Annotated in this window: 40 protein-coding genes and 2 pseudogenes; 26 read left to right on the top strand and 16 right to left on the bottom strand. The window is 60.4% G+C overall.

The features are described 5' to 3' along the window. Window positions 1-228: 228 nt before the first annotated feature. A complete protein-coding gene (locus ACK4OE_RS13695; protein ID WP_409885362.1) occupies window positions 229-1191 on the bottom strand; it encodes a LysR family transcriptional regulator in 963 nt (320 codons plus the stop codon). Window positions 1192-1313: 122 nt separating this feature from the next. On the opposite strand from ACK4OE_RS13695, the gene ACK4OE_RS13700 reads away from it, so the two are divergent. The 13 genes from ACK4OE_RS13700 (at window position 1314) to dgoD (ending at window position 17380) form a co-directional block, all read left to right on the top strand. Continuing rightward, window positions 1314-2765, top strand: coding sequence for an aldehyde dehydrogenase family protein (locus tag ACK4OE_RS13700; protein ID WP_409885363.1), 1452 nt, complete (start codon window positions 1314-1316; stop codon window positions 2763-2765). Window positions 2766-2828: 63 nt separating this feature from the next. Next, a complete protein-coding gene (locus tag ACK4OE_RS13705; protein ID WP_409885364.1) occupies window positions 2829-3794 on the top strand; it encodes an ABC transporter substrate-binding protein in 966 nt (321 codons plus the stop codon). A 164-nt stretch (window positions 3795-3958) separates the two neighbouring features. Further along, window positions 3959-5029 (top strand): multiple monosaccharide ABC transporter substrate-binding protein, encoded by a 1071-nt coding sequence (gene chvE, locus ACK4OE_RS13710; RefSeq protein ID WP_409885365.1) that lies wholly within the window; start codon window positions 3959-3961, stop codon window positions 5027-5029. A 203-nt stretch (window positions 5030-5232) separates the two neighbouring features. Continuing rightward, the gene (mmsA, locus tag ACK4OE_RS13715) at window positions 5233-6750 is read left to right on the top strand and encodes a multiple monosaccharide ABC transporter ATP-binding protein (protein ID WP_409885366.1); all 1518 of its coding nucleotides are present in this window, start codon (window positions 5233-5235) and stop codon (window positions 6748-6750) included. Between the two features lie 34 nt (window positions 6751-6784). After that, window positions 6785-7975 (top strand): multiple monosaccharide ABC transporter permease, encoded by a 1191-nt coding sequence (mmsB, locus tag ACK4OE_RS13720; RefSeq protein WP_409885367.1) that lies wholly within the window; start codon window positions 6785-6787, stop codon window positions 7973-7975. Between the two features lie 4 nt (window positions 7976-7979). Then, on the top strand, window positions 7980-9518 hold the full coding sequence (locus tag ACK4OE_RS13725) for a sugar ABC transporter ATP-binding protein (protein ID WP_409885368.1): 1539 nt from the start codon (window positions 7980-7982) through the stop codon (window positions 9516-9518). Next, complete coding sequence (locus ACK4OE_RS13730) at window positions 9511-10566, top strand: ABC transporter permease (RefSeq protein ID WP_409885369.1); 1056 nt, start codon at window positions 9511-9513, stop codon at window positions 10564-10566. Before ACK4OE_RS13725 ends, ACK4OE_RS13730 begins: the two co-directional genes overlap by 8 nt. Next, a complete protein-coding gene (yjfF, locus tag ACK4OE_RS13735; protein WP_409885370.1) occupies window positions 10563-11600 on the top strand; it encodes a galactofuranose ABC transporter, permease protein YjfF in 1038 nt (345 codons plus the stop codon). Before ACK4OE_RS13730 ends, yjfF begins: the two co-directional genes overlap by 4 nt. 29 nt (window positions 11601-11629) lie before the next feature. Then, entirely contained in the window at window positions 11630-13363 is a 1734-nt protein-coding gene (locus ACK4OE_RS13740) for an IlvD/Edd family dehydratase (RefSeq protein ID WP_409885371.1), read from the top strand. 126 nt (window positions 13364-13489) lie between these two features. After that, a complete protein-coding gene (locus ACK4OE_RS13745; protein ID WP_409885372.1) occupies window positions 13490-14428 on the top strand; it encodes a dihydrodipicolinate synthase family protein in 939 nt (312 codons plus the stop codon). 11 nt (window positions 14429-14439) lie between these two features. Continuing rightward, window positions 14440-15489: a 2-dehydro-3-deoxygalactonokinase gene (locus ACK4OE_RS13750; RefSeq protein ID WP_409885373.1), complete on the top strand. Its 1050-nt coding sequence runs from the start codon at window positions 14440-14442 to the stop codon at window positions 15487-15489. Beyond that, window positions 15486-16154 carry a 2-dehydro-3-deoxy-6-phosphogalactonate aldolase gene (locus tag ACK4OE_RS13755; RefSeq protein WP_409885374.1) on the top strand — a complete coding sequence of 223 codons (669 nt, stop codon included), beginning with the start codon at window positions 15486-15488 and terminating at the stop codon, window positions 16152-16154. Before ACK4OE_RS13750 ends, ACK4OE_RS13755 begins: the two co-directional genes overlap by 4 nt. Before the next feature lie 77 nt (window positions 16155-16231). Next, the gene (gene dgoD, locus ACK4OE_RS13760) at window positions 16232-17380 is read left to right on the top strand and encodes a galactonate dehydratase (protein ID WP_409885375.1); all 1149 of its coding nucleotides are present in this window, start codon (window positions 16232-16234) and stop codon (window positions 17378-17380) included. Window positions 17381-17599: 219 nt separating this feature from the next. Here the strand turns inward: dgoD and ACK4OE_RS13765 are convergent, their stop codons facing one another. Then, a complete protein-coding gene (locus ACK4OE_RS13765) occupies window positions 17600-17881 on the bottom strand; it encodes a hypothetical protein (protein ID WP_409885376.1) in 282 nt (93 codons plus the stop codon). A 224-nt stretch (window positions 17882-18105) separates the two neighbouring features. Between ACK4OE_RS13765 and ACK4OE_RS13770 the strand changes: the two genes are divergently transcribed. After that, window positions 18106-18834, top strand: a complete 729-nt coding sequence (locus ACK4OE_RS13770) for an ArsR/SmtB family transcription factor (protein ID WP_409885377.1) — start codon at window positions 18106-18108, stop codon at window positions 18832-18834. A gap of 44 nt (window positions 18835-18878) precedes the next feature. On the opposite strand, the gene ACK4OE_RS13775 is transcribed toward ACK4OE_RS13770, so the two are convergent. Both ACK4OE_RS13775 and ACK4OE_RS13780 read right to left on the bottom strand, forming a co-directional pair. Further along, window positions 18879-19292 carry a response regulator gene (locus ACK4OE_RS13775; RefSeq protein WP_409885378.1) on the bottom strand — a complete coding sequence of 138 codons (414 nt, stop codon included), beginning with the start codon at window positions 19290-19292 and terminating at the stop codon, window positions 18879-18881. 378 nt (window positions 19293-19670) lie between these two features. Next, a complete protein-coding gene (locus ACK4OE_RS13780) occupies window positions 19671-19979 on the bottom strand; it encodes a hypothetical protein (RefSeq protein WP_409885379.1) in 309 nt (102 codons plus the stop codon). A gap of 308 nt (window positions 19980-20287) precedes the next feature. Between ACK4OE_RS13780 and ACK4OE_RS13785 the strand changes: the two genes are divergently transcribed. Further along, entirely contained in the window at window positions 20288-20581 is a 294-nt protein-coding gene (locus ACK4OE_RS13785; RefSeq protein WP_409885380.1) for a DUF4148 domain-containing protein, read from the top strand. A 297-nt stretch (window positions 20582-20878) separates the two neighbouring features. Next, complete coding sequence (locus ACK4OE_RS13790; RefSeq protein ID WP_409885381.1) at window positions 20879-21190, top strand: HU family DNA-binding protein; 312 nt, start codon at window positions 20879-20881, stop codon at window positions 21188-21190. A gap of 102 nt (window positions 21191-21292) precedes the next feature. On the opposite strand, the gene ACK4OE_RS13795 is transcribed toward ACK4OE_RS13790, so the two are convergent. After that, window positions 21293-22399: a PQQ-dependent sugar dehydrogenase gene (locus tag ACK4OE_RS13795; RefSeq protein ID WP_409885382.1), complete on the bottom strand. Its 1107-nt coding sequence runs from the start codon at window positions 22397-22399 to the stop codon at window positions 21293-21295. Between the two features lie 10 nt (window positions 22400-22409). Here ACK4OE_RS13795 and ACK4OE_RS13800 point away from each other — a divergent pair, with 10 nt between their 5' ends. Beyond that, window positions 22410-22904 carry a hypothetical protein gene (locus tag ACK4OE_RS13800; RefSeq protein ID WP_409885383.1) on the top strand — a complete coding sequence of 165 codons (495 nt, stop codon included), beginning with the start codon at window positions 22410-22412 and terminating at the stop codon, window positions 22902-22904. A 151-nt stretch (window positions 22905-23055) separates the two neighbouring features. Here the strand turns inward: ACK4OE_RS13800 and ACK4OE_RS13805 are convergent, their stop codons facing one another. The 5 genes from ACK4OE_RS13805 to ACK4OE_RS13825 all read right to left on the bottom strand — a co-directional run bounded on the left by ACK4OE_RS13805 (window position 23056) and on the right by ACK4OE_RS13825 (window position 26996). After that, a complete protein-coding gene (locus ACK4OE_RS13805; RefSeq protein WP_409885398.1) occupies window positions 23056-23538 on the bottom strand; it encodes a GreA/GreB family elongation factor in 483 nt (160 codons plus the stop codon). Window positions 23539-23689: 151 nt separating this feature from the next. After that, on the bottom strand, window positions 23690-24382 hold the full coding sequence (locus ACK4OE_RS13810) for an IPTL-CTERM sorting domain-containing protein (protein ID WP_409885384.1): 693 nt from the start codon (window positions 24380-24382) through the stop codon (window positions 23690-23692). After that, entirely contained in the window at window positions 24360-25157 is a 798-nt protein-coding gene (locus ACK4OE_RS13815) for a GNAT family N-acetyltransferase (protein ID WP_409885385.1), read from the bottom strand. Before ACK4OE_RS13815 ends, ACK4OE_RS13810 begins: the two co-directional genes overlap by 23 nt. A gap of 559 nt (window positions 25158-25716) precedes the next feature. Next, window positions 25717-26523 (bottom strand): hypothetical protein, encoded by an 807-nt coding sequence (locus tag ACK4OE_RS13820; protein ID WP_409885386.1) that lies wholly within the window; start codon window positions 26521-26523, stop codon window positions 25717-25719. Window positions 26524-26903: 380 nt separating this feature from the next. Further along, window positions 26904-26996 (bottom strand): AsnC family protein, encoded by a 93-nt coding sequence (locus ACK4OE_RS13825; RefSeq protein WP_409885399.1) that lies wholly within the window; start codon window positions 26994-26996, stop codon window positions 26904-26906. Window positions 26997-27245: 249 nt separating this feature from the next. On the opposite strand from ACK4OE_RS13825, the gene ACK4OE_RS13830 reads away from it, so the two are divergent. The 5 genes from ACK4OE_RS13830 to ACK4OE_RS13850 are packed head-to-tail and all read left to right on the top strand — an operon-like array spanning window position 27246 to window position 32455. Beyond that, complete coding sequence (locus tag ACK4OE_RS13830) at window positions 27246-28478, top strand: SpoIIE family protein phosphatase (RefSeq protein WP_409885387.1); 1233 nt, start codon at window positions 27246-27248, stop codon at window positions 28476-28478. Between the two features lie 15 nt (window positions 28479-28493). Further along, a complete protein-coding gene (locus ACK4OE_RS13835) occupies window positions 28494-29060 on the top strand; it encodes a SiaB family protein kinase (protein ID WP_409885388.1) in 567 nt (188 codons plus the stop codon). Window positions 29061-29094: 34 nt separating this feature from the next. Continuing rightward, window positions 29095-29484 carry a DUF1987 domain-containing protein gene (locus tag ACK4OE_RS13840; protein ID WP_409885389.1) on the top strand — a complete coding sequence of 130 codons (390 nt, stop codon included), beginning with the start codon at window positions 29095-29097 and terminating at the stop codon, window positions 29482-29484. After that, window positions 29485-30246, top strand: coding sequence for a GGDEF domain-containing protein (locus tag ACK4OE_RS13845; RefSeq protein ID WP_409885390.1), 762 nt, complete (start codon window positions 29485-29487; stop codon window positions 30244-30246). Beyond that, entirely contained in the window at window positions 30236-32455 is a 2220-nt protein-coding gene (locus ACK4OE_RS13850) for a putative bifunctional diguanylate cyclase/phosphodiesterase (RefSeq protein ID WP_409885400.1), read from the top strand. Before ACK4OE_RS13845 ends, ACK4OE_RS13850 begins: the two co-directional genes overlap by 11 nt. Before the next feature lie 226 nt (window positions 32456-32681). Here ACK4OE_RS13850 and ACK4OE_RS13855 read toward each other — a convergent pair whose 3' ends face one another. The 4 genes and pseudogenes from ACK4OE_RS13855 to ACK4OE_RS13870 all read right to left on the bottom strand — a co-directional run bounded on the left by ACK4OE_RS13855 (window position 32682) and on the right by ACK4OE_RS13870 (window position 36551). Further along, window positions 32682-32972, bottom strand: a complete 291-nt coding sequence (locus ACK4OE_RS13855) for a hypothetical protein (protein WP_409885391.1) — start codon at window positions 32970-32972, stop codon at window positions 32682-32684. 111 nt (window positions 32973-33083) lie between these two features. Further along, a pseudogene (locus ACK4OE_RS13860) lies at window positions 33084-33254 on the bottom strand (IS3 family transposase); the annotation flags it as partial. Window positions 33255-33334: 80 nt separating this feature from the next. Continuing rightward, complete coding sequence (locus ACK4OE_RS13865) at window positions 33335-35839, bottom strand: ABC transporter permease (RefSeq protein WP_409885392.1); 2505 nt, start codon at window positions 35837-35839, stop codon at window positions 33335-33337. Next, on the bottom strand, window positions 35823-36551 hold the full coding sequence (locus ACK4OE_RS13870; RefSeq protein ID WP_409885393.1) for an ABC transporter ATP-binding protein: 729 nt from the start codon (window positions 36549-36551) through the stop codon (window positions 35823-35825). Before ACK4OE_RS13870 ends, ACK4OE_RS13865 begins: the two co-directional genes overlap by 17 nt. 1615 nt (window positions 36552-38166) lie before the next feature. Between ACK4OE_RS13870 and ACK4OE_RS13875 the strand changes: the two genes are divergently transcribed. Further along, window positions 38167-38790: a tyrosine-type recombinase/integrase gene (locus ACK4OE_RS13875; protein WP_409885394.1), complete on the top strand. Its 624-nt coding sequence runs from the start codon at window positions 38167-38169 to the stop codon at window positions 38788-38790. A 581-nt stretch (window positions 38791-39371) separates the two neighbouring features. Further along, window positions 39372-40523: an ATP-binding protein gene (locus tag ACK4OE_RS13880; RefSeq protein WP_409885401.1), complete on the top strand. Its 1152-nt coding sequence runs from the start codon at window positions 39372-39374 to the stop codon at window positions 40521-40523. A gap of 127 nt (window positions 40524-40650) precedes the next feature. On the opposite strand, the pseudogene ACK4OE_RS13885 reads toward ACK4OE_RS13880, so the two are convergent. Beyond that, window positions 40651-41039: pseudogene (locus ACK4OE_RS13885) on the bottom strand (urease accessory protein UreD); the annotation flags it as partial. Window positions 41040-41663: 624 nt separating this feature from the next. On the opposite strand from ACK4OE_RS13885, the gene ACK4OE_RS13890 reads away from it, so the two are divergent. Both ACK4OE_RS13890 and ACK4OE_RS13895 read left to right on the top strand, forming a co-directional pair. Further along, a complete protein-coding gene (locus ACK4OE_RS13890) occupies window positions 41664-43103 on the top strand; it encodes a sensor histidine kinase (RefSeq protein WP_409885395.1) in 1440 nt (479 codons plus the stop codon). After that, complete coding sequence (locus ACK4OE_RS13895; protein WP_409885396.1) at window positions 43100-45526, top strand: EAL domain-containing protein; 2427 nt, start codon at window positions 43100-43102, stop codon at window positions 45524-45526. Before ACK4OE_RS13890 ends, ACK4OE_RS13895 begins: the two co-directional genes overlap by 4 nt. A 537-nt stretch (window positions 45527-46063) precedes the next feature. Here ACK4OE_RS13895 and ACK4OE_RS13900 read toward each other — a convergent pair. Then, window positions 46064-46531 (bottom strand): hypothetical protein, encoded by a 468-nt coding sequence (locus tag ACK4OE_RS13900; RefSeq protein WP_409885397.1) that lies wholly within the window; start codon window positions 46529-46531, stop codon window positions 46064-46066. Window positions 46532-46615: the final 84 nt, after the last annotated feature.

Below are 46615 nucleotides of genomic sequence, written 5' to 3' on the forward strand. Positions count from 1 at the left end.
AACGTGCTGGCTCGCAAAATGGTGCGTGTGGCCTTCAGCCTGTTCAAGAACCACAAACGGTTTGATCTCGCATTGGTCTCTGGCAACGCAGTTAATGCTTGACTGGAACCATAGAACCTCAACAGGAACGGTCGGACAGGCAGCCCAGCGACTATAAAAACAATAGCTACTAGCGCATACGGGATAAGCGCCAGAGCCCATTTCATCAAAATTCCACCAAAAACCAAATCACTCCCCCACCTCCAACCTCCGCCCATACTGCACCAAACTCGTCTGCTTCAACGCCTTCATCATCACCTTCGCCGCAGGCGACAACAGCCGATCCGTGCGCGTGATGATTCCAAACGCATCCATGTGGCACGGCATGGCCATCGGCAGCACCGACACCATCCCATGTGACGCGTAGTACTGCCCCACGTCAGCGCCCAACACGGCAATCATGTCGCTCTGCTGCAGCATGCGCGTGATGAACAGCAGCGAGGAGGTCTCCACCGTGTTGATCGGCGGCGCCAGACCGTCTTGACCGAACATCAAGTCAAACCGGTGCCGCAACACACTGCCCGCAGGCGGCACGATCCAACCCGCTGAAACAACATCGCGCAAGGTCAGCCCGCTCATGCCCAGCAGCGGGTGGCCGGGGCGGGTCACCGCACAGACCAGTTCTTCGGTCAGTGACTCATAGCGCAGGTTGGTCTTGTCGTGCTCAGCAAACAGGCGGCCGACCACGATGTCGAGCTTGCCCTGCTCCAGCCTATCCAGCAGCACCGGGCTGGTTTCGATATCGAGCGATATCCGAAGGCTGGGGTGCTCCTGCTTGACCAGCGCCAGCGCGGCGGGTAGCAGGCTCAGGCCTGGGGACGTGATGGCGCCAATGCCGACCTGGCCGTAGTGCCCGGTCTTGAGCGCGCTCAGCTCGTCGTGCGCCTGGTTCAGGCTGGCCAGGGCCATGCGCGCGTGGCGGATCATGGTTTCGCCGTACCAGGTGGGGCGCATGCCGCGTGGCAGGCGCTCGAAAAGTGGCACCTCTAGCACGTCCTCCAGATCCTTGAGCAGCTTGGACGCCGCGGGCTGGGTCATGCTGAGCACCTGGGCTGCGCGGTGGATGTTGCCCTCTTCGGCCAGGGCCACCAGCAGTAGCAGTTGGCGGGTCTTCAGGCGTGCGCGGATGAACCAGTGGTTGTAGGTGCTCATGGGGTTTTCCAGAATACTGCGATAGATATGTATTTTGTCTAAATATCTATTGGATTGATATCTAAATCAATCTTAGACTTTCCGCCGAGTCCTCCACAAAGCAAGCAAGCGAGCACCTCTTCATGAAACTCGGCGACACGCAGCAGAACCCCCGGCACTTCATCAACGGCCGGTGGGAGATTGGCACCACCACCGGGGTCAGCACCAACCCGTCAGACACCCGCGAGGTGGTGGCCGAGTACGCACGCGCCGACCGCAACCAGACCGACCAGGCCGTGCGCGCCGCCGCAGACGCCCTGCCCTACTGGAGCCACAGCACCCCCCAGCGCCGCGCCGATGCACTAGACCAGATTGGCAGCGAGCTGCTGGCACGCAAGGACGACCTGGGCGCACTGCTGGCCCGCGAAGAGGGCAAGACCCTGCCCGAGGCCATTGGCGAGGTGGCACGCGCCGGCCAGATCTTCAAGTTCTTTGCAGGCGAGGCGCTGCGTGTGCCGGGCGAACTCATGGCGTCCGTGCGCCAGGGCGTGCAGGTGGACGTGACCCGCGAACCCGTGGGCGTGGTGGGCATCATCGCGCCGTGGAACTTTCCCTTCGCCATTCCGGCCTGGAAGATCGCTCCGGCGCTGGCCTATGGCAACACCGTGGTGTTCAAGCCCGCCGAACTGGTGCCTGCCTGCGGTTGGGCGCTGGCCGAAATCATCAGCCGCTGCGGGCTGCCAGCGGGCGTTTTTAACCTGGTGATGGGCAGCGGCCGCGAGGTGGGCCAGACGCTGGTAGACCACCCGCTGGTCGATGCGCTGAGCTTCACCGGGTCGGTCTCGACCGGTGAGCGCATCCTGAAATCAGCCACCGCCCGGCGCGCCAAAGTGCAGCTGGAGATGGGCGGGAAGAACCCGCTGATCGTGTTGGCCGATGCAGACATGGACCAAGCCATCGACTGCGCGCTGCAGGGTTCTTACTTTTCCACCGGCCAGCGCTGCACGGCATCGAGCCGCCTGATTGTGGAATCCAGCGTGCACGATGCCTTCGTGGCTCGACTGCGCCAGCGGCTGTCCACGCTCAAGGTCGGCCACGCACTGGAGCGCGGTATCGAGATGGGCCCCGTGGTGGACGCGGGCCAGCTCGACCAGAACCTTGGCTACATCGAGATCGCGCGCGCAGAAGGCGCCGAGCACGTGTGGGGCGGCGAGCGGCTGGAGCGAGCCACGCCCGGCCACTACATGAGCCCCGCGCTGTTCCTGGCCAAGCCAGAGCACCGCATTGCGCGCGAAGAAATCTTTGGCCCCGTGGCCTGCGTGCTGCGCGCTGACGACTACGAACACGCGCTGGCGCTGGCCAACGACACGCCCTTTGGACTGTGTGCAGGCATCTGCACCACGTCGCTCAAACACGCCATGCACTTCAAGCGGCACGCTGATGTGGGCATGACCATGGTCAACCTGCCCACGGCGGGGGTGGACTTTCATGTCCCCTTCGGCGGGCGCAAGGAATCGAGCCATGGCCCGCGTGAACAGGGCCGGTATGCCGCCGAGTTCTACACCACCGTCAAGACCGGCTACATGCTGGCCTGACGCCCCCGCACAGGTCCTTCACTGCCTGCGATTTCCGATCCATAACAACCAGGAGACAAAACCATGAAACTGAATCGTCGCACCGTTGTATCCGCGCTCGCGAGCGCCCCGCTGGCAGGGTTGCTCCCCGCCGCTGCCTGGGCCCAAAAGCCCATCGTGCTGGGTTTCAGCCAGGTGGGAGCCGAGAGCGAATGGCGCACTGCCAACACCGAGTCGATCAAGTCGGCCGCCAAGGAGGCGGGCATTGAATTGAAGTTCTCGGACGCCCAGCAAAAGCAGGAAAACCAGATCAAGGCGATCCGCTCGTTCATCGCCCAGCGGGTGGATGTGATTGCGTTCTCGCCCGTGGTCGAGTCCGGCTGGGAACCGGTGCTGCGCGAAGCCAAGGCCGCCAAAATCCCCGTGGTGCTGACCGACCGCGCGGTGAACACCAAGGACCAGTCGCTGTACGTGACCTTCATGGGATCGGATTTTGTCGAGGAGGGGCGCAAGGCTGGCCGCTGGCTGGTCGAGAAGATGAAAGACAACAAAGGCGAGGTCAACATCGTCGAGTTGCAAGGCACGGTGGGCTCTGCCCCGGCCATCGACCGCAAGAAGGGTTTTGAGGAAATCATCAAGGCCGATCCCAAGTTCAAGATCGTGCGCTCACAGACCGGCGACTTCACCCGGGCCAAGGGCAAAGAAGTGATGGAAGCCTTCCTCAAGGCCGAGGGCAAGAAGATCAACGTGCTCTACGCGCACAACGACGACATGGCGATTGGCGCCATCCAGGCCATCGAAGAGGCCGGAATGAAGCCCGCCAAGGACATCGTGATCATCTCCATCGACGCGGTGAAAGGCGCCTTCGAAGCCATGATCGCGGGCAAGCTCAACGTGAGCGTGGAATGCAGCCCGCTGCTGGGCCCGCAGCTGATGAGTGCCGTCAAGGACATCAAGGCGGGCAAGGCAGTGCCCAAGCGCATCGTGACAGAAGAAGGCATCTTCCCGATGGAAGTGGCGGCGAAAGAATTTCCGAACCGCAAATATTGATGCCCCCTGAGTCGCTGCGCGCCTTCCCCCTCAGGGGGACGCCGCCAGCGCGGCGGGGCGGCCCTTGCGCGGTGGCACTCGCATTAGACCGTGCCAGTTGCGACGGCCTGCTGCGAGTTCTAGCACCCACCAAAACAACAAATCACATCAGGAGACAAAACCAAATGAAACGTGCAATTTTCAAGGCTGTGCTGGCCACCGTGGCATTGGCTGCCATTGGCGCCACGTCCGTGGTATCAGCCCAGGACAAGGGCACCATCGGCATCTCGATGCCCACCAAATCGTCGGCGCGCTGGATTGCCGATGGCGACAACATGGTCAAGGTGCTCAAGGAGCGCGGCTACAAGACCGATCTGCAGTACGCCGAAGACGACATCCCGAACCAGCTTGCGCAGATCGAGAACATGATCACCAAGGGTGCCAAGGTGCTGGTGATCGCGTCGATTGACGGCACTACGCTGTCGCGCGTGCTGCAAAGCGCGGCAGACAAGGGCGTGAAGGTCGTGGCGTATGACCGCCTCATCAAGGGCTCAAAGAACGTGGACTACTACGCCACGTTCGACAACTTTCAGGTCGGCGTTCTGCAGGCCACGTCCATCGTCGACAAGCTGGGTTTGAAGCAGGGCAAGGGCCCGTTCAACATTGAACTGTTCGGCGGCTCTCCCGACGACAACAACGCGTTCTTCTTCTACGACGGCGCCATGAGCGTGCTGCAACCGTACATCGACAGCGGCAAGCTGGTGGTGCGCAGCAAGCAGACGGGCATGAACAAGGTTGGCACGCTGCGCTGGGACGGATCGGTGGCGCAGGCGCGCATGGACAACCTGCTGTCGGCCTACTACGGCAAGGACAAGGTGCACGCGGTGCTCTCGCCGTATGACGGCCTGTCGATCGGCATCCTGTCGTCCCTGAAGGGTGTGGGCTACTGCACGGCGCAGCAGCCCTGCCCGGTGGTTAGCGGCCAGGACGCCGAAGTGCCATCGGTCAAATCCATCCTGAAGGGAGAACAGTATTCGACCGTGTTCAAGGACACGCGCGAGCTGGCCAAGGTGGCCGCCAACATGGTGGACGCCACGCTGTCGGGCAAACAGCCCGAGATCAACGACACCAAGACCTACAACAACGGCGTGAAGGTGGTGCCCTCGTACCTGCTCAAACCGGTGTCGGTCGATGCATCCAACTGGAATTCCGTTCTGGTGGGTAGCGGCTACTACAAAGAATCGCAGATCAAGTAAGGGGCGCGGCTCAAAAAACTCTTCTGGCGTTGTTGCTGCGTCTTGTCGTACTCACCGTACTGCCTGCGACGCAGCGCCTAGCCAGAACCGCTTCACTGAGTTTTGTGAGCCGCTGAGTGTTACGCGTGGGGGGCTTAGAGACATCCAGCCCTCCCCTCTGAGATCCCAGAGGACTATAAAAATTTCCTCACCGAGCCCAAGCAATGCTTCTTGAAATGCGGGACATCCGCAAGACCTTCCCCGGCGTTGTCGCACTGAACAAGGTCAACCTGCGCGTGAAGGCCGGAGAAATCCATGCCATCGTGGGCGAAAACGGCGCGGGCAAATCGACGCTGATGAAAGTGCTATCTGGCGTCTATCCGCACGGCAGCTACAGCGGCGGCATTCACTTTGACGGCCAGGAGCGCCGCTTTGACGGCATCCGAGACAGCGAGCACCTGGGCGTCATCATCATTCACCAGGAGCTGGCGCTGGTGCCGCTGCTGTCGATTGCAGAAAACATCTTCCTGGGCAACGAAACGTCGCGTTTCGGCGTGATCGACTGGATGCAGGCGCACAGCAAAACGCTGGCCCTGCTGCAGAAGGTGGGGCTCCGTGAGTCGCCCGACACCCCGGTCGGGCAGCTGGGCGTGGGCAAACAGCAGCTGGTGGAGATTGCCAAGGCGCTGTCGCGCCAGGTGCGCCTGTTGATCCTGGACGAGCCCACCGCCAGCCTGAACGAGAACGACAGTGCAGCACTGCTCGACCTGCTGCTTGAACTCAAAAGCCAGGGTATCACCTGCATCCTGATCTCGCACAAGCTCAACGAAATCTCCCGCGTGGCCGATTCCATCACGGTGCTGCGCGACGGCAGCACGGTGGAAACCATGGACTGCCGGTCGGGGGCCGTGAGCGAAGACCGCGTGATCCAGGCCATGGTGGGCCGCGAGATGGCCGACCGCTACCCCCAGCGCCAGCCGGACATTGGCGAGACCGTGTTTGAAGTGCGCGACTGGCGCGCCCACCACCCCCAGCGCCGCGACACCGAGTTCATCAAGGGCATCAATCTCAAGGTGCGGCGCGGCGAGATCGTGGGCATCGCCGGGCTCATGGGTGCGGGGCGCACCGAGCTGGCGATGAGCATCTTCGGCAAGTCGTGGGGCAATCACATCAGTGGCCAGGTGCTGCTGCATGGCCAGCCCATCGACGTGAGTACGGTGGAGAAGGCGGTACACCACGGCTTGGCCTACGTGACCGAAGACCGCAAGGGCAACGGGCTGGTGCTGAACGAAGACATCCAGTTCAATGTGTCGCTGGCGCACCTGGGGGGCGTATCGCACGCCACGGTGATCGACAGCGGCCGCGAGCACCAGGTGGCGCAAACCTACCGCGAAAAGCTGCGCATCCGCTGCTCGGGCGTGGACCAGAAGACCGTCAACCTCTCGGGCGGCAACCAGCAAAAGGTGGTGCTGAGCAAATGGCTCTTTACCAACCCCGAGGTGCTCATCCTCGACGAGCCCACCCGCGGTATCGACGTGGGCGCCAAGTTCGAGATCTACACCCTCATCGCGCAGTTGGCGGCCGACGGCAAGTGCGTGATCGTGATTTCGTCGGAGATGCCCGAGCTACTGGGCATCACGGACCGCCTCTACGTCATGAACGAAGGCCGCATCATCGCCGAGATGCCCACCGCCGAAGCATCGCAAGAAAAGATCATGCGAGCGATTGTGAAAGCCAGTTGATATGTCCCAGACGCCTTTGACCCCTTCGAATTCAATGCCCGCAGTAGCGGCCCCTACCCGCAGTGACCGCTCGCCGCTGGACCACCTGAAGCACAACTTCCGCGAATACGGCATGTTGATCACGCTGGTCGCCATCATGGGCTTCTTTCAGTACATGACAGACGGCACGCTGATGCAGCCGCTGAACCTGACCAACCTGATTCTGCAGAACAGCTACATCGTCATCATGGCGCTGGGCATGTTGCTGGTGATCGTGGCGGGCCACATTGATCTGTCGGTGGGTTCTGTCTGCGGATTCATCGGCGCACTGGCTGCGGTGTTGATGGTGCAGTACCAGTGGCATTTTGTGCCCGCCACGATGGCGTGCTTGCTTTGCGGGGGGCTGATTGGTGCGCTGCAGGGCTGGTTCGTGGCGTTTTGGCGCATCCCTTCGTTCATCGTCACCTTGGCGGGCATGCTGGTGTTCAAAGGCTTCGCCTTGGCGGTGCTGGCCGGGCAGTCGGTGGGGCCGTTTCCCGAAACGTTCCAGATGCTCAGCTCCGGATTCATCCCGGACGTGTTCAACGCCGAAGGGCTGCGCGTCACCTCATTGTTGCTGGGGGTTGCTGTGGCCGCTGCTCTGGCGGCAGCGGGGGTGCGCGCGCGTGCCCATCGGCTGCGCCATGGTGTGCAGACAGAACCTGCCGCATTGTTTTGGGCCAAGACGGCCGTGTTTGCGGTGCTGCTGGTGACCTTCAGCTACCTGCTTGCGTCGTACAAGGGCTTGCCCAATGTGCTGATCGTGATGGCATTGCTCATCGTGCTGTTTGACTTCGTCACCAGCCGCACCACCATCGGGCGGCGCATCTACGCATTGGGCGGCAACGAAAAAGCCGCCAAGCTGTCGGGCATCAAGACCGAGCGCCTGTCGTTCTATGCCTTCGTGAACATGGGGGTGCTGGCGGCCCTGGCGGGCCTGGTGTTTGCCGCACGGCTGAACACGGCCACGCCCAAGGCGGGCCTGGGCTTTGAACTCGACGTGATTGCCGCGTGTTTCATCGGCGGTGCGTCGGCCTCGGGCGGCGTGGGCAAGGTGATGGGGGCCGTCATCGGCGCGTTTGTGATGGGGGTGATGAACAACGGCATGTCCATCCTGGGCATTGGCATCGACTACCAGCAGGTGATCAAGGGCGTGGTATTGCTGGCCGCCGTGCTCGTCGACGTGTACAACAAAAACAAAGTATGAAGCCATGAACGCGGCCACCATTCACGCCCCGTCAGCCCCCGTGCTGCAACTCACGGGCATCCACAAGCAGTTCTCAGGCATCCCAGTGCTGCAGGATGTGCGGCTCAATCTGTACCCCGGCGAAATCCATGCCCTGATGGGCCAGAACGGGGCAGGCAAGTCCACGCTGATCAAAGTGCTCACCGGTGTGCTTGCGCCCACTTCCGGGCAGATGCAGCTGAGCGGGAAACCCGTGTGGCCCGATTCGCCCCTGGCGGCGCAGCACCTGGGTATCAGCACCGTTTACCAGGAAGTCAACCTCTGCCCCAATCTGTCGGTGGCTGAGAACATCTTTGCCGGCCGCTACCCACGCTGCGGCCTCGCGCAAGGGTTTCGCATTGACTGGGCCACGCTCAACCAGCGCGCGCGCGAGCTGGTTGAGCGCATCGGCCTGGCCATCGACGTGACGCGCCTGCTGTCCGACTACCCCGTGGCCGTGCAGCAGCTGGTGGCCATTGCGCGGGCACTCAGCATCGAGTCCAAGGTGCTGATCCTGGACGAGCCCACCTCCAGCCTGGACGATGACGAAGTGCAGAAGCTGTTCGCTGTGCTCCGCCGTCTGCGCGACGAAGGTCTGGCCATTGTTTTCGTGACCCATTTTCTGAACCAGGTGTATGCCATCTCGGACCGTATCACCGTGCTGCGCAATGGCAGCTGGGTGGGCGAATGGCCTGTGGCAGACCTGGGCGCCCAGGCGCTGATCGCTGCCATGCTGGGGCGCGAGTTGGCCGCGCAGTCCACCGAGGCTGCTGTGTCGCCAGACTTTGACGACGCCACGCCCGCGCTGCTGCAGACCGAAGGACTGGGCCAGACCGGCCAGCTGCAACCCGTGGACCTGCGGGTGCGGGCGGGCGAGGTGGTGGGCCTGGCGGGGCTGCTCGGCTCGGGTCGTACCGAGCTGGCGCGCCTGCTGTTTGGCCTGCAGTCGCCCGACCGGGGCGTGCTGCGCATCGACGGAAAAACCGTGGCGTTTGCCAACCCCATGGATGCCATCCGACACGGCTTGGCGCTGTGCCCGGAGGAGCGCAAGACAGACGGCATCGTGGCCGAGCTGTCGGTGCGCGAGAACATCGCCCTGGCACTGCAGGCGCGCATGGGTATGGGCAAATTTTTGTCGAGGGCCGAGCAGACCGCACTGGCCGAGCGCTACGTGAAGCTGCTGGGCATCAAGACCGAGAGCGTGGACAAACCGATTGGCCTGCTCTCCGGCGGCAACCAGCAAAAGGCGATTCTTGCGCGCTGGATGGCCATAGAGCCCCGCCTCTTGATCCTGGACGAACCCACGCGCGGCATCGACGTGGCGGCCAAGCAGGAAATCATGGAACAGATCCTGCGCCTGGCCCAGGCCGGGATGGCCGTGGTGTTCATCTCTTCTGAAATGGGCGAAGTAGTGCGCGTGGCGCACCGCATCGTGGTGCTTCGCGACCGCCGAAAAGTAGGCGAGCTTCCCGCAGGCAGCAGCGAAGACGCTGTGTACGAAATGATTGCCTCTGAACATGTCTGAACGTTCCTCCTCCCCTTCCCTTCTGGCTGCTTTGTTGCGCCACCGCCTGGCGTGGCCGCTGATCACGCTGATGCTGCTGCTCATCGTGAATACCGTCTTCAACGACAGTTTTCTGCGCATCGAGTGGCGCGATGGGCATCTGTACGGCAGCCTCATCGACATCCTGAACCGCGCTGCACCGCTGGTGCTGGTGTCGCTGGGCATGACGATGGTGATTGCCACGCGCGGCATTGATATCTCCGTGGGCGCAGTAGTGGCCATTGCGGCAGCAGTGGCGGCCTGGATGATCGGGGGCTCGGTGTCGGGTACCGAAAGCCGGTTTCCCCTGCCGGTGGCCATCCTGGGCGCGATCGGCATAGCCGCCGTGTGTGGCTTGTGGAACGGCGTGCTGGTGGCCAAGGTGGGCATGCAACCCATCATCGCCACGCTGATTTTGATGGTGGCGGGACGCGGAATTGCGCAACTCATCACCGACGGGCAGATCATCACCATTTACTACACGCCCTACTTCTTTCTGGGAGGCGGCTACCTGTTGGGCCTGCCGTTTGCGCTGTTCATCGTCGCGGCGGTGTTTGCGCTGCTGTACCTGGCGGTCACCCGCACCGCGCTGGGCCTGTTCATTCAGGCAGTGGGCATCAACCCCACCGCAGCGCGCGTGGCGGGCGTGCAGTCGCGCAGCCTGATCATTGCGGCCTACACCTTTTGCGGCGTGTGCGCGGGCATCGCCGGGCTGTTGATCAGCTCCAACGTGAAGAGTGCCGACGGCAACAACGCCGGGCAGTTGCTGGAGCTGGATGCCATCCTTGCCGTGACCCTGGGCGGCACCGCGCTGACCGGCGGGCGGTTCAGTCTGGTGGGCAGCGTGATTGGCGCGCTCATCATTCAGACGCTGACCTATGCCATTTACTCGCTGGGTGTGCCGCCCGAGATCAATTTGGTGGTCAAGGCCGTGGTGGTGTTTGTGGTGATGCTGCTGCAGTCGCCCGATTTTCGCGCCCAGGTCGGCGTGCTGGTGCGCAGGCCGGGCGTGCGCGGAGTGCCGTCATGAGCGCGCTGCCTACCTCTTCACTCAATGCGGATGCGGCGGTCGCCACGCCGCCAACCGCCCCCACGGTTGCACACCTGAACCCAAAGTACCTGCCGCTGATCGCCACCATCTCCCTCTTCGTGGCCATGGCCACCATGGGGTCGGTGCTGTACACCGGCTTCTTCTCGGCCCAGGTGTTTCTGAACCTGCTGATCGACAACGCCTTCCTGATCATCGTGGCGGTGGGGATGACGTTTGTGATTCTGTCCGGCGGCATTGACCTGTCGGTGGGGTCGGTGGTGGCGCTGACCACCATGGTGCTGGCCGCACTGGTGGAGCACAAAGGCTGGAGCCCGCTGGTGGTGATTCCGCTGGTGCTGCTGATGGGCACAGCCTTTGGCGCTTTGATGGGCTTTCTGATCGAGCGGTTCAGGCTGCAGCCCTTCATCGTGACGCTGGCTGGCATGTTCCTCGCACGGGGTCTGTGCTACCTGATCAGCATTGATTCCATCAGCATCTCCAACGAAGGCTACTCAGAGCTGTCGCAGTGGCGCCTGCCGCTGTGGGAGGGCGCATCGCTGTCGCTGGGTGCTGTGGTCGCCATCGTGGTGCTGCTGGCTGCCGTGTTCATTGCGCACTGCACGCCGTTTGGCCGTGCCGTGTATGCGGTGGGTGGCAGCGAAGCATCCGCGCTGCTGATGGGCCTGCCGGTGCGGCGCACGCTCATCGGCGTGTACACGCTCTCGGGCTTTTGCTCTGCATTGGCTGGCGTGGTGTTCACGTTCTACATGCTGTCGGGCTATGGGCTGCATGCCGTGGGCATGGAGCTGGACGCCATTGCTGCGGTGGTCATCGGCGGCACCCTGCTGACCGGCGGCGTGGGCTATGTGGCTGGCACGCTGTTCGGTGTGCTGATGCTCGGAATCATCCAGACCCTCATCTCTTTTGACGGCACGCTCAGCTCGTGGTGGACCCGCATCGTCGTGGGCGTGCTGCTGTTCGTCTTCTGCCTGCTGCAGCGCGTGTTGACCCACCGCACCTCCAAGCCGAACTGACCTGACCCCCCTCGCTCCTACAAAAAATCATGGCCACATCTCCCCGCAAACTCCGCTCCGCCGCATGGTTCGGCACCGCCGACAAGAACGGCTTTATGTACCGCAGCTGGATGAAGAACCAGGGCATCCCGGACCACGCCTTCGACGGGCGCCCCGTCATCGGCATCTGCAACACCTGGTCAGAGCTCACGCCCTGCAATGCCCACTTTCGCAAGATTGCCGAGCATGTGAAGCGCGGCATCTATGAGGCAGGCGGCTTTCCGGTGGAGTTCCCGGTGTTCTCCAACGGCGAATCCAACCTGCGCCCCACGGCCATGCTCACGCGCAACCTGGCCAGCATGGATGTGGAAGAAGCCATTCGCGGCAACCCCATCGACGCCGTGGTGCTGCTGGTGGGCTGCGACAAGACCACCCCCGCGCTGCTGATGGGTGCTGCCAGTTGCGACGTGCCCGCCATCGTGGTCACGGGCGGCCCCATGCTCAACGGCAAACTCGATGGCAAGGACATCGGCTCGGGCACGGCCGTGTGGCGGCTGCATGAATCGTTGAAGGCAGGCGAAATCAACGAACACCAGTTCTTTGCGGCCGAGGCCGGGATGTCGCGTTCGGCCGGCACCTGCAACACCATGGGCACCGCATCGACCATGGCCTGCATGGCCGAGGCGCTGGGCACCTCGCTGCCGCACAACGCGGCCATTCCCGCCGTGGATGCGCGCCGCTATGTGCTGGCCCACATGTCGGGCCGACGCATCGTGGAGATGGCGCACGAGGGGCTCACGCTGTCCAAAATCCTCACGCGCGAAGCGTTCGAGAACGCCATCCGCACCAACGCCGCCATTGGCGGCTCCACCAACGCCGTGATCCACCTGAAAGCCATTGCAGGCCGCATCGGCGTGAAGTTGGAGCTGGAAGACTGGACCCGTGTGGGCCGGGGCACCCCCACGCTGGTAGACCTGCAGCCCTCGGGCCGCTTCCTGATGGAAGAGTTTTACTACGCTGGTGGCCTGCCCGCCGTGCTGCGCCGCTTGGGCGAGAACAACCTGCTGCCCCACCCCGATGCGCTCACCGTCAACGGCAAGAGCCTGTGGGACAACGTGCGCGAGGCCCCGCAGTACAACGACGAAGTGATCCGCCCGATCAGCAACCCGCTGATTGCCGACGGCGGCATCTGCATCCTGCGCGGCAACCTGGCGCCGCGCGGCGCGGTGCTCAAGCCCTCGGCGGCGTCGCCAGAGCTGCTGAAACACCGGGGCCGCGCCGTGGTGTTCGAGAACCTGGAGCACTACAAGGAGCGCATCGTCGACGAAGACCTGGACATCGACGCCAGCTGCGTGATGGTGCTCAAGAACTGCGGCCCCAAGGGCTACCCCGGCATGGCCGAGGTGGGCAACATGGGCCTGCCGCCCAAGCTGCTGCGCCAGGGCGTGAAGGACATGGTGCGCATCTCCGACGCGCGCATGAGCGGCACCGCCTATGGCACCGTGGTGCTGCACGTAGCGCCCGAGGCTGCTGCGGGTGGCCCGCTGGCCGCCGTGCGCGATGGCGATTTCATTGAGCTGGACTGCGACAACGGCCGACTGCACCTGGACATCAGCGATGAAGAGTTGGCCGCGCGGCTTGCCGCATTGGCCAACACAGACCACGGCGGACGCGGCGGCTACCAGCGCTTGTATGTAGACCACGTGCTGCAGGCGGACGATGGTTGCGACTTTGACTTTCTGGTGGGTTGCCGCGGTGCGGCCGTCCCACGTCATTCACATTGAAGGACACGCATTCAGAGTCGCTTCGCGTCACCAGCCGTCGAACATTGCTATTTATTCAATAGCTGCTAGCGCTTATTGGATAAGCGCTAGAGGCATATTTCAATCAGATTCCTACCTACGCCCGCCATGCCAGCCACCCATTCCCTACAGAACCCTCGCTATCGCGGCATCTTCCCCGTCGTGCCCACCACGTTCCACGAAGACGGTCGCCTAGACCTCGACAGCCAGAAGCGCTGCCTCGACTTCATGATCGACGCCGGTGTGGACGGCGTCTGCATTCTGGCCAACTTCTCCGAGCAGTTCTCGCTGTCGGATGCCGAGCGCGAAACGCTCACGCGCCTGTCACTGGAACACGTGGCCGGCCGCGTGCCCGTGATCGTCACCACCACCCACTACGGCACCCGCGTGTGCGCCGAGCGAAGCCGTGCCGCGCAGGACATGGGCGCAGCCATGGTGATGATCATGCCGCCTTACCACGGCGCTACCTTCCGCGTGCCGGAGGCACAGATCTACGAGTTCTATGCCCGCGTATCGGATGCGATCAGCATTCCGATCATGGTGCAGGACGCGCCCGCCAGCGGCACCGTGCTGTCGGCACCGTTCCTCGCGCGCATGGCGCAGGAGATCGAGCAACTGGCTTATTTCAAGATCGAAGTGCCCGGCGCGGCCAGCAAGCTGCGCGAGCTGATTCGACTGGGCGGCGATGCCATCGAAGGCCCGTGGGATGGCGAAGAGGCCATCACCCTGCTGGCCGACCTGGATGCGGGTGCCACAGGCGCCATGACAGGCGGCGCCTTCCCCGACTGTATCCGCCCCATCATCGAGGCCCACCGCCAGGGCGACATGGACCAGGCGTTTTCGCTGTACCAGCGCTGGCTGCCGCTCATCAACCACGAAAACCGCCAGGGCGGCATCCTCACGGCCAAGGCTCTGATGAAAGAAGGCGGCGTGATCGCCTGCGAGGCGGGCCGCCACCCCTTCCCTGCCATGCATCCGGAGGTGCGGCGCGGCCTGATCGACATCGCCCGGCGGCTGGACCCGCTGGTGCTGCGCTGGGCACGCTAAGCAGGACACCCATGGCGCCTGCACGTTTTCTGGTGCCCGCCGAAGCGGGCCTTATCGCACTGGACTGGGGCACCAGCGCATTGCGCGCCTTCCGTATGGGCGCGCATGGCGAGGTGCTGGAGACGCGGCACCGCCCCTGGGGCATCATGAACCTGCCCCCCGCCACCGCGAGCGTGGCAGACGGCGAGCCCGGTGCCGCGTTTGAACGCGCACTGCAAGACACCTGCGGCGACTGGCTGGCCGCCGCACCCGGCCTGCCCCTGCTGGCCTGCGGCATGGTGGGCAGCGCCCAAGGCTGGCGCGAGGCCAAGTACCTGCCCACGCCCACCTCGCTCGATGCACTGGCGCGGGGCCTGACGCTGGTGGCACGCCGCGATGGCCCGCCGCTGCACATCGTGCCGGGCCTTTTGCAGCAGGGCGCACTGCCCAACGTGATGCGTGGCGAAGAGACCCAGGTGCTGGGCGTGCTGGCGGGCCTTGCGCTGCCTGCGGATGCGCCCGTGCTCATCGGCCTGCCCGGCACCCACAGCAAATGGGTGCTGGCACGCGGGGGCCGCATCGAGCAGTTCCACACCTTCATGACCGGCGAGGTGTTTGCTGCGCTGCGCGGCCACACCATTCTGGGCAAGACCATGCAGGCTGCAGCGGCCCCCGACGACGACGCCTTTGCGCGCGGTCTGGAAGTGGCGCGGGGCAGCGATGCCGCACTGGGTCTGCTCTCGCACATCTTCAGCACACGCACGCTGGGCCTGACCGGGGCGCTGGCCCCCACAGCACAGGCGGACTACCTCTCGGGCCTGCTGATCGGGCACGAGGTGGCCAGCCTGGCATGCGCACAGGATCAAACCCAGGCAACACCACAAACGCTGGTGCTCTGCGGCGAGCCCGACCTGTGCCGCCGCTACGCCATTGCGCTGCAGACCTACGGTTTTGCAGCACCCACCATCGCGACGCAGGTCACGGCCACTGGGCTGTGGCAGATCGCGCTAGCTGCGGGGCTAGTCGTAGCACCCCCGCCCTCTCCCTCACGCCCCTCCACCGTCGGGAGCCTGGCCGCATGAACCCCATCGACAAAGCCCTGTTCCACATCCTGCAGCGCTGCGGGCTCATCGCCATCCTGCGGGGCGTGCAGCCGCACGAGGTGGTGGCCATTGGCCACGCGCTGTATGACGCGGGGTTTCGCATCATCGAAGTACCACTCAACTCGCCCGAGCCGCTGGCCAGCATTCGCGCGCTGCGCGATGCACTGCCTGCCGACTGCCTGGTGGGCGCAGGCACCGTGCTCTCCATCGATGCCGTGGCCGATGTGGCCGCAGCGGGTGGGCAGATCATCGTCATGCCCCATAGCGACCCCGACGTGATCCGCGCCGCCCGCGCCGCAGGTATGGCCTGCGCGCCCGGCGTAGCCACGCTGACGGAGGCCTATGCCGCGCTGGCCGCCGGGGCCAACATGCTCAAGCTCTTCCCGGCCGAGGCGCTGCCGCCCCATGTGCTCAAGGCCTGGCGCGCCGTCATCACGCCGCCCATGGCGCTGGTGCCCGTGGGCGGCATCGTGCCCGAAAGCATTGCCCCCTATGCCGCTGCCGGGGCCAGTGGATTCGGGCTGGGCTCCGCCTTGTACCGCCCCGGCGACAGCGCGGCCGATGTGGCGCGCCATGCCGCCGCATTCGTGCACGCGTGGCAGGCGTCGTTCGGCAAAGCACCTGCGCCCCTGGCACCTGCGTAGTCCACTTCGTCCACTTCGTCCACTTCGTCTGCGTCATCCCGCTCATCCCCCATGTCCGATTCCTCTGCCTTGCTCCCATGAAGATCACCCGACTTACCACGTTCATCGTTCCCCCGCGCTGGTGCTTTCTCAAGATCGAGACCGACGAAGGCATCACAGGCTGGGGCGAACCCGTGCTGGAGGGCCGCGCCCACACAGTGGCCGCAGCGGTGGAGGAGCTGGGCGACTACCTGATCGGCAAGGACCCGCGCCACATCGAAGACCACTGGACAGTGCTCTACCGCGGCGGTTTCTACCGTGGTGGTGGCATCCACATGAGCGCGCTGGCTGGCATCGACCAGGCGCTGTGGGACATCAAAGGCAAGGCGCTGGGTGTGCCCGTGGCGGATCTGCTGGGTGGCCCTGTGCGCGACCGCATCCGCGTCTACAGCTGGATTGGCGGCGACCGCCCCAGCGAAACCGCCGCCGCCGCCAAGGCAGCCGTGGCGCGCGGGTTCACCGCCGTCAAGATGAACGGCACCGAAGAGATGCAGTACGTGGACACCTACGACAAGGTGGAGCGCTGCCTGGCCAACGTGGCAGCGGTGCGCGAGGCCGTGGGGCCTAACGTGGGCATCGGGGTGGACTTTCATGGGCGCGTGCACAAGCCCATGGCCAAGGTGCTGATGAAGGAGCTGGACCCGTACCGCCTGATGTTCATCGAGGAACCGGTGCTGAGCGAGCACTACGACGCGCTCAAGGAGCTGGCGCACCTGACCAGCATTCCGATTGCGCTGGGCGAGCGGCTGTACTCCCGCTGGGACTTCAAGCGCGTGCTGGCCGAGGGCTGTGTGGACATCATCCAGCCCGACCCATCGCACGCGGGCGGCATCACCGAAACGCGCAAGATCGCGGCCATGGCAGAAGCGTATGACGTGGCCCTGGCATTGCACTGCCCCCTGGGCCCGATTGCCCTGGCTGCCAACCTGCAGCTGGACGCCATTTGCTACAACGCCTTCATCCAGGAGCAAAGCCTGGGCATTCACTACAACGAGGCCAACGACCTGCTGGACTATGTGGCGAACCCCGAGGTGTTTGCGTACAGCGACGGTATGGTGACCATCCCCCGTGGCCCCGGGCTGGGCATTGAAGTGAATGAAGCCTACGTGCGGGAGCGCGCCGCACAAGGCCACCGCTGGCGCAACCCCGTGTGGCGGCACAAGGACGGCAGCTTTGCCGAGTGGTGACTTCTTGAGCCATCAGCGATAAATACTATTATTTTGATAGCTGCCAGCTCTTTACCAGCAAGCGATAGAGGCCAAGATAGTTCATATTTTCTATCGACGGAAGCACTGAGAGATGGCACCGGCACGCCACATCGCTGCCACGCCCGCGCAAGTGGCGTCTGCGCGCACACTTGCGCAGATGCCAAAGCGGCACTTGAATGGGCAGGCCTATCAGCGCCATCAGCTGCCCTGCTTGTCGCTCTGCTTGTCGCTCTGCTGATTGCTTTGCTGATTGCTTTGCGTTTGCACGATCTGCTGGTCCCGCTGGGCCTCGTTCACGCCACGGTCGCTACTGGCGTCCCTTAGTTCAGCTTGGTCGTGAGGCTTCTTCGGCCGACCTTGACCGGCCACGGGCTGTTCATGGGGATGGGTCTGCGCCTGAGGTTCGTTCTGGCGATCCTGCTGATCCTTTTTCTGGTTCGCCCGGATGTTCTGGTCCTGGCTTGGCGAGATGGTTTCCATGGGTGAAGCTCCTTGAAATGGCGCTGGCGACGACGCCAGCTGTTTCATTGAAGCCCTATCGCCTGAATGCCTTGGTCAGCGTGAGCGAACACCTGCCGTAGGACGGCAATTGCGACCGCGGCCATGAGCGCTTAGCTTCACAAAACGCACTCCAGTCCTTCGCCGCAGCACGAAACGTTGGCTTCGCCGCGTGCTTTAGGCTTGCATGCATTGAAAGCGCCGCCATGAATACCAACCAGATCGCCCGCATCGCATCCCTGCTGGGAGAACCCGCACGCACCGCAATGCTGGTGCAGCTAATGGACGGCCGTCTGCTGACCGCCACCGAACTGGCCAAGGCGGGCCATGTGTCGGCCCCCACCGCCAGCAGCCACCTGGCACAGATGGTGGATGCAGGGTTGATGTGTGTGGAGCAGCGCGGGCGGCACCGCTACCACCGGCTTGCATCGGGCGACGTGGCCAAGGTGCTGGAAGGCATCATGCAAATTGCCACCCAACAGCGGCCCCACACCCCCATGGTGGTGGGCCCCCGCGATAAAGCCCTGCGCACCGCCCGCCTGTGCTACGACCACCTGGCCGGGCGCCTGGGGCTTGCCATCGCCGAGCGTCTGCTGGCCGACGAGGCCATCGAGTTCGACGGAGAAGCCGGGCGGGTCACCGACCGCGCGGCGCATGTGCTTGAGCGGTGGGGTTTACCGATGGCTACCGAGCAACACCAGCCACCATCCCAGCACCGCGGCAGACCCTATTGCCGGCCCTGCCTGGACTGGAGCGAACGCAAGTCACACATCGCAGGCAGGCTGGGCGCCATGCTCTGCGCGCACTGCCTGGACCAAGGGTGGCTGACCCGTGCGGCAGATAGCCGTGCGCTGGCCATATCGCCTTCAGGCGCTGCCGCATTCCGCGATCTGCTGGGGTTGCAAGCGTGGCAGCGGGTTACCGATGGCGCGTGACGGGCACTGACGAAACCACCCGGTGCGCGGTTTTTGTCGTCGTTTCATCGACCCGACGGCCCGCGCGCCAGCTCGTTCCCCACTGCTGCGTTCAGCGTCTCCAGGTCAAACGGTTTTTTCAACACCGACTGCACGCCCACCGGCTTTTCGACCTCTGCCATGTCTGCACGCCCCGTGGCCACCAGCACCGGGATTTTCGGGTTGATCTGCCGCGCCGCGGCGATGAACTGGGCGCCGTTCATGCCCGGCATGAGGTAGTCGGCCATCAGCAGATCGGGCATACGGCACTGCAATTCACGCAGGCCACTTTCGCCGTCACAGGCCTCGCGCACGCTGAAGTTCAGCAGGCGCAGCACCTCTGCAATGCCCTGCCTCACGGCAATGTCGTCCTCTACCACCAGCACCTCCGTGCGGGAGTGACCGTTGGCGCTGCCGTTGGTTTGTTCATGTGCGGCCATGTCGCTAACGGGCAGTGCATTGACCTGCGGGAACCGCAATGTGACCGTGGTGCCATGGCCCTCGCTGCTGGACGCCTCTGCGCTGCCGCCTGACTGTAGCTAGGTGGCGTGGTGGGGGTACGGAGCAAATGCGTTTTTTGCCAGTACCTTAGCCCCTCGCGTAGCACCTGGTGATCCCCAGCCATCCAGCAGCGCCTTGCGAAAGCCGAGACAACGCGGGTGCGGTGCACTTGTATTGACGTCTGAAAAACAGGCATCGGCACCACAGTGCCTGATGGTTGCGCATCCCCGCCGGTGTTCGTCACCGGTGCCATGCTCTGGGTGGTGAACCACTTGCCGCCGGGGGCTTCACCCACCAGCGGTAGTGGCTCTCCGCACTCATGCCAGCCGCACTTCAAAGTACGCCCCATCCCCTTCTCCCAAGTCCCGGAAACCCGCCTGCTTGGCCGCAGTGCAGGCCTTGCCCCAGGCTTTGAGCAAGGTGAGATCTCCCGGTGACACCACCTCTGGCGGAGACTCTTCGAGGTTGTTCATGGTATCCAGGGCCGCCGCCACTTGTTCGGGGCCACCCAGTTGCTTTTCCAGCACTTTGGCGTAGCGGGCCTCGGCCGCAATGCGCTCCTTGGCGGGCAGTTCTTCAGGGTAGTCGCGCAGGGTGACGGTGTAGGTGGACTCGATGGTTTCCATGGGGCTTCTCCAGAGTGTTGAAATACTGGATAAATATACAGCTTTCTTTGCAAAAACACATTGCAGAACACCCCTTGGGTGAGTGTTTGATGCGCTTTTTGTGAAACCCAATTGTTCTCAAAACTGGAATAGTCAATTTGCGACCAAGTGGTTTTTCTATGGACGCCATCGGCGTACAGTTCAACCCATCGATGAGCCGAACCCGCAAGGCGACTCACCGAACCCGGTTTGAAGCAGTTGTCAGCGTGTCGCTGTGACTCTTTGTTCCGGCTTTTATTGAGACGCTTTTTTATCCAAGGATTTTTGTCATGAACACCACCGCACGTTTCCTCTCCATCGCCGCTGTTGCCGCTTTCACCGCTTTCGGCGCCCACGCTGACGAAGCCGACTCTTCGCAGTTCGCCCTGCAGTTCGACACGAACCGCACCCGCGCCGAAGTGCAAGCTGAAGCCGCTACCGTGGCTCAGACCCGCAGCCAGGAACCTGCTGGTTCACGTGTGGTGACGTACTCGTCCACGGCCGACCGCGCTGCCGTGCGTGCCCAGGCTGCTGAAGCTCTGCGTTTGGGCCAGATCCCCCACGGCGAATTCAGCGCCATGTAATTGACGCAGTTGCGGGACTTCCCATGGTGGTGGCACCTCGCGCAGTGCGGGTGTTGCTGCCATGGGAGGTGTTCTCCCGCACTGTCAGCCAAGCAAACGGGGCTCCCATTGGGAGCCCTTTTTGTTTGATGAAATGAAGATTCGTCTACACCGAACCATTGGATTCAGCAGTTGGTCAAGCGAGCAGGGGCAGAGCCTTTTTGCAATAGTGCACTGCACCATTGCGCCATCGCAAGCCAGGTGTCAGCCAGGGCGTGATAAATCGGCGCTTTCAACTTCCATGCACTGTGAGCACCCATGAACCGCGCAGACCTCGTTGCCATCCTCGCGTCCAAAAACGACCTTTCCAAGACCGCTGCCAATGCCGTTTTGGACACCCTGATCGACACCATCCAGACCGCCGTCAAAAAAGGCGATGCCGTTCAGTTGGTCGGTTTCGGGACGTTCAAGTCCGCCAAGCGTGCGGCACGCGCGGGCAAGAACCCGGCCACGGGTGCTGCGCTGAAGATTCCTGCGAGCACGGTACCGAAGTTCGTGGCAGGTGCCAAGTTCAAGGCGGTGGTGGATCCGAAGGCGGCCAAGCGCAAGGCCGACAAGGCGGGCAAGTAGGCTGCCCTCGGTGTCGACGGCCAAGCCTTGTGCGAAACGACCCAGGGTCTGCTCGCCAAATGCCCGGCATGTATGTCGAAATCGCCGTCGAGCCAGAGGCGTTCACTTAGGTGCTGGTATCACCTTCAGCACTCGCCCACTGGGGCTGTCTGTCAACAGGTAAATCGCACCATCAGGCCCGGAGCGCACATCGCGGATCCGTTCACCCATTTCCTGAAACAGCACCTCCTGAGGCCCAGGTACTCCCTTGACCATGGGCACTCGCCGCACGCTTCGTTCAACCAGCGCTGCGACAAAGAGACTGCCGCGCCATTGCGGAAACAGCGCCCCGTCATACCAGGCCAGCCCTGCCGGTGCGATCGATGGCGTCCAGTCAACAAGCGGCGGCTGGATGCCAGGCAGGGAGCGATATGGCGTGATGCGTGAGTACGTGTAGTCGATGCCGCCCGTGGTGATGGGCCAGCCGTAGTTGGCGCCAGGCTCGATGCGGTTCAGCTCATCGCCTCCCCGTGCGCCATGCTCGTGGGCATACGGCACGCCGTCTACGACCACCATCCCCTGAGGGTTGCGATGTCCGATGGAGTAGATCTCCGGCAGGGCCCCTGCGCGTTTCACGAATGGGTTGTCGTCCGGCACACTGCCGTCCGATTTGATGCGCAGCAGTTTGCCAAGATGGGTATGCAACCTTTGTGCATCCGTGCGCTCCAGGTTGCCGTCGCCCATGCCGAACAGCAAAGTACCGTCGGTCAGCCAGGCCATGCGGCCACCAAAATGCTGGGTTTCTGACTTGGCAGGTTGGGAGGTGAATATGGGACGCACCTCCAGCAACTGACGGCCATCAAACCTGGCGCTCACCACGCGCAGATGGTTGGCCTCTGGCGTGCCATGAGCGAACGACAGCAGCACCCTGCCGTTGCTCACGAAATCAGGGTCCAACACCACATCGAACAAGCCAGCCTGTCCTCGCGCCAGAACCGGCGGCACACCGGCCACTGGCTCTGCGCGCAACTGGGGACGCCCATCAGGCCCTGGCTCAATCAGGCGCAACCGTCCCGGGCGCTCAGTCACCAACATGCGGCCGCCCGGCAGGAATGCCAGCGACCAGGGGTGCACGAGCCCCGTGGCCACCGTCTCTACCCGGTAGCCAGCAGCCTGAACGGACGTGACCGAGACCAGCACACTCACCAGGAATGCAAACACGTATTTCATAATGAGCATTATGAGTTTGCGCACAACGAACACTGACACATCCCCCCGCTGGACACGGCATCTTGCGCCGCTGTTGCTGGCGTGGCTGCTGGCTGCCGTATGGGGGTCTGTGGTCCAAACGCAATGGAATCTTCGGGCGCTGGTGGATTTGGGTGTGAATATTGCCGCCACTGAGCGAGCCAGCGTGACTTTGCAAGATTTGATCAGCTTCGCGCCTGTCTATGCCGGCATTCTGGCCGCAGGTTGGCTACTGGCGCTGCCCGTGGCGCACTTGCTGGCGCGCCGCTGGCCTGTTTGGCGCAGCCCTCTGCTGGCGGCGGCTGCCGGGGCGGGTATGGTGGCCGCAGTGCGCACCGTCGATGTGGTGGCGCCCATGCCGGTGTTCATTGACGCGACACGACACTTACCCGGGCTATTGGCGATGTCCGCAGGTGCCGTTGTCGCTGGTTTGCTATATGCCCTGCTCACAACCGCCAATGGCGCCGGGCAGAAACACTTGCGCTGAATTCAGTTTCTTTGTTGGTGCTGACCACTTGTGACATCTCGGCCCCCGTACCGGGTTTCAAAGTACTGCTAACCCTGCCTGCCATGCGGTACGTTCATGAGGCCTGAACGTCCGCTGACCTCGGCCAATGCGGCGTGAACTTGCATGCGGCTCAATGAACCCACAGCACCTCAAACTGCTGGCGGATTGGAGAGCCGTGTATCGACACCTCATCACCCTCGCATTTACCCAGCATGGCCTGACCCAAAGGGGCTTCGCTGCTGATGACCTGAACGAGCTGAGCACCGCTGACCAGCTTCATGCTGCCCCCATTCGGGCCGAGAAAGAGCTGTTGCTGCTTGTCAGCGGAATCGACCAGGCAGACCAGCGCGCCGAGCTCTATCCCTTTGCTGGCGTCATAGGGGCGCGGGCGAAATTGGCGCCAGTTGGCCATCGCCTGGCGGATGGCTTCGGCGCGCCGAGCCTGGCCGGTGGCAAGGTAAGCGGCTTCGAGCCCCAAGGTGTCGTATTTGTTTTCGGCGATGTTCTCTTCGTGCGTCGCCGTTTCATGGGCCGCCCGCATTGCCTGTTCGGCCTGCAGCAGGTCCTCGGCTAGCCGTTCCAGCACTTGCCGCTGCAGCAAGAATTTATCCATGATCAAAGTTAGGCATCTCAAACTTGCGGTGGGCAGCATTTGATTGTGAAGGGTTCCATCAGCCTTCAACGCGTCTGTTGGCTGTAGGTTAACTTCAGTCATGGGCACGCCCCGAGGGAGCGCACACCAGCATCACCTAAAAGGCGAGGTTTCAGCCCTGCTGACGTCTCGCAGCACCGATGCCCAGCATGGCCAGCAAAGACGAAATGCCCAGCAAGGCGTACTCGCCAAGCGTAGGAATGCTGGCCGGAGTAGCGGGAGAGACTGGAGGAGCAAGGCCAATGTTTATCACGATCTCGTCGCCGGATGGGACAAACAAAGAGCGAGTCCCCACAGTAAGTCCCAGTGCAGCCAGGGTAGTACCAGCGTACGTACTGGAATTCGAGATGGGTGCCGCAGAGACGTAGTTCTCCGGCAAGTAAAGGTCGTCGCCGAGGATGTAGACGCCAGGCCCGGAAGAGCTTGAGCCATCGAGCATAGCTGTGCTGAAAGCTGACAGGCTTGGAATAAGAACATTGTCAAACTGATCAGCAGTGGTCTCAGTACCAACGCACAGAGCGGTGCTGCTGACAAAGCCGTTGCCAGTGGCGCACAGCCCTATGGTGGTCAGAGCAGTCATGGAACTCGTGTCGACGGATCCGCTGCCAGTCATCACGACATTCGCGCCGACCTGATCGATGTTGATGGTGTAGACGGCCTGAGCCATGTTTGTTGCCAGGAAGAAAATCAAGCCAACACCAACGCCGCGCAAGTTCATCCCCACCCCTTCATAAGAATACGTATCATTTGGAGTGTAGAGGATGCGTTTGATCCAGACAAAGTCAAAGTTGTCGGCACGGCCCATGCTTACCAGATGCCATCCAACTTTCGCCCACTGGACACAGCCGACTACTTCCCTTTTTCAGCCCACCTCGTGCGGGCTTCTTTTGGAGAAAGCAGACATTGCACTTGCCAGGCTGATTGACTGCAAACAGCCTCATTCTGCCTCCCACTACGGTTGGTAAGCGGCGTAGATGAAGCAGTCGCGGGGCTGAGTTGAGATGTTCGGATGGACCGTGTGGCGGGCGAGTCGACCCTCCAGCAGAAAGCCACTGTTCTCCAACGCCCCGGGCGGACGGGCAGTTGTCGACATCGCAGGTCGCTTCAACGCGAAACACCCGTGGCAAATGAAGCGCCAGGACTGTGAACGCCCGAATGGCTTCGACCATCAAGCCTTGGCACCAGTGCTGGCGTGCGAGTACATACCCAATATTGACAATGTGGGCGCTTGGACGAGCTTCGAGCATGCCGATCAGTTGGCCGCTCGACTTGAGGGTGATGATGTACGGGTAAGCCGAGCCGGTGTTCCACTGAGCAATGCAGCTAGCGATGAAACCGCGCGTGGCCTCCAACGAGGCATGCGGTTGCCAGACTATGTACCGCGCGACGTCCGCATCTTGCGGTGTACGACGAGAACATTTCCTCGGCGTCTGAGAGATTCGGAGCGCGCAGCGTGAGGTGAGCGGTGTCAACGATGCCGGGGAATGCGGGGGAGGTCTGGTCCATGCGAGGTTACGTCGGAATGTCTGGTTGTGGCCGATGCCAGCGGTTCGTGGATTGAGAAAGCGGATGCTCAACATTGGGCATGACGCGCGGCCGAGGCCGATAGCCCTTGGACGTGCCTGTCGATGGACGGGTAGGCACCAATGCCGAACTAGAACAGATTTGCTCTGAGATCGAGCTCATGCTCCGGGACCCGAAGAAAACAATTAGCGGGTATTTCTTGGCCGGATGCGATGTTGTACACGGTCTCTGAGTAGTGCTGACCTGAATAGCTTGTATGCCGAGCGTTGACCACTAAACGCGCGTATTGATCTGATGAGAGCCTGATTGCTTCTTGTATGGGGTGCCTACTGGGTTGGCCTGAGTTCGGAGTGCCCAAGAATCCAAGTGCGACGACACCATTCGGTTGGCTAGTGATTCGTATCGCACCAACAGACCCAGGCACAGACGGCAGTAGGTCAGACTTGATCAGCTTTGGTTGAAAGTCCTCCCACTCGGCCAATCGGTAGTGCTGAACTAAGCAAGGGCTTGGGGTGCGTTCGAATACGAAGGCTCGCGAAAGCCCCACTCGCTCGTTAGCTCGTGGTGCGCCTCGTATGGCCTTGGTCCAGAGTATCTCAACGACTTGAACGACTATCACCCGTGCCGCCCATCGTTTGACACGAGCGGCATCAGAGGCAATCCGCTCGATGGGCGGACTAGGTGTCCTTTTGAAGCAACCTGAACGATGAGCGAAGCTACTACCGCGGCGGCGAAGGAGATAGGTATTCCGACATGCGGCAAACCGACTGACAGGATCAGGCAGAACGCAACAAACGAATAGAGCCCTGTGGCCATGCCCCGCAATAAGCTAGCCGCGAAGGTTGGGCCTTGAGTGCGGTGAGAGAACACTGCAAGCACGATGCCCAACACTGGAAAGACTGCGAGCAGCCCGCTCCACCTGGAACCGACTGTGCCAGCGACAAATGTGACGGCCATGGTGAGTGCGGCGCCAGTCAGCACGCGGCAACCAAGCTCTGGCATGGAGACCGCTCGCGCCTGCACGAGAACCTGGGTGCGCGGAAACAACCTCGGCGCGGCAATAAGCGCGAATACTGAGACGACAAGGGAAAGCGGCGTAGACGCTGGAAGTGCGGAAAGGCATAGCGCTGAGCTGCTCCAAGCAAACAACGCGAAGAGTAGTGCTAGTGGCCAAGGTTGACGCTGCGCGGCGCGTGAATAGGCGACGCTGAAAGCAACCGAGGCAAGCACGGCGGACAGGGCTGCTGCCGCTGCATTTGCCGCAAAGAGCACTCCCTGCTCAACAGAGAGGAAGAACAAGATTGGCCCGACAACGACCGGTAGACCGGCAAGCCATCCGGCCACCGAAGGCCCCCAGCGCTTGCCGGCGAGCGTCAGCAGCACAAGAAATGAGGGAACAAGAATTAGCTTCAGGATCAGCACGCAAAGAACCTCACATAATTTACACCGCAGTCTCGCAGCACTTTCACCCCTACGTCTGTTCCTCGCCGCGGGATGCCCTTCGTCATCCCACAGCTCCCGGTTATCTAAGGCCCACAGCTTAGGTGACGAAGGGACTCATCGAATTGGACACGTATCGCGTCGCCGAAGTCTTCAGATGTTGCCCCCAGGCTGGCAAGAACTCGCCTGCCGTGTCGTCCTGCATGGAAAGGCAAGCCAGTACGAAATGCTCGGAGCCTGCCATCCGGGAACCACTAGAAAGTGTGGTTCTCTCAGCACTCCTCGCAAAGTGCAGACAGCGTGCATATGTCCTTCAGCTTGTTGCGCAGGGTCGTGAACATTCGTTTCCCCTTTGGAATGTGTCAGTCTTTCAGGTAGGAAAGGCGGCGATGGGCTGCTTGTTTGGAAACCCCCAGGGCCTCGGCGATCTGTGACCATGACCAGCCATGCTGCAGAGCCTAGGCAACAACGCGAGCTTCGTATTGGTCGGCCACCTGTCGCAGGGTAACCACCGCCGCTAGGGCGGTGGCAATGTCGTTCGGGTCTGGAAGGTATTGAGTCGGGTGCATGTCGTCAACAATTGATGACGAAAATTGCTCGCCAATATGCACGACACAATCACTTCGCCTGCAAAAAATTTGTAACGCTATTGACATAGGTGCCAAGTAACATTTAGTCACAACCATTCCCTTGGCGATGTTTCCATGCCCGAAACCACTGAGTACCTGAGCGACTTTCGGCCCCGCTTTCGTCAATCAAGCGCTGCCGATTTGTGCGTAGAGGTGCCGTGTCTGACAGCCAGTGAAACAAACGAGAAAGTCATGGAGGTTTTCGCCCGCCATCGTGACCTCGTAAGTCTTCCGGTTGTTGAAGGGAGTCAACCCATCGGTCTTATCAATCGGAACATCTTCCTGTCCCAGATGAGTAAGCCGTTCCGCATGGAGGTCTACGGTCGCAAGAGCTGTATAGCCTTCATGGATAAGGAGCCGCTCATTGTGGACGCAGGGTTGGACATCGAGGCGCTGACCTTCAGGACCGTGGAGTTTGGCGAGAAGGCACTGTCCGATGGTTTCATCGTCACCCGCGAGGGTGCGTTCTCGGGCGTAGGCAACGGGTTGCAGCTAATGCGGGTGGTGGCAGACATGCAGGCCTCCCGCAACCGTCAAATCATGCACAGCATTGAGTATGCCAGCGTGATTCAACGGTCGACGCTTCGCAGCTCGCTGGATGCCTTGGCTCGAGCCTGCCCCGATGCCAACTTGGTATGGGAGCCAAGAGACATTGTTGGAGGCGACTTCTACCAGTTCAGCACTGATTCTGACGGTTGGTTTGCAACAGTGGCTGACTGCACGGGGCATGGAGTACCCGGTGCCTTCATGACTTTGATCGCTTCAGCGAGCTTGAACCAGGCGATAGAGCAGAACGGTGCCAGGGACCCCGCGAAGTTACTGGGACACGTCAATCGCAGTATCAAGCAGATGCTCGGCCAAGTTGGCGGCCAAGATGACACCCCCGGTTCTGACGACGGCATGGATGCGGCATGCTTTTGGTTCGAACCTGGAAATGGCCGTTTGATCTTCGCGGGTGCACAACTTTCGATGTTCCTGTTGCGCTCCGGAGACGATGCTGTTGACGTGCTAATTGGCCAGCGCAAGGGAGTCGGATATGTCGATAGTGAGTTCGACTTCACTTGGAAAAATCAAGAAGTGAGCCTTCCGAGGGGAACCTTGGTGTTCGTCAGTACCGACGGGTTGATCGACCAAATTGGCGGCTCACGGGGCATCGCTTTTGGCAAGCGCCGTGTGCGCGATCTACTCCTTGAACACCGAGAGAATCCGCCGTCAAAGATCAATTCAGCGATGCTTGATGCCCTTCGGGTTTGGCAGGGTGAACACCATCGCCGCGATGACCTGACCTTCTTCTGCTTTCGCACATAGATTTAAAACCCACATATGCCTTCCCTCATGATCGCCGACAAATACGGCCCCTTCTTCGATTCGGCGCGGCAATACCAAGTCATCTTCTACTACGTTGGGTACTTCTCGCAGCACATCGTTGCGGCAATGGCCGACGCGGTGAAGCTACAGCTTGAAGTGGCCGATGTGGCTGCTCCAACACGACGCAAATTGTTTTCGTCATTCGTGGAGATTGCGCAAAACATCATTCACTATTCGGCTGACTCCCTTACTCCTCCAAGCCAGGACAACGGGGAACTGCGTCACGGTTCGGTCTGCATTCGACGAGAAACAGACGGAAGCTTTATGTTGCTGTGCGCAAACCCGATCGACTCATTGATGGTCGAAAACCTGAGGATGAAACTGAGTGCGCTTCGTAACATGACACTCGAAGAAATAAAGCAGGCCTATCGACAGACACTGCGTGGCGGCCCTCCTGAAGGGAGTAAAGGTGCGGGCTTGGGGTTTTTGACCGTCGCCCGCGACGCCAAAGAGCCTTTGGAGTTTGATTTCGACACCGAGTCTGGCGGTTCGCCTGTCTTGTACTTGAAGGCGGCAATCTAGCCACCACTAGTCGATCAACAAATCGAGAACACCGATGGAAAACCTCTACATAGCTCCGACGCCCAGTTCACCAGAAGTGGATTTCAAGTTTGATACGAACACAATGAGCCTGCGTGGAGAGTCTTATCCTGAGAACGCTGCTGTCTTCTACGGGGACATCCTCGCGCGTCTCAAAGACTATCTATCCGCACAGACGGAGGCGACTCTCGAAGTGAACGTTGCACTCGCATACTTCAACAGTTCCAGCACAAAGATGTTGTTCAATCTGATTGAAGCGCTTAGTAATGCAGCTGAGGCTGGCAATCGCGTGGTGCTCAATTGGTATCACGATGAGGAAGACGACACCATCCTCGAGTTCGGGCAAGAGCTGAGTGAAGATTTTCCGGCAATCGAATTTGTCATACATCCAGTGAAAGCCGCTTAAATGGATACCCCGGCCACTGGCTCTCCGGCAGATTTGTTTGAGGCGGAGAATCAATCGCTTTTAGTCGCCAGAGCATCCCAAGCCGCTTTCGTAGAGGCTGAACCAATTCAATGCCGACAAGCCCTCGGCGACCTGATCCTCGCATACGAGAGACTACTGCGTGAAACGCGCAGACTTGTACGCCGCAGTGACAGAGCGGAACTGGAGATGAATCAGCTAAACACACGGCTTCAAGAATTGGCAGCTGAACTTGAACACCGTGCGAATCACGATCCTCTTACCGGTGTCCTCAATCGAGCCGCAGTCATCGAATTGGTGAATCGCCGTTTCATTCACGAAGATCTTGCACTAATCGTTCTCGACATTGATCATTTCAAACGGATCAATGACAGTTTTGGTCATCCCACCGGTGACAAGGTGATCCTTGGTGTCGTTGCTTGCCTTCAAGCAGTAGTGCCCGCTACAGCGCAAATCGGACGGGTTGGGGGCGAAGAATTCACTGTCGTCCTGCCTCGGCAAAGTGAAGCCGAGTCCGAGCGGGTTGCGGAAGGATTGCGGCATGCAATCGAAACCCACAACTTTGATCTGCCCGACGGTAGTGGCGTTACCGCCAGCTTCGGCATAAGCTGGGCACCATCCGGTGGTGATTTCGACAGTGCTTATGGGCTTGCAGACGAGGCGCTCTACGTGGCAAAGCGCGGTGGACGAAACCAAGTCCGTATCGCAGCGTCTTCTTTGCACCCTTTCCAGCATGAGGTATGAGAAGCTTGAAGGGCAAGATTCAAGTTCTGCCACCATAGACGCTGCACTAAGCGTCGATTCTGATAGCGGGCTGAAGTGGCGAATCCTTGTCGTGGACCATGATCCGGACGTTCACGCTGCGACACGCGCTGCGTTACAAGGAAAAACACTTTTCGACCGTCCGTTGGTGTCCATGCACGCGTTTTCGGGCGATGAGGCAAGGTCGTTACTACTTCGCGAACACGGTCTCGCGATGGTCATACTGGACGTGGTATCTGAACAAGCATGCTCAGGGCTTGATCTTGTGGACTTTATCCGCCATTCGGTCGACCTGCGGAACACTCGAATTGTGCTTCTCACAGGACAGCCCTGTCAGGTCCCGCGGCTAGAAACACTTCTCAAATACGACATTAACGACTACCGGACCAAGGCCGAACTGACTCAAGATCGACTTCTCGCTATGGTCGTGACAGCTGTCCGTTCCTACAAGCAACTTTGCGCTGTAGATGCCAGCCGAGCAAGTTTGGAACTCATCCTGCGATCCAGTGCGACCCTTCTGGAGACAAAAGACTCCCACGAGTTTGCCTCAGGTGTGTTGACACAGCTCGCAGCCATATTGAAAGTCGGTCGTGAAGGCGTGGTGTGTGCACGCCGCTCAGCAAGTCCTCACGACTACTATGTACAGGCTGCCGCAGGCCGCTTCTTTCAGTTAGAGGGACTGCCGCTTCATTTGGTGACATCGGATCCAGAACTGGACACGCTTCTGAAATCGGTGGAGAGACGGTGCAATGTCTACGGAGACAACGGTGGATTAGCTCTGCATATCGGCCACAAAGATGAGCAAGACATTGTGGTGTTTATTGATGCGGAAAAAAAACTCAGCGAGCTTGATCCGCAATTGCTGGGTGTATTTTGCGCAAACTTGAGCACTCTGCTGCACAACCGAGGCTTGCTGGAACGCCTGCACGATAGCGCGTACTACGACCCTCTGGTAAGCCTCCCAAATCGTGCCCACTTCGTAAAGGAAGTTGATGAGTACGCACGACATGGGATAGGTGACCACGTTCTGGCGCTGATCGACATTGACGATTTCAGTGCAGCGAATGATGTGATGGGGCACCGATTCGGAGATCGTCTCTTGGAGCGGGTGGCTCGTTGCCTGCAGGATTCGCTTCCCGACAATGTACTGTTAGCCCGACTTGGCGCGGATACCTTTGGGGTGCTTGGATCCATTCGTCAGGTACAACCCAAGCGACTCTTGGAATGCGTGCGCCAGCCATTGAATATCGATGGCGTACCGCATAAAGTCTCGCTCACTTGCGGATATGTCCTTTTGCCAGAAGAGCCCCAGGCTGGGGCAGATTTGGTCAAGGACGCCACCATCGCGCTCAAACGAGCAAAACGAGACCACCGAGGCCAAGACCTTCAATACGCCGACCAAATGGGGGCTGAGGCTCGGGCGCGAGCATTGCTGCTCTCAGAATTAAGAGAGGCGATCGAGAGCGAGCGGCTATTTCTGGTGTACCAACCTCAGCTTAACCTCCGCACCCATGGCCTCGTAGGGATCGAGGCGCTTCTGCGGTGGCGAACAGAGGATGGTAGGTTCGTACCGCCCGATCAGTTCATTCCCGTTGCTGAGCACTCCGGCCTTATTGTCCCCCTGGGGCAGTGGGTTCTTTCCTCCGCATGCCAAACAATGCGGGAATTGCTTGACGCAGGCATTGCACCAGAGCGCATGGCTGTCAATGTCTCTACGGTGCAATTGCAGGATCCGGGGTTTTTCGCGCTGGTTTTTGAGGCGCTTGCGGGCAGTGGACTACAAGGGATCCATCTTGAACTAGAGATTACGGAATCTGTCGCCGCGCTACCAACGGAGTTTTTGAACTCAACGCTCTCAGCATTGAGAGCTAAGGGAATATCGATAGCCATCGATGACTTCGGTACAGGGTACTCATCGCTGAGCTATCTCGAGCGGCTTCCCCTTGACCGAATCAAGATTGACCGGTTATTTATCAATCAACTGCTCGAACCGGACGGCGCTCGCATTGCAGAAATGGTCGCCCAGCTGGGTTCTAAGCTTGGGCTGCGTGTACTGGCCGAGGGAATCGAGGATGTAGCTACTTGGGAAGTGCTCCTTGCAATGGATTGCCATGAAGGACAGGGTTACCACATCGCAATGCCCATGGGTAGAAATGAACTGGTAGGGTGGCTTCAGACACATCCGAAATGAGCGCAGCTTGAAGCCAGGATGGAATAGCCGCGGGAAGTTGGTTTCCGTCCAGACACTGCTCCCCGCGATTTCAGGCTCAGTCAGTCTGCTTTAAAACTCAGCGCATCACCCAGTTCAGCACAGAGGCAACGAAGGTCGAATCAAGCGTCAACTGGCGAAGAAACCGCTGCATCCGAGCGCACGTATTCTTTGCTGGCGCTGATCGACTATCAAGGCGTGGAAGCGCTCAAGCAGACGCATCAGCAGGAACATGCGCTACAGCTTGCTCCGCGTGCATCTCGGTTACCTGAAAAGATAGATCCAGCAAAATGGCTTTCTTGGAATAGTACCGATCTATCCGCCACTCGCTCAACAACTGTATTGCTAATTCGAAGCCATCGTAGTCAAGCGTGTACAACTTGGACAGCGGAAAATCAGCATCTGACGCCAGTGCGATCACTAAGGACGAAAGGATCCTTGCCGTCTCGCTTTGGGGATTGCGCTCGACTAGCTTTCTAGCGTCTTTCAAGGCTTGCATGGATTGTCCTCTCGTTTCAAAACATCGGATGAAACTACGCAGTCCACTGTGACAAGCGCACCGAAGTCTCAAATGAGACTAACAGAAGATGCGCATTCCCACATGACAGCATCGCAACCGTCGCTCGACTGTGCAACGGGCCACCATTACGCCTTCGCGCGCTAGTTGTCGCCAGACTTTCTCGACACGTTAGACCTGCATGTTGACCCGCCAAACGCGTTGAATCTCCGGGATCAGCACGTCATCCCGGCGAGCCCGTGCGCAGCGCTTGTGAGGTTCACGCAGCAGATTCACCGCCTGGATTGAAGGCGCTTGAAGCGGATTCCTCCCACGGCCTTCTCAGCCGAGTAACTGCGCTGGTTTCAGCCTCCACTGCGCAAGAGCATGGCCGGGTTCAGCCGCATCCGAGCGAGAAGATAGCGAGCACCCATGCCCAGGCTCAAGCCACTCGTGACCACTGCGGTAAGCATCCCACTCCAATAAAGTCCGACTGGGCTCATATCCAGCCGCCACAGCAATAGCGCAGTAGCCAGCGCGCTACCTGCCGCTATGGAAAAGGAGGCGGTCACAGCGGCAAGAATGAGGTATTCAAACACCAAGACGCGGCGCAGCAGTGAATTGCGCGCGCCAAGTGCGTGCATTACCGTCGCGTCATATAGCTGGCGGGTGCGGCTGGCGGCCACCACGCTGGCCAGAACCAGCAAGCTGGCAGCAAGGCACACTCCAGCTATGACCGCCAAGCCGCCGCTTGCACGCCCCATGAGCGCGCGCGTTTCACGCAGCATGGACTCTGTGCGTGCCGTTGCAATATTGGGCGCGACGGCGGCCAGCCGATCTTGTGCGTCCAGTGCGTTTTCTGGGGGCATCCAAGCGGCCCCTACGTGGCGAGTGATAAAGGTATCCAGCACCCCATCACTAAAAATGGCTTCAAGCCACAGACGCGATTGCATGCGCCTCTGGCTGTAGATAGCCTGCAGCGTTGCCTCCACTGGCTTGCCCATCACCTCAAAGCGCAGTTTGTCGCCTATCTGCAGACCCAGCCCATCGGCCTCGCGGTCTTCCATGGCAACAAACGGATCGCCTCGGTGACTCTCTGGCCACCAAACACCGCGGTCGACCACCACGTCATCAAAATTGCCGCTGCGGTCGCTGAGCTTGTGTTCGTCGCGCGATTCGCGTGCGCGCTCGTTGTCGTCGCTGTCGCGCAAAGTCTCCCCGTTGACGGCCACCAGCCGGCCCAGTACCAGCGGCGCGGTTTTCAAGCCCTGCAATCCGGGCGAAGCTTGCAAGGTCTCTTTGAGTAGCGATATTTGATCGGTCTGCACATCGTAGAACACCAAGGCTGGGGCCTTCTCAGGCACTGTTTCGTTGACGGTGCGCAGCAGCGTCGCCACTACCAACGTGCAAGCTACCAGCAGCGTCAGGGCAGATCCCAGCGACAGCAGGGCGGTGCGCAACGGCGAGTGCTGCTGCTGCAAGCCAGCGAGAGCCAATCGCAATGCCAGTGGAAGTGATGCAGAGTGCTGCATTCGGGTCGCGGCGCGACGTAAGCCGCGCGTGACCAAGTCGAGCACGCCAAGAAGCGCGGCAGTGGTAAACACGAAGGCGAGACCAAAGCGCGGGTCGGGCAGCGTGAAAACGAGCAAGACCATCGTGATCCCTGAGACAGCGGCCGTCCACCATCTTGCGTAGCGCGGCGCATGCAGTGCCTGGCCCTCTACGCCACGGAACAGTGCCGCAGGGCTGACCGACAAAGCGCGCCCCAACGCTGGCAAGGAAAAAGCCAACGCGGTAAGCACTCCGAACAACAGAGCGATCAGTGCTGGTTTCCACAGGCTTTGCAGGAGCAAGGTCACGGGAAGTTTGTCTGCTGCCAACTGCGCGCCGGATAGAGCCAGGCCCATGCCGATTGCCACACCTACTGCGCTAGCCAGTACCGCCAGCAGCAGTATTTGCAACAGTACGAATGCTGCCAACTGTCCATCGCGCAGACCCAACGCGCGTAGCGTGGCGAGGCTGATGAGTTTCCCCTGGAGATAGGCCTGCACACTATTGAAAACGCCCAGGCCACCGATGAACAGGGCAGAAAACCCGATAAGTAGCAAACCCGATCCAATTTGACTGAGCACCTCGGTCATGCGGTCGCTGCGTTCATCGAAGCTGCGTGCCTCTACATCCAGTGCAGGGTAGGCCGCCAAAAATGAGTCTCGCAAAATAGGAGCACTTTGCTCAGTGCGGATTCGATACCGATACTCCACCCTGCTGAGGGGCTGCACCAAGCCTGTGGCCATGAGCGCCCCTTCGGCGACAAGCACGGGTGCGGCGCCCCAGTCGGCGCGAAGGCTGCGGTCGGGCTGGCGCACGGTAACGGCGCGCACGACAAGCTCAAGGTCGCCTATGGCCACACGGTCTCCGGGTTTGAGATCCAGTCGCGTAGCCAAAGAGGCGTCTATTGCGGCGCCCCAAGTCCCATCGCGAAGCGCTAGCGTGTCGACCAATGTCCCGCCCGGCTCTAGCAACACCTCTCCATACAGCGGATAGGCATCATCGGCACTGAGCAGCTCAATCAGCTGTGCTCGCCCGGAGCCTGTGCGCAGCATCGTTCGCAGTTCCACCACGCGCGAGACGGTGCCATTGGCCTGCATCCAAGCCAGCGCCTCGGAAGGCAGAGGCTGGTTGGCCTGCACCTCCACGTCTCCACCAAAAATCAACCGAGCGTCGCTGCGCAACGCGTCGGCCACTTGGCGGTACAGGCCACCACTGGCTGCGACCAGTGAAACGCCCAACACCAGGCATGCCACGAATATCCAAAGCTGGCTTCCGCTTGCGCGCAGGTCGCGCCAAGCCAGACTAAGCAGAAACGGCATGATGAGGCCCCGACAGATGGTTGTTGGACATCGTTTCATGAAGTTGGCCGTCATGCAGGCGCAGCACTCGATCGCATCGCGCCGCGAACTCCAGGTCGTGTGTCACCAATACCAAGGTTGTGCCCAACTCGCGGTTGAGGCTGAACAGCAGTTCACGCACCGACTCGGCAGTCTGATCATCGAGATTGCCAGTGGGCTCATCTGCCAAAAGCAGGCGCGGGCGATGCACTAGCGATCTTGCAATCGCCACCCGCTGTTGTTCACCGCCAGAAAGCTGGCTTGGCCGGTGATGCAGTCTGTCGCCCAGCCCCACCCGGTGGAGCATCTGGGCAGCGGCCTCCTGGGCGCGGGCGACACCGGTCATTTGCAGGGGCAAGGCAGTGTTATCCAGCGCACTCAGACTGGGAAGAAGATGAAAGCTCTGAAAGACGATCCCAATCCGTTCGCGTCGCAGGTCGGCCAAGCCATCGCTGTTGAGGCTGCCCAAATCAACCCCATCGATACGAATGCGCCCTGCGGCGGGTCGCTCCAAGCCCGAAAGCAGCAGCAGCAGCGAAGTCTTGCCAGACCCGGAGGGGCCGGCAATCGCTACGCTTGAGCCGGCAGCGACGCGCAACTTGACGTCGCGTAGCACTGTGACTTGGCGGGGACCTATGGCGTAGTGCATAGAAATACCGTCGGCTTCGATCAGTTGCTGCGATGCGTTGGTCATGTGGCTTTTCAGACTCCAAAAAAGGTCAAACGAGCGTTCGGTCTAGAAGATTGGCAATGTGCGACAGCCATGTCTTCTTCGTGTTTCTACGGTGGGCAACTCTTGGGCGCAATGCGACGTCATGAGGCTGAACCGTCTATGAAAATCGTGACGGGGATTGCTGAGCCTCCAAGGACAGCCGGTCACTCCCCGCATAGAAACCCAGGTTGGAGAAGCTCCAGTAGAACTTTCGGCCATTCTCAACGTACACGGCATGAGCATATAAATAACTACCAGCAAACCTCACTGAATCCCAGAAGAGCCGAACGTACACGCATTCAGGAGTAAGCCCCGCCAAAGCCTTATCGATCAAGTCCGATTTGCGTGCTTCCACTGATGTCACAAATGCAAAGAGGGACGCCGCATTGGCGGCGTATGGCCCCGCAGATTCTCTACTCGCTCTTTCCGGATTGCGCGCAAGTCGATTGTGAGTCGATGACCGCTTTGGGGAATGGTTTCCACTGGCGTCTCAGCGCCCGCTAGCGTCTTTTGCCGCGGGGCAGAATTCAGCCTCTTGCAGTCATTGGAGCGTTTAGGGGCTGCTCGAACCGCAAGAACTTCTAGTAAACCAAAGAAAAAGAGCGCTCAAACTGAGCGCTCTTTTTTATATAGCAACAAGCCCAAACAGGGCTGCGGTTTGCTTCGTATTTCCAGGTCGTCTTTACCCGTCAAGTTCGAGTTTACGACTTTACTGTTACACATGACCACCCCGCAAACCCGCATGAATGCTGGAGGCTTGTTTACGACTTTATTTGCGTGTTTACGACTTTAATTACCCAGAATATCAATTATTCTGGGTAATTAAAGTCGTAAACCCCGGCCCAGCATTCATGCGGCCCAGCGCACTGCTCGGCCAACTATCCGTCAATCTAAAGTCGTAAACTCATTTTGGTGCGCTGCAGCAACCACTCAAGTACGGCACGCGATGGTCTCAACGAAACCTTCTCTTTCTACTACTCCTGTATGCAAAGCATCTGTGTCCAAGATCCGGGCTTGAACACGACCACTCGCCTAGGATGCCAAAGCCTTGATGGATACCAGCTGACAGAGAGAACCTTCCCACCTCCATATTCCGGCCAGATATCCAGAAGTGAGGACAGTGCCGGCTCGATTGGACTCAGCAACACACCTTCCGCCAAGTTCATGTCCAAACCGTAGTCAGTCAACATCCAATGCGCCGGGGACGTGGCGCTGGCAGCATGATGGACACCTCTTCGCCTAAGCTCTGGCACAAGTTTGGCAACAATCGAATTGACCACAAGGAGTTTTTCGGCGGAAATCGAGTGAGTCATGATTCATCTTCCGATCAGCATCACAGTATGCCGAGTGAGCGGGTGTTCCGTGCTCACAACACAGTGAGAAACCCCAGAATCCTTTAGGAGAGGCTGGTTTAGGCTGGTTGCTGTCGCTCGATCCGAAGTCGTTGAACGACTGCTGCGATCGAGAGCAGACAGTGAAGTACAACACCGGGCGTTGTTCTGAACCGCAAGAACTGACACAGCTAGTGTGGTCACTAGTGGACAACGGCATCTAGAACGCGCATGGTCATTGTCCCCCCACTCGATGGGAGACCATCATGGAATCCGTTGCAGCCGTCGTTCGTCGCGAACCCTGGAACAAGGGAAAGATAGTTGGTCAGAAGGCGCCCTTCAAGCCCAAAGACATCTGGGCGCTACGCGTGCGCCTCCAGATGGAGAACCGAGTGCGCGAGTTGGCGCTCTTCAATCTGGGAATAGACAGCAAGCTACGCGGATGCGACTTGGTCGCCCTGAAGGTCCGTGATGTTTGCCATGGCGACCAAATCGCATCGCGAGCGACGGTCATGCAACACAAAACTCATCACCCCGTCCAGCTCGAGATAACGGCGACCACCCGTGAAGCGCTTCAACAATGGATCAAGACCGCTAAGCTGAAATCAGAAGACTTTATCTTTCCAAGCCGACTTCACAAGTCGCCGCATCTCGGGACGCGTCAGTACGCCCGAATTCTTGAGCGTTGGGTGTTGCAGCTTGGTTTGGATCCAGCAGAGTATGGAACGCACTCCATGCGGCGCACCAAGGCTACGCTCATTTACCGTAGAACCAAGAATCTGCGCGCCGTCCAGCTACTCCTGGGCCACTCAAAAATCGAGTCAACTGTCCGCTACCTTGGCATTGAGGTCGACGATGCTCTTGAGCTATCCGAACAGACCGAGATTTGAGTTGAGAGAGCACAAAACCTCCATCGAGGGCGGCTAAATTGTGGGCCTTAGACCACCGCGAGCTTGTGGCATAGCGAAGGGCATCCCGCGGCCAAAATCAGCTTGACTCATGTGCCGACGGCCCCGTGAGCCACGCGAGTGGCTCTATCCCCACATGCTTGTTGGGTGCGGGGGCGGAACAAGTGGCGCAATCGAAGGTCGGCGCGGTGGCTCACTCCGGTCTCGGCGGCAGCACATGACTGCCTGCCACCGCACGCAGGTGGCCCAAGCCCGCCGGGTTCGGAAACTCAGTGGTGTTGGCTGCGCGCTCCAGCGTGAACGGCGCTCAACACGAACCTGCCCGTCAGGTCTGTTCGGTGTCGCACATACGCCGATTTACCACATGGCGCGGGGCACCTTAGATCGCAAATGCGCGGTCAGGGCGCATCGGCCTTCGGCTTTTCAAGCCCAGCCCACCTTACAGGGGCGTTACATCCGCATCTCGTTTCCACGATGAATCGAGCTGCGATGGAGTGCATCTGCGCCCCGGTCCCGGTCGGCGGCCATTTGCAACCGTGCACGGGCGCGCACACAATGCCCCAATGCGCCTATCTGTTTTCATCACGTCAAATCTGGATTCAATCTTGCGCGACTGGGTCGCGTTTGCGGGCAAGCAGTTGCCGGCAGCTCGCGACATGGATCACGTAGCGCTGCTGGACCATGGCAGAACGATCCTCGAGGAAATAGTCGTCAACATGGATCGCATCGAGGGCGAGGCGGAGAGAAAAACCAAATCGGAAGGGACCAGTCAGGAGGCGTCGACGTCTGCCAACGTTCCGTCGCGCAGCCATGCTCGTCAGCGTGAACGCCAGGGCTTCGAGATCGGGCAGATGGTCGCTGAGTACCGCGCGCTGCGTGCGACGGTGTTGCGCCTTTGGCAGGCGGCCCACCCGCAGCTTAGGGACCAGGACCTGGAAGACATGGTGCGGTTCAACGAGGCGATCGACCAGGCCCTGGCAGAGTCGGTAGACGTTTTTGTGGAAGAGGTCGACAGGGCCAGAGACCTGTTTTTGGGGATGATGGGGCACGACCTACGTGGCCCGCTGAGCACCATCGCCAGTTGCGCGGCCATCGGACTGCGCCAACGGCCCGACGACAGCCGCCATGCGTTGCTAACGCTTCGCAGCGTTGCGCAGATGAAGGCGCTGCTGAACGACCTCATGGAGTACACCGCCCGCCGCCTGGGCAGGGGTATTGCCATCGCTCCAGCGCCTATGCTGCTTGACGAGTTTGTGCGCAATACGCTGGACGAAATCAACGCGGTCTATCCCGAGCGCACCCTTGCTGTCCAAAACCACGGAGACATGCAAGGCCAGTGGGACCGCACACGGCTGCACCAGGCTTTGTCGAACCTTGTGTTCAATGCGGTTAAGTACGCCGATTCCGCGTTGCCGATAGAGATTGTCATCGATGGCAGTCGCCAGGACGAAGTGCAACTGACAGTGTACAGTGCCGGTAAGCCGATTGCCCCGCACCTGCTGCCCCGTTTGTTCGACCCCCTGGTGCGCGAGCCGCGAGACGGCGACAGTGACGCTTCCCAACACCCTTTGGCTGGCGCCAATCTGGGGCTGGGTTTGTATGTGGTGCGCGAGATTGCGCTGGCGCATGGTGGATCGGTCAACGTCGTGTCGCAGGGTGCCAACACAGCCTTCACTTTGTCTTTGCCCCGTGTTCCGCCGACTGGCGGCGCCTAACCGGCGTTCAACGCGCGCGGGGTCGGGGGCACCGATGGCAGAGGCGCGAGCGCTGGGCGCTGAGACACCTCGTCCGTTCATCGTTCAATTTGTGTTGCTCCGTCACTTCGGGCGAACGCAACTTGAACTACATCGCCCAGATTCGCGGTGGCTCGCCTGTTAGGTTCCACATCACCTCTCGCCAAGCCACCCGCACGGCCTTGAGCAACTGCATCGCAGGTTCCACCTGCGGCGCCAGCAAGCGCAGCACGACCATTTGTGGGTTGGGACTGGTCGCACCTGCGGTAGCTTTGAGTGCATGGGCGTCCAGCACGGCGCGGGCGGTGTCCAGCGCTGCTTCGCGCCGCGTGCGGTCTAGCGGGGTGCCTGCCGCAAAGACAGGCTGGCCATGCAGGGGTGCCCGGCCAGGCCCAGCGGGCTTTGCATGAGGCGGTGGTCGGCGGCATTGATGGCGCCGCGCTCCAGCCACAGGCCGGGCACTTCAAGGTGTTGTACAAAGCGGCCAGTTTCAAAGGGCGAGAGACGCTAGCGGGCTCATTGCGGGCATTTGCGTTGGATGGCCGGCCTCCATGGTGCCGCGGTCGCCGGGCAAGTCACGCAGCATGATGCGCAATCGGTTGCCCTGCAGATCACAGGGATGCCGCATTTTAAGTGGCGGCTCTGACTCAGTACCTTGTATTCCGGGTACTGAAGCAGGGATAGCTCGGGTGTCTCGCCCTTCTGCAGATAGGTGCTGAACCATTGACGGGGAGGGTGTAGCGGTCCTTTTGGCCAGCACAGCTCACGCTTGCACGCTGGCAGCCAAGGCCAACTGCTGGGCGACGAAAGCGGTGTGGCGCCGTTCTTTTCGATGTCCAACCAGATGGGCTCGCCCTCACCGCAGGGCAACTGCAGTGACAGTTCGTTCACCATGAAATCCCCGTACAGGAATTGCAGGGTGGCGCTGGCGCCGATGGTCCGATAAGCATTGGACAACTGCGGCAAGGCCGTGTGTTGAGCGTCGGTCGTGAGCGGTCTGGCGGCACTCGTCCTACGTAGGGCAAGCTGTCCATCCGACCAGGGCAGTCAACCTAAGACAACCTTCCCTTTACGCCCGCCTTGGTTCGTGAGACGATAAAAAACATAACGATTTGGGGGACTATGAGTTTTGCCGTGAATCAGGAGGATCCGCTGTGGTTTGCAACGTTGCAAACCATGTTCGACGCAGACTCACCTGTCGGCAAGGCGGTGTTGGACCGCGATCTTCGCTATGTTTTCATCAACCAAACCCTGGCCGCGTTCAATGGCCGCTCGATTGAGGAGCACCTGGGCCGCACTGTCAAAGACATCCTGCCTGAAGCCTTCTCTACTCTGGCGCCTCTGCTGCGAAGCGTCTTGGATGCCGGTGCGCATCACGCGCAATTCCGGGTCAGCGTGGAAATGCCCAATTCTCCCGGGCAATTCAGCGAATGGGAAGCCAGCTACCTGCCAATACGGCTCGCGGATGGGACCATTGGCGGCGTGTACGTTCAAGCAGTGAATCTGACCGCCGAGTTGCGGGCGCAACAGGCGTTGGCCAACAGTGAAAAGCAATTGCGGCGCGTGTTGGACAGCTTGTTTGCTTTCGTCGGGGTGATGACGCCTGACGGTACTTTGATCGAAGCCAACAAGGCACCGCTGGAAGCGGCTGGTGTTGATGCGAAAGACGTCATAGGCCGCCCCTTTTGGGACACCTACTGGTGGAACTATTCAGCCGAAAGTCAGGACTGGATGCGCCAGGCCTGCGCCCGTGCCTCTCTGGGTGAAGTGGTGCGCGAGGACGTGACAGCGCGCATGGCGGGTGAAACCCGCATGGCGCTTGACTTCATGCTGGTCCCGATGCGGGACGACAATGACCGCATCACCCACCTGATTCCGTCAGCCATCGACATCTCCGATCGACAGGCCGCGCAGCTGCGAACCGAGTCAGCGCTCAAGGAGCGCACGGTGTTGTTGCAGGAGGTGCATCACCGGGTCAAGAACAACCTGCAGATCATTGCGAGCCTCTTGAACCTTCAGGCTCGCGGCGCTGCGCCAGAAGCTCAGCAGGCACTACAGGACAGCCAGAACCGCGTTATGGCAATGGCGCTCACCCACCAACTGCTGTACGAGCGCAACGACTTCTCGACACTGGAACTGGGTCCCTACCTGCGCCGGCTGGTCGCAAGCCTGCGCGACATACACGGGGAGACCCTGCGGCGTGTCGATCTCAAGGTGGAGGCGCCTGACACTGGCTTGAGTATTGACCTCAATCAGGCGGTGCCGGTTGCTTTGGTGGTGAACGAACTGCTGATCAACGCACTGAAACATGGGTTTGGGACGGATGGTCAGGGCAGCGTCACGGTACGCGCTGGGAGGCTGAAGCGTTGCATTGTTGTCACTGTGGCCGATACCGGCATCGGCATGCCTGTTGGCTTTGACTTACATAAGGCCGCCAGTTTGGGCCTGCGCCTGGTTAGCCTGCTGACAGAACAGTTGCAGGCGACGATGCGCTGTCCGGTAGCTGGTCAGGCAGGTGCTGTCTTCACGCTGCAGTTGCCCCCTGAATCCACACCAACATGAACGCGACACCGCCTTCCTCAGCCCACGCCACGACAGCCAGCCTCCTTGTCGTGGAAGACGAACTCATCGTGGCACTGGATCTGAAGTTGACCTTGGAGTCACTGGGGTTCCATGTGGTGGGTACAGCCGCCACTCAGGACGAGGCCTTGGTTCTGACCATGTCTTACCGGCCCGACCTGATACTGATGGACATCAACCTGGGCAGAGGCGGCGACGGCATTCTGGCCGCCCAGGAGATTGCCCGTTTCGCCGACGTGCCCATCGTCTTCCTCACCGCCTATGCGGACAGCGATATCTTGCGCCGGGCTGAGCAAGTCGCACCATTTGGTTACTTGGTGAAGCCGGTCAGGCAGCGCGAGCTCAATGCCACGGTTCAAATGGCCTTGGCCCGCGTGCGCGCCACTCACGCACACATGCAGGCCGAGCGGCGCCTGAGGCTTGCCTTGGATACAGGGAAGCTGGCCGTGGTCACCCTGCACGAAGGCATGGACCTGGTGGAGATCGATGGTCACTTCCCGCCTATTGCCGACTGCTCAGTGCGAGGCCTTCGCATGCCAGTGGGGGAGTTCCTCCTGCATCTCAGCGAAGACGCCCAAGCCAAGGTGCAGCATTTGCTCGACCATGGTGGCGACCTTCACATCGTTGCGCGATGGCGCTCACCAGATACCGAACTTCCCGCCCGCTGGCTAGAGGTACACGCGAGTTATGTTGCCAACGAACTCGCGGTGGTCGGCATCTGCCGCGACGTGACACGGCAAGTAGAGCAAGAGGAGGCTGCAAGGCAAGCCACGGTTGTGTTCGAGTCGGCTGCCGACGCCATCTTGATACTGGATACCTATGGGCGAGTGATGACTGCCAATCCAGCGTTTGCCATGCTCACGGGCTGGCCTACGGCAGATATTCGGGGTCGTCATCCGAACGACTTTCTGCACGCGCGCCGCGGTAGTGACCGCGAACTCTTGGATGCCACCCCTGTTGATGTTCTCGGGCACGCCGAGGTGGTTTGCCTGCGGCACGACGGCACCACCTTCCCCGCGTGGGAACATGTAGCGCCAGTCCGTGACGATTCGGGCTCAATCACCAACCGCGTCCTGACCTTCACCGACATTTCTGCATTGAGGCATGCAGAACGTCGGATTAAGCACTTGGCGTATCACGATCCGCTGACGGGGCTTGGCAATCGCAACCAACTGCGCGACCTACTGAGTGCATTGCCGCCACCCCAATCCGATGACAACCCTGCTGTTCTGATGTTCCTGGACCTGGACGGGTTCAAGGTCATCAACGACAGTTTGGGTCACGACAAGGGCGATGCCCTGCTGATCACCATTGCCGATCGTTTCCGCAACGTGCTGCGGGTTGGCGATCACGCCATCAGGTTGGGCGGCGATGAATTCTTGCTGCTGATTCAGTCCGCGCGAGACGCGGATGTGGACGCCATGGCGAGGCGCTTGCTGGAGATAGTGCGACAGCCATTTGATCTTGCAGCAGGTTCGTCAGTGCAGGTGTCAGCCAGCATCGGTATCGCTTTTTACCCGAACGACGGGCCCACACCTGACGCTTTGCTTCGGGCGGCCGACATTGCCATGTACGCAGCCAAAGAGGCTGGTCGCAATCGATATGCTCGCTACCATCCCAAAATGGCAGAAGTAGCCAATGAGCGCTTGGCGATCGAACAGGGCCTGCTGCATGCGATTGACAATGGTGAACTGTCCATCCATTGGCAACCACAGGTGAGCATTGACGGTAATTCGGTGGTCGGTGCCGAGGCACTGCTGCGTTGGCACTCAGATAAGTTAGGCTCGATTGGCCCGGATCGATTCATTCCCGTCGCAGAGGAATGTGGGCTGATTCAACCGTTGGGCCGTTGGGTACTGCGACAAGCCCTGACTACCTGGGCAAAGTGGCAGCGTGATGGCCTCGTGCAGGGACGGCTTGCGGTGAACGTGTCAGCCCTGCAATTGCAGGACGACCAGTTTGCCGAGGACTTGGCGCGCGAACTCAAAGTGACGGGTATGAATCCCAAAGACCTCGAGATCGAGGTGACAGAAACTGCGCTGCAACGCGTACCGCAGGTTGAGCATCGCCTCAGCCGCATTGCCGAGCTCGGAGTGAAGATCGCATTGGATGACTTCGGTACGGGTTACTCTTCTCTGTCCATGCTCAAGTTATTGCCCTTGCACCGGCTCAAGGTGGACCGCGCCTTCGTGCGGGACGTGGTGGGAAATCCGTCGGATCAGGCCATCGTGCGCGCTATTGCGGCGATGGCGGATGCCCTGGGGTTTGAGCTCATCGCGGAAGGTGTAGAAGACCGTCAACAACAGGATTGCCTTAGGCAGATTGGTGTGCAAGAAGCGCAGGGATGGTTGTATGGTCGCGCCATGAGTGCACCAGACTTTTTAGGTTGGCTCGGCTCTCGCTAGGCTTCGAGAGCGACTGGCCCACTCGAAAGCTGACGCCAGCGAATGGCAGGTTGTGGCCGAAAACGGAAGTCTAAGTGCGTCAAAGCATGTGCTCAACTTCTCCCTAGCCAAGATGATCGAAAACGGCTCTCAGCTCACATCCGAGGCGGTTGACCCACAGGATCCGCGCCTTCATCCTCCACCTCGCCAACGTAGTCAGGCCCAGACAGGGGGAGCTGTGGCTGCGGTGGCATGGTTGGCTGCTCTGTGCTCGGTGGCAGATCGCCAGGCGGCAGCGGGAATGTCTCCGGGACTCGGTGTGCGGGGTGGTCGTTGGGGTCGTTTGCCATGTTGAGCTCCTTGGGGAAAGATTCCATTGAGCGCCGCGCCGTTGCCTAGCGCCGTAGGAGATGAGCCAAAAAAGAAGCCCGCACGGGGCGGGCTGCAAAAGGGAGGGTGTCGGCTGTGTTCAGTAACCGACAGGGCGATGGTAGCTGATGACAGGTATGTAAGAACCACCTCTAAGGCGGTCCAGTGCTGCGGGACGAGAGGGTGATATCAGCCGTTGGCAACTTCATGGCCTGCTGCACGGAGCGAGTGACTGCCAGGCCAAAAATGTTGCCTAACTGCGGGAGATACGAAGGGAAGCGCCACCACGATTCCCCACAGCGCAGACCCAAGAGACATTGCCGCGTAAGTGATACCTGACATTACGGTTACACCCATGAACGGCAGGACCACATAACAAGCCACGCTGGTCCAAATCGAAAACTTTGGCGCCCATGGCTTGAAGCGCATCAACCCATAAACGTTTACCGCGAAAGCGACAAGCAGCGTTATCAACCCCGTAGAAAAAGCAAGTATCCCCCACGAAGCCTCAGAAACCTGTTGTTCGGTGTATTGGTCCATCGCCGCCTGGATTTCCGGAGGGATCAGGTGCGAGAAGAAGGTGGCGTCACCGATTGCGCAAAGCGTGGGGAATACGAACGACACGATGACCAACCATCTGAAGGCAGATTTACTCACAGGCTCACTCCCTTGTTTTGAAGGGCTCCATCCTAGCTGGCTACTGTGGCGGCCTTGACTTGTGAGCATCGGACATCGAGCTTT

Origin of the sequence: Acidovorax sp. (assembly GCF_046314175.1) — a bacterium.
Classification (GTDB): Bacteria; Pseudomonadota; Gammaproteobacteria; order Burkholderiales; family Burkholderiaceae_C; genus Acidovorax.

Coding starts and splice junctions, on each gene's coding strand:
- ACK4OE_RS13695 (WP_409885362.1), bottom strand. CDS start 1,191: ATGAGCACCTACAACCACTGGTTCATCCGCGCACGCCTGAAGACCCGC.
- ACK4OE_RS13700 (WP_409885363.1), top strand. CDS start 1,314: ATGAAACTCGGCGACACGCAGCAGAACCCCCGGCACTTCATCAACGGC.
- ACK4OE_RS13705 (WP_409885364.1), top strand. CDS start 2,829: ATGAAACTGAATCGTCGCACCGTTGTATCCGCGCTCGCGAGCGCCCCG.
- chvE (WP_409885365.1), top strand. CDS start 3,959: ATGAAACGTGCAATTTTCAAGGCTGTGCTGGCCACCGTGGCATTGGCT.
- mmsA (WP_409885366.1), top strand. CDS start 5,233: ATGCTTCTTGAAATGCGGGACATCCGCAAGACCTTCCCCGGCGTTGTC.
- mmsB (WP_409885367.1), top strand. CDS start 6,785: ATGCCCGCAGTAGCGGCCCCTACCCGCAGTGACCGCTCGCCGCTGGAC.
- ACK4OE_RS13725 (WP_409885368.1), top strand. CDS start 7,980: ATGAACGCGGCCACCATTCACGCCCCGTCAGCCCCCGTGCTGCAACTC.
- ACK4OE_RS13730 (WP_409885369.1), top strand. CDS start 9,511: ATGTCTGAACGTTCCTCCTCCCCTTCCCTTCTGGCTGCTTTGTTGCGC.
- yjfF (WP_409885370.1), top strand. CDS start 10,563: ATGAGCGCGCTGCCTACCTCTTCACTCAATGCGGATGCGGCGGTCGCC.
- ACK4OE_RS13740 (WP_409885371.1), top strand. CDS start 11,630: ATGGCCACATCTCCCCGCAAACTCCGCTCCGCCGCATGGTTCGGCACC.
- ACK4OE_RS13745 (WP_409885372.1), top strand. CDS start 13,490: ATGCCAGCCACCCATTCCCTACAGAACCCTCGCTATCGCGGCATCTTC.
- ACK4OE_RS13750 (WP_409885373.1), top strand. CDS start 14,440: ATGGCGCCTGCACGTTTTCTGGTGCCCGCCGAAGCGGGCCTTATCGCA.
- ACK4OE_RS13755 (WP_409885374.1), top strand. CDS start 15,486: ATGAACCCCATCGACAAAGCCCTGTTCCACATCCTGCAGCGCTGCGGG.
- dgoD (WP_409885375.1), top strand. CDS start 16,232: ATGAAGATCACCCGACTTACCACGTTCATCGTTCCCCCGCGCTGGTGC.
- ACK4OE_RS13765 (WP_409885376.1), bottom strand. CDS start 17,881: ATGGAAACCATCTCGCCAAGCCAGGACCAGAACATCCGGGCGAACCAG.
- ACK4OE_RS13770 (WP_409885377.1), top strand. CDS start 18,106: ATGAATACCAACCAGATCGCCCGCATCGCATCCCTGCTGGGAGAACCC.
- ACK4OE_RS13775 (WP_409885378.1), bottom strand. CDS start 19,292: ATGGCCGCACATGAACAAACCAACGGCAGCGCCAACGGTCACTCCCGC.
- ACK4OE_RS13780 (WP_409885379.1), bottom strand. CDS start 19,979: ATGGAAACCATCGAGTCCACCTACACCGTCACCCTGCGCGACTACCCT.
- ACK4OE_RS13785 (WP_409885380.1), top strand. CDS start 20,288: ATGAACACCACCGCACGTTTCCTCTCCATCGCCGCTGTTGCCGCTTTC.
- ACK4OE_RS13790 (WP_409885381.1), top strand. CDS start 20,879: ATGAACCGCGCAGACCTCGTTGCCATCCTCGCGTCCAAAAACGACCTT.
- ACK4OE_RS13795 (WP_409885382.1), bottom strand. CDS start 22,399: ATGAAATACGTGTTTGCATTCCTGGTGAGTGTGCTGGTCTCGGTCACG.
- ACK4OE_RS13800 (WP_409885383.1), top strand. CDS start 22,410: ATGAGTTTGCGCACAACGAACACTGACACATCCCCCCGCTGGACACGG.
- ACK4OE_RS13805 (WP_409885398.1), bottom strand. CDS start 23,538: ATGGATAAATTCTTGCTGCAGCGGCAAGTGCTGGAACGGCTAGCCGAG.
- ACK4OE_RS13810 (WP_409885384.1), bottom strand. CDS start 24,382: ATGGGCCGTGCCGACAACTTTGACTTTGTCTGGATCAAACGCATCCTC.
- ACK4OE_RS13815 (WP_409885385.1), bottom strand. CDS start 25,157: ATGTTGAGCATCCGCTTTCTCAATCCACGAACCGCTGGCATCGGCCAC.
- ACK4OE_RS13830 (WP_409885387.1), top strand. CDS start 27,246: ATGCCCGAAACCACTGAGTACCTGAGCGACTTTCGGCCCCGCTTTCGT.
- ACK4OE_RS13835 (WP_409885388.1), top strand. CDS start 28,494: ATGCCTTCCCTCATGATCGCCGACAAATACGGCCCCTTCTTCGATTCG.
- ACK4OE_RS13840 (WP_409885389.1), top strand. CDS start 29,095: ATGGAAAACCTCTACATAGCTCCGACGCCCAGTTCACCAGAAGTGGAT.
- ACK4OE_RS13845 (WP_409885390.1), top strand. CDS start 29,485: ATGGATACCCCGGCCACTGGCTCTCCGGCAGATTTGTTTGAGGCGGAG.
- ACK4OE_RS13850 (WP_409885400.1), top strand. CDS start 30,236: ATGAGGTATGAGAAGCTTGAAGGGCAAGATTCAAGTTCTGCCACCATA.
- ACK4OE_RS13855 (WP_409885391.1), bottom strand. CDS start 32,972: ATGCAAGCCTTGAAAGACGCTAGAAAGCTAGTCGAGCGCAATCCCCAA.
- ACK4OE_RS13865 (WP_409885392.1), bottom strand. CDS start 35,839: ATGCCGTTTCTGCTTAGTCTGGCTTGGCGCGACCTGCGCGCAAGCGGA.
- ACK4OE_RS13870 (WP_409885393.1), bottom strand. CDS start 36,551: ATGACCAACGCATCGCAGCAACTGATCGAAGCCGACGGTATTTCTATG.
- ACK4OE_RS13875 (WP_409885394.1), top strand. CDS start 38,167: ATGGAATCCGTTGCAGCCGTCGTTCGTCGCGAACCCTGGAACAAGGGA.
- ACK4OE_RS13880 (WP_409885401.1), top strand. CDS start 39,372: ATGCGCCTATCTGTTTTCATCACGTCAAATCTGGATTCAATCTTGCGC.
- ACK4OE_RS13890 (WP_409885395.1), top strand. CDS start 41,664: ATGAGTTTTGCCGTGAATCAGGAGGATCCGCTGTGGTTTGCAACGTTG.
- ACK4OE_RS13895 (WP_409885396.1), top strand. CDS start 43,100: ATGAACGCGACACCGCCTTCCTCAGCCCACGCCACGACAGCCAGCCTC.